Origin of the sequence: Cyanobacterium stanieri LEGE 03274, from assembly GCF_015207825.1 — a bacterium.
Lineage (GTDB): Bacteria > Cyanobacteriota > Cyanobacteriia > Cyanobacteriales > Cyanobacteriaceae > Cyanobacterium > Cyanobacterium stanieri_B.
The window spans coordinates 1-56776 of sequence record NZ_JADEWC010000023.1 but is presented as its reverse complement, the minus strand read 5'-3'; the positions used below and the strand labels follow the sequence as shown (position 1 = coordinate 56776).

The 56776-nt window shown below is 37.1% G+C and carries 47 protein-coding genes, 2 tRNA genes and 1 other annotated feature; of the genes, 20 read left to right on the top strand and 29 right to left on the bottom strand.

Annotated elements, in window-relative coordinates; genetic code table 11:
* From IQ215_RS10555 to IQ215_RS10540, 4 genes are all read left to right on the top strand, one after another.
* Window positions 1–721, top strand: a 721-nt coding sequence (locus tag IQ215_RS10555) for an ARC6/PARC6 family protein (RefSeq protein WP_193801272.1), incomplete at its 5' end; no start/stop codon positions are given.
* 1 nt (window position 722) lies between these two features.
* On the top strand, window positions 723–1196 hold the full coding sequence (locus IQ215_RS10550; RefSeq protein WP_193801271.1) for an adenylyltransferase/cytidyltransferase family protein: 474 nt from the start codon (window positions 723–725) through the stop codon (window positions 1194–1196).
* 42 nt (window positions 1197–1238) lie between these two features.
* Complete coding sequence (locus IQ215_RS10545; protein WP_193801270.1) at window positions 1239–1952, top strand: GUN4 domain-containing protein; 714 nt, start codon at window positions 1239–1241, stop codon at window positions 1950–1952.
* A gap of 4 nt (window positions 1953–1956) precedes the next feature.
* Complete coding sequence (locus tag IQ215_RS10540; protein WP_193801269.1) at window positions 1957–3396, top strand: TldD/PmbA family protein; 1440 nt, start codon at window positions 1957–1959, stop codon at window positions 3394–3396.
* A gap of 224 nt (window positions 3397–3620) precedes the next feature.
* On the opposite strand, the gene IQ215_RS10535 is transcribed toward IQ215_RS10540, so the two are convergent.
* Together IQ215_RS10535 and IQ215_RS10530 are read right to left on the bottom strand one after the other, a co-directional pair.
* On the bottom strand, window positions 3621–3941 hold the full coding sequence (locus tag IQ215_RS10535) for a 2Fe-2S iron-sulfur cluster-binding protein (RefSeq protein ID WP_193801268.1): 321 nt from the start codon (window positions 3939–3941) through the stop codon (window positions 3621–3623).
* 30 nt (window positions 3942–3971) lie between these two features.
* Window positions 3972–5474: a helicase C-terminal domain-containing protein gene (locus IQ215_RS10530; protein ID WP_193801267.1), complete on the bottom strand. Its 1503-nt coding sequence runs from the start codon at window positions 5472–5474 to the stop codon at window positions 3972–3974.
* A gap of 125 nt (window positions 5475–5599) precedes the next feature.
* On the opposite strand from IQ215_RS10530, the gene psb28 reads away from it, so the two are divergent.
* The gene (gene psb28, locus IQ215_RS10525; RefSeq protein WP_193801266.1) at window positions 5600–5935 is read left to right on the top strand and encodes a photosystem II reaction center protein Psb28; all 336 of its coding nucleotides are present in this window, start codon (window positions 5600–5602) and stop codon (window positions 5933–5935) included.
* 141 nt (window positions 5936–6076) lie between these two features.
* The gene (locus IQ215_RS10520) at window positions 6077–6586 is read left to right on the top strand and encodes a MogA/MoaB family molybdenum cofactor biosynthesis protein (protein WP_193801265.1); all 510 of its coding nucleotides are present in this window, start codon (window positions 6077–6079) and stop codon (window positions 6584–6586) included.
* Between the two features lie 70 nt (window positions 6587–6656).
* On the opposite strand, the gene IQ215_RS10515 is transcribed toward IQ215_RS10520, so the two are convergent.
* Window positions 6657–6995 (bottom strand): hypothetical protein, encoded by a 339-nt coding sequence (locus IQ215_RS10515; RefSeq protein ID WP_193801264.1) that lies wholly within the window; start codon window positions 6993–6995, stop codon window positions 6657–6659.
* A 74-nt stretch (window positions 6996–7069) separates the two neighbouring features.
* A complete protein-coding gene (locus IQ215_RS10510; protein WP_193801263.1) occupies window positions 7070–12949 on the bottom strand; it encodes a translocation/assembly module TamB domain-containing protein in 5880 nt (1959 codons plus the stop codon).
* Between the two features lie 294 nt (window positions 12950–13243).
* Between IQ215_RS10510 and IQ215_RS10505 the strand changes: the two genes are divergently transcribed.
* A complete protein-coding gene (locus IQ215_RS10505; protein WP_193801262.1) occupies window positions 13244–13714 on the top strand; it encodes a helix-turn-helix domain-containing protein in 471 nt (156 codons plus the stop codon).
* A gap of 30 nt (window positions 13715–13744) precedes the next feature.
* Window positions 13745–15382: an ABC transporter substrate-binding protein gene (locus tag IQ215_RS10500; protein WP_193801261.1), complete on the top strand. Its 1638-nt coding sequence runs from the start codon at window positions 13745–13747 to the stop codon at window positions 15380–15382.
* A gap of 9 nt (window positions 15383–15391) precedes the next feature.
* Here IQ215_RS10500 and dps read toward each other — a convergent pair whose 3' ends face one another.
* Window positions 15392–15877: a DNA starvation/stationary phase protection protein Dps gene (dps, locus tag IQ215_RS10495; protein ID WP_193801260.1), complete on the bottom strand. Its 486-nt coding sequence runs from the start codon at window positions 15875–15877 to the stop codon at window positions 15392–15394.
* Between the two features lie 108 nt (window positions 15878–15985).
* Window positions 15986–16459 (bottom strand): tRNA adenosine(34) deaminase TadA, encoded by a 474-nt coding sequence (gene tadA, locus IQ215_RS10490; protein ID WP_193801259.1) that lies wholly within the window; start codon window positions 16457–16459, stop codon window positions 15986–15988.
* Between the two features lie 100 nt (window positions 16460–16559).
* Here tadA and IQ215_RS10485 point away from each other — a divergent pair, with 100 nt between their 5' ends.
* Window positions 16560–16922, top strand: coding sequence for an NAD(P)H-quinone oxidoreductase subunit M (locus IQ215_RS10485; RefSeq protein ID WP_193801258.1), 363 nt, complete (start codon window positions 16560–16562; stop codon window positions 16920–16922).
* A 151-nt stretch (window positions 16923–17073) separates the two neighbouring features.
* On the opposite strand, the gene rplL is transcribed toward IQ215_RS10485, so the two are convergent.
* The 3 genes from rplL to IQ215_RS10470 form a co-directional block, all read right to left on the bottom strand.
* Entirely contained in the window at window positions 17074–17457 is a 384-nt protein-coding gene (gene rplL / locus IQ215_RS10480; protein WP_193801257.1) for a 50S ribosomal protein L7/L12, read from the bottom strand.
* A gap of 60 nt (window positions 17458–17517) precedes the next feature.
* Entirely contained in the window at window positions 17518–18054 is a 537-nt protein-coding gene (gene rplJ / locus IQ215_RS10475; RefSeq protein WP_193801276.1) for a 50S ribosomal protein L10, read from the bottom strand.
* 77 nt (window positions 18055–18131) lie between these two features.
* Window positions 18132–18320 (bottom strand) — a sequence feature (ribosomal protein L10 leader region).
* 64 nt (window positions 18321–18384) lie between these two features.
* Complete coding sequence (locus IQ215_RS10470) at window positions 18385–22425, bottom strand: PAS domain-containing protein (RefSeq protein WP_193801256.1); 4041 nt, start codon at window positions 22423–22425, stop codon at window positions 18385–18387.
* 177 nt (window positions 22426–22602) lie between these two features.
* On the opposite strand from IQ215_RS10470, the gene IQ215_RS10465 reads away from it, so the two are divergent.
* The 4 genes from IQ215_RS10465 to IQ215_RS10450 all read left to right on the top strand — a co-directional run bounded on the left by IQ215_RS10465 (window position 22603) and on the right by IQ215_RS10450 (window position 26398).
* On the top strand, window positions 22603–23037 hold the full coding sequence (locus IQ215_RS10465; RefSeq protein WP_193801255.1) for a GtrA family protein: 435 nt from the start codon (window positions 22603–22605) through the stop codon (window positions 23035–23037).
* A gap of 205 nt (window positions 23038–23242) precedes the next feature.
* A complete protein-coding gene (gene hisF, locus IQ215_RS10460) occupies window positions 23243–24010 on the top strand; it encodes an imidazole glycerol phosphate synthase subunit HisF (protein ID WP_193801254.1) in 768 nt (255 codons plus the stop codon).
* Between the two features lie 287 nt (window positions 24011–24297).
* A complete protein-coding gene (locus IQ215_RS10455; protein ID WP_193801253.1) occupies window positions 24298–24498 on the top strand; it encodes a hypothetical protein in 201 nt (66 codons plus the stop codon).
* Window positions 24499–24679: 181 nt separating this feature from the next.
* Window positions 24680–26398, top strand: a complete 1719-nt coding sequence (locus IQ215_RS10450; RefSeq protein WP_193801252.1) for an ABC transporter permease — start codon at window positions 24680–24682, stop codon at window positions 26396–26398.
* 307 nt (window positions 26399–26705) lie between these two features.
* Here the strand turns inward: IQ215_RS10450 and IQ215_RS10445 are convergent, their stop codons facing one another.
* The 4 genes from IQ215_RS10445 to pilM form a co-directional block, all read right to left on the bottom strand.
* Complete coding sequence (locus IQ215_RS10445) at window positions 26706–28910, bottom strand: type II secretion system protein GspD (RefSeq protein ID WP_193801251.1); 2205 nt, start codon at window positions 28908–28910, stop codon at window positions 26706–26708.
* Between the two features lie 73 nt (window positions 28911–28983).
* Window positions 28984–29745, bottom strand: coding sequence for a type II and III secretion system protein (locus IQ215_RS10440; RefSeq protein WP_193801250.1), 762 nt, complete (start codon window positions 29743–29745; stop codon window positions 28984–28986).
* 16 nt (window positions 29746–29761) lie between these two features.
* Complete coding sequence (locus tag IQ215_RS10435; RefSeq protein WP_193801249.1) at window positions 29762–30592, bottom strand: PilN domain-containing protein; 831 nt, start codon at window positions 30590–30592, stop codon at window positions 29762–29764.
* Between the two features lie 3 nt (window positions 30593–30595).
* A complete protein-coding gene (pilM, locus tag IQ215_RS10430; RefSeq protein ID WP_193801248.1) occupies window positions 30596–31711 on the bottom strand; it encodes a type IV pilus assembly protein PilM in 1116 nt (371 codons plus the stop codon).
* A 612-nt stretch (window positions 31712–32323) separates the two neighbouring features.
* Between pilM and IQ215_RS10425 the strand changes: the two genes are divergently transcribed.
* Window positions 32324–32596 carry a DUF3143 domain-containing protein gene (locus IQ215_RS10425; protein ID WP_193801247.1) on the top strand — a complete coding sequence of 91 codons (273 nt, stop codon included), beginning with the start codon at window positions 32324–32326 and terminating at the stop codon, window positions 32594–32596.
* Window positions 32597–32988: 392 nt separating this feature from the next.
* Here the strand turns inward: IQ215_RS10425 and mrdA are convergent, their stop codons facing one another.
* The 5 genes from mrdA to rpsF form a co-directional block, all read right to left on the bottom strand.
* Entirely contained in the window at window positions 32989–34815 is a 1827-nt protein-coding gene (gene mrdA, locus IQ215_RS10420) for a penicillin-binding protein 2 (RefSeq protein WP_193801246.1), read from the bottom strand.
* 481 nt (window positions 34816–35296) lie between these two features.
* A complete protein-coding gene (locus IQ215_RS10415) occupies window positions 35297–36592 on the bottom strand; it encodes a bifunctional folylpolyglutamate synthase/dihydrofolate synthase (protein WP_431355533.1) in 1296 nt (431 codons plus the stop codon).
* A 62-nt stretch (window positions 36593–36654) separates the two neighbouring features.
* Window positions 36655–36728, bottom strand: a tRNA-Pro gene (locus IQ215_RS10410).
* Between the two features lie 48 nt (window positions 36729–36776).
* Window positions 36777–37133, bottom strand: a complete 357-nt coding sequence (locus IQ215_RS10405; RefSeq protein WP_347239031.1) for a DUF1818 family protein — start codon at window positions 37131–37133, stop codon at window positions 36777–36779.
* Window positions 37134–37190: 57 nt separating this feature from the next.
* Window positions 37191–37646 (bottom strand): 30S ribosomal protein S6, encoded by a 456-nt coding sequence (gene rpsF / locus IQ215_RS10400; RefSeq protein WP_193801245.1) that lies wholly within the window; start codon window positions 37644–37646, stop codon window positions 37191–37193.
* A gap of 181 nt (window positions 37647–37827) precedes the next feature.
* On the opposite strand from rpsF, the gene IQ215_RS10395 reads away from it, so the two are divergent.
* Both IQ215_RS10395 and IQ215_RS10390 read left to right on the top strand, forming a co-directional pair.
* Window positions 37828–37909: transfer RNA gene (locus tag IQ215_RS10395), tRNA-Leu, on the top strand.
* A 350-nt stretch (window positions 37910–38259) separates the two neighbouring features.
* Window positions 38260–39096 carry a DNA adenine methylase gene (locus tag IQ215_RS10390; RefSeq protein WP_193801244.1) on the top strand — a complete coding sequence of 279 codons (837 nt, stop codon included), beginning with the start codon at window positions 38260–38262 and terminating at the stop codon, window positions 39094–39096.
* Between the two features lie 232 nt (window positions 39097–39328).
* On the opposite strand, the gene IQ215_RS10385 is transcribed toward IQ215_RS10390, so the two are convergent.
* From IQ215_RS10385 to IQ215_RS10370, 4 genes are all read right to left on the bottom strand, one after another.
* A complete protein-coding gene (locus IQ215_RS10385; protein ID WP_193801243.1) occupies window positions 39329–40585 on the bottom strand; it encodes an insulinase family protein in 1257 nt (418 codons plus the stop codon).
* Window positions 40586–40838: 253 nt separating this feature from the next.
* Window positions 40839–41906, bottom strand: coding sequence for an LOG family protein (locus tag IQ215_RS10380; protein ID WP_193801242.1), 1068 nt, complete (start codon window positions 41904–41906; stop codon window positions 40839–40841).
* Window positions 41907–41988: 82 nt separating this feature from the next.
* Entirely contained in the window at window positions 41989–42312 is a 324-nt protein-coding gene (gene trxA / locus IQ215_RS10375; protein ID WP_015222351.1) for a thioredoxin, read from the bottom strand.
* 286 nt (window positions 42313–42598) lie between these two features.
* The gene (locus IQ215_RS10370; RefSeq protein WP_193801273.1) at window positions 42599–43699 is read right to left on the bottom strand and encodes a metallophosphoesterase family protein; all 1101 of its coding nucleotides are present in this window, start codon (window positions 43697–43699) and stop codon (window positions 42599–42601) included.
* A 32-nt stretch (window positions 43700–43731) separates the two neighbouring features.
* Between IQ215_RS10370 and trmB the strand changes: the two genes are divergently transcribed.
* Window positions 43732–44367: a tRNA (guanosine(46)-N7)-methyltransferase TrmB gene (gene trmB / locus IQ215_RS10365; protein ID WP_193801241.1), complete on the top strand. Its 636-nt coding sequence runs from the start codon at window positions 43732–43734 to the stop codon at window positions 44365–44367.
* Window positions 44368–44587: 220 nt separating this feature from the next.
* A complete protein-coding gene (locus tag IQ215_RS10360; protein ID WP_193801240.1) occupies window positions 44588–45049 on the top strand; it encodes a hypothetical protein in 462 nt (153 codons plus the stop codon).
* A gap of 13 nt (window positions 45050–45062) precedes the next feature.
* Here IQ215_RS10360 and ruvX read toward each other — a convergent pair whose 3' ends face one another.
* Both ruvX and IQ215_RS10350 read right to left on the bottom strand, forming a co-directional pair.
* On the bottom strand, window positions 45063–45479 hold the full coding sequence (gene ruvX, locus IQ215_RS10355) for a Holliday junction resolvase RuvX (RefSeq protein ID WP_193801239.1): 417 nt from the start codon (window positions 45477–45479) through the stop codon (window positions 45063–45065).
* Between the two features lie 15 nt (window positions 45480–45494).
* Complete coding sequence (locus IQ215_RS10350; RefSeq protein WP_193801238.1) at window positions 45495–49985, bottom strand: PAS domain-containing hybrid sensor histidine kinase/response regulator; 4491 nt, start codon at window positions 49983–49985, stop codon at window positions 45495–45497.
* Window positions 49986–50215: 230 nt separating this feature from the next.
* On the opposite strand from IQ215_RS10350, the gene ispG reads away from it, so the two are divergent.
* Both ispG and IQ215_RS10340 read left to right on the top strand, forming a co-directional pair.
* Window positions 50216–51433, top strand: coding sequence for a (E)-4-hydroxy-3-methylbut-2-enyl-diphosphate synthase (gene ispG, locus IQ215_RS10345; protein WP_193801237.1), 1218 nt, complete (start codon window positions 50216–50218; stop codon window positions 51431–51433).
* A gap of 237 nt (window positions 51434–51670) precedes the next feature.
* Window positions 51671–53548: an AIPR family protein gene (locus tag IQ215_RS10340; RefSeq protein ID WP_193801236.1), complete on the top strand. Its 1878-nt coding sequence runs from the start codon at window positions 51671–51673 to the stop codon at window positions 53546–53548.
* Window positions 53549–53590: 42 nt separating this feature from the next.
* On the opposite strand, the gene IQ215_RS10335 is transcribed toward IQ215_RS10340, so the two are convergent.
* The 5 genes from IQ215_RS10335 to acnB all read right to left on the bottom strand — a co-directional run.
* On the bottom strand, window positions 53591–53830 hold the full coding sequence (locus tag IQ215_RS10335) for a hypothetical protein (protein WP_193801235.1): 240 nt from the start codon (window positions 53828–53830) through the stop codon (window positions 53591–53593).
* Window positions 53830–53958 carry a hypothetical protein gene (locus IQ215_RS14490; RefSeq protein ID WP_277815528.1) on the bottom strand — a complete coding sequence of 43 codons (129 nt, stop codon included), beginning with the start codon at window positions 53956–53958 and terminating at the stop codon, window positions 53830–53832. The genes IQ215_RS10335 and IQ215_RS14490 overlap by 1 nt, the downstream gene beginning before the upstream one ends.
* Window positions 53959–53962: 4 nt before the next feature.
* The gene (locus IQ215_RS10330) at window positions 53963–54304 is read right to left on the bottom strand and encodes a XisI protein (protein WP_193801234.1); all 342 of its coding nucleotides are present in this window, start codon (window positions 54302–54304) and stop codon (window positions 53963–53965) included.
* Window positions 54292–54708: a XisH family protein gene (locus tag IQ215_RS10325; RefSeq protein ID WP_193801233.1), complete on the bottom strand. Its 417-nt coding sequence runs from the start codon at window positions 54706–54708 to the stop codon at window positions 54292–54294. The genes IQ215_RS10330 and IQ215_RS10325 overlap by 13 nt, the downstream gene beginning before the upstream one ends.
* Before the next feature lie 53 nt (window positions 54709–54761).
* Window positions 54762–56776: bifunctional aconitate hydratase 2/2-methylisocitrate dehydratase (acnB, locus tag IQ215_RS10320; protein ID WP_193801232.1), on the bottom strand; the 2015-nt coding region annotated here is incomplete at its 5' end.

Here is a 56776-nt window from a genome sequence, read left to right as displayed (position 1 = left end):
CCCCGAAACCGAAGAAGAAGAATCTTCCCTCGTGGGCTTATCATCTTTCCTTGAAGCCGAAATCGATCAAGAAGAAGATGAACCTGAAGACACCTCCACCCCTAACGATAACCTCTTTTTATATTCCCAAGAAGGAGAAAAACAAGATCGTTTATCCTCCAATTCCTCCCCCATGCTTATACTATTGGTGGTTATAATCTTGTTGGCTATATTTGGCGCTCTTTTTTATCGAGTTTTTAATCAATCCAGAACAAATGAACTACAATTATCCTTGGGTCAATCCCTGATAGAATTACCCGAAGAATTAGCCGTTGATAACCAATCTATCCCCGAGACTTTATCAGCTAACACCGCTTTAGAAGTAGTAAATGGTTGGTTAGATGCCAAAGCCCTTGCCACAGGGCCAGATTATAACTTAGGGGCTTTAGAGAATGTTTTAGCTGATCCTTTTTTATCTATTTGGCGCAGTAATGTTAATAATTTGCGTAGTCAAAATGCCTATCGTCGCTATGAACATGGTGTCACCATCGAGGAGGTGAATCTTAACCCTCAAAATAACTTAGAAGCCAATGTTACTGCTAGGGTGAGGGAAAATTCTCAATACTTTAATAATGGGCAATTAAATAGTCAACAGTCCTATGATTCTAATTTATTAGTGCGATATGACTTGATTAAAATTAATAATCGTTGGTTAATTAGAAATAGTCAAATTATTCCCTAATATGAACAAAATATATTCTTTAGATAAACTTAAATCTATTATTGCTCAAAATCCTAGCCAATGGCGTCCCCTTGTTTTTACCAATGGTTGTTTTGATTTACTCCATGTTGGCCATATTCGTTATCTTCGGGAGGCAAAAGAGCAAGGTAAAACATTGATTGTGGGGGTAAATGGCGATCGCAGCGTAGTCCAAATCAAACCAAAACGGCCTATTATCCCCGAAGCACAAAGGGCAGAGCTTTTAGGGGCGCTCGGTAGCGTTGACGGAGTGGTTATTTTTTATGAAACCACCGCCACCAAAGTTATTGAAACCCTGCAACCAGACATTTATGTTAAAGGAGGGGATTATAACGTTGAAACTTTGCCCGAATCCCCTGCTGTATTCGCCTATGGTGGTAAAATTAAACTAGTTGACATTGAAATACCAACTTCAACCACTAAAATTATCAATAAAATTTTAGATATTAATAAATAAAATATAGCATTAGTGCAGATAGATAATTAAACTTTAGTAAACATGAATGAATTAGGGACTCTCACCGAAAAATTTAATCAGGCATCTGACAAAAATAAACTAAAACTTATTGATGATCTTATCGCCAAAGGGGAAGAAGGATACCAGTTTCTAAGAGAGTTTTTATCTTCATCTCAAGGACATTCTCCTAATCCAGTTTTAGGGAAAATATACCAAACATTAAAAAATAGTGATAACCAAGAAAATATTAATTTTATAGAAGATAAAATCCCCCAAGGAATCGTTCACCCTCAATCATCTTTAAATATAGACTACTCAGAATTACAAGAACTTTTAATCATTAAAGAATATCAAAAAGCCGATGTTTTAACTAGGGTAAAACTCTGTGAAATAGCAGGGGAAAAAGCTACCCAAAGAAAATGGCTTTACTTTACTGAAATCGCTAAATTTCCTATCAATGATTTACATACCATTGACCTATTATGGAATGTTTATTCAGAAGGTAAATTCGGTTATAGTATTCAGCGCAAAATTTGGTTATCCCAAGGAAAAGACTATATCGAACTTTGGGCAAAGTTAAAATGGAAAGATGGTAATAGATGGACAAAGTATCCCCAAGAATTTATCTGGGATTTAAGTGCGCCCCTGGGGCATCTTCCCTTGTCTAATCAACTACGAGGGGTAAGGGAAATTGATGCCTTATTCGCCCATCCCGCTTGGGTAACAGAAAACGCCCTCACCACTACCACCCCATAAATCCATGAATATCGACTTAGAAAAAATTATTGCCCATTTAAATAGTAGTGCTGATTGGATAGGGTTAAGATATATTTTGGAAAAAAATCAAACCCATAATTTTCGAGATGCTCAACCTCAATACCACGGTAAAAGAATAAGTCGAGGGGTAATGGTAGAAGTTTTAGTGGAAGGGCAAATGGGTTATTGTGCCACCAATCGCCTTGATTTTGATAGTATTCAAAGGGCAGTTTATCATGCACAGCAACAGGCAAGGGCTGCTAAACGGTGGGGGATTTTTACTTTTGATAGGGATAAGATTCGTCCTCCTCGTCAGGGGGTTTATCAGTCTTCTCGGGTAAAACCCTTAGACACTTTGACCATTAAAGACATTAATGATTTATTAGTTCAAGTGTGCCATGGGTTGAAGGTATCTTCTTCGGTGGTTAAAACCACTGCATTGGCTATGGTGACTGAAGTTGATCATTATTTTGTCAGTAGTAATGGTGCTAATATTTATCAGCAATTTTCCATGGTATCAACGGATTATAGTGCCGTGGCTATGGATGGTAATATTGTTCAAAAGCGTAGTGATAATGGGATGTTGGCCAGATGTTATCAGGGAGGGGCAGAAATTATTAATCCGGCCCTGATTTTACAACGGGCGCAGGAAATAGGAGAAAGTGCGATCGCCCTTACCCAAGCGCAAGAATGTCCTAATACCAAAACCACCCTAGTATTAGCTCCCGATCAAATGATGTTACAAATCCATGAAAGTGTTGGACACCCCCTCGAATTAGATCGCATCTTGGGAGACGAAAGAAACTACGCAGGAAGTAGTTTTGTCAAATTAGAAGACTTTGGCAACCTTGCCTACGGCTCACCGAAAATGAACATCACCTTCGATCCTACCTATGCAGGAGAACTAGCTAGTTATGGTTTTGATGATACCGGCATAGAAGCCCAAAAGCAATATTTAATTCAAGACGGTATCTTATTAAGGGGATTAGGAAGCCTTGAAAGTCAATCTAGGGCTAAGGTTGAAGGTGTTGCCAACAGTCGAGCTTGTTCATGGAATCGCCCCCCCATTGATCGCATGGCAAACTTAAACCTAGAATCAGGCAATGAAAGTTTTCAGCAGTTAATTAGCACCATAGAACATGGCATTTATATGGAATCTAATCGCTCATGGTCCATTGATGATTATCGTAATAAATTTCAGTTTGGCTGTGAATATGCTCGTCTCATCGAACATGGTCAATTAACTAAAACCCTACGTAATCCTAATTATAGAGGTGTTACCCAACATTTTTGGCACAACCTTACCTCCGTGGGGGACGAATCCACTAAAGACGTTTTCGGCACTCCCATTTGTGGCAAAGGCGAACCCAATCAAATGATTAGAGTCGGACACGCTTCCCCCGTTTGTGTTTTCAATAATATTGAAGTTTTTGGCTCTGTTTAATGGGATTTAACAATCCCTTGATCCATTCAGCGCACCTTAATTATGACAATATATTACAAAAATTCTTTTTTCTTGACTATGGCCGTTTTTCGTGAGATTATTACAATAGTTAATTTTATAATGGAAATCTATCTTTTTGTTACTAAGCGTCAATATTCCCATTATCTTATAGTATATCATGCTTGTGACACCAAAACAAAGAAAAATATTAATTTTTTTTCAACCTAAAAATGAGTTTTCTCCCCCCAAAAACCAGCATACTTAATCACCTTAATATCACCCAAAACCTTAGTTTGACAAGCCAAACGTAAATCCTTCTCAGGGGAATGGGGCCATAAAAAGCGTCTAGCCTTATCTTTCCAGTTAGGGGAATTTACCTCACCGAGTATTTGCACCGCACAAGTACCGCAACTACCAATACCCATACAATTAATATATTTAGCCTTGCCATTGTACAACGGGGCATCATTTTTCAGTAAAACTTGACGTAAATTGTCTCCTACTTGACAATGAATTTTTTTTCCTTGAAATTCAACCATGGGCATAAATAATAACCTCACTATGAGTTGTATATGCTAATTAAACCAGTTTAAATCTAAATAGTTAATTTTGGCATAGGGTTCGAGCGCCTCTAATACCCTACCCCCATAACTACGAAAGCTAACCCGACTATCCAACAAAGCCAAAACCCCTTGATTTTTGCGCACAGATACCGTCAACTGTTGCAAAGTCTTAATACCATCAGGCAGAAGATATAAACGAAACCAGTCTTTTTTTTGACGTTTATAATGATTAACTTGGGCGGCAACCAAGGGATTTTCTAAAGAAGGAATCGGTAAAGTTGCCATAATTAGTAATTGGGGTGGTGGAAATTTATCTTGATATTGATACCAAAAACTAATGCCACATACTAATACCGTATTATTATTAAAGTCTAGTTGATTAAGTTTTACCCTTGAACCAAACTGGGAAGCTAAAATAGAAGTAATTTGGGCTTGTAGTGGCACATCTTCAATGATGATGATAATGGGTTGATGATTTATTTTTGTGCTGGAAATAAGGGCGCTGATTTCCCTAGTAACAGAGTTTTGAAACTCCGGGCTATTAGGGAAGAGGAATTTTTCTGGAAAATATAATTTTAGAATCGCATTGGGGGCATGGGGGGAAAATTTGAGACAGGTATAATTATTTTTATCTATACCTAGTTTATTGGTATAGTCTATGGCTTCTTTTTCTGGGGCAAGATAATTGGCAATGAGGGTAATGAATTTTTTTTGCCAAATTGTTTTAATACTATCATCAAAATTTAGGGGAGATGATTTAATAGTAAATTGTCCTTGCTGACGATTTATTTCTACATAATTAATATATTCTTTTTCTGCTGATAAATTTTCACTTAGCTTCAGTAATTTATGATATAAAACTGAATTTCTCGGTTTTAATTGAAGAATAATATCTTGAATAATGTGTTTCTCTCTTTTATCTAATAAATAACTATTGTATGGATTAGTAGGATGATTAAAGACAGACTTTGTTAATTTTGCCAGTTGAGTTTGCAGGTAAGGCTTACGGTTACCATGATAATTTTGCAATGTAAACCAGTCATAAATATCAATGGAAATAGTCAGATATTCATTAATAAATTGAGGCAACTTTTCCGCTTCTTCAATGATAGTATGTATAGAGTTATCAATTTGATTATTAATAGTTTTTGTTAACCAATCTTGGGGGGTTAATAAAATTAAACTATGATGATTTTTTTGTTGTGGAGAATATTGATTAATAACTAACTTATTGGTAGCTAATTTTTGTTGTAAGAAAGGAATTTTTTGGGTGATTAATTGTTGTTGATTTTCAGGGGTAGTGATAATAATAACCGTTTCATCACACAAAAGAGCAGGGGTAAGATAACTTAAATCATAGGTATGATTATTTACTCCTGTTTGAATTATAGCCGATCGCCCCAACCTTAGTCCACGGGCAACCAGTCTTGCCATGGTAAGATGATGTACCCAATCAGAAGGGCTATGGTAGCGCAAAAAATTGCGTAATTCTGAATGTACTTGGGCTTCTAGCATCTTGTCAGGGAAATGTTATCTCAAAAAATTTATCATTACCCCTTAAATTTTAACGTTGATCGCCCTTGACTGTGAGATGATAGGTAAAGTTATAGTAATAAAAAGTATATAAGGAAAAATTTTTTATGGCTCAAATAGAATTTACTAAAGGCATTATCGAAGAATCAATCCCTGATGTAAAAATAACTCGCTCCCGTGATGGTAGCAACGGCACGGCAACTTTTCGTTTTGAAGAATCTCCCATTTTAGAGGGTGGCAACACCCAAGCAGTAACAGGTATGTATTTAACCGATGAGGAAGGTGAATTAAGCACAAGAGAGGTAAAATGTAAGTTTGTAAATGGTGAGCCTGTAGCCCTTGAAGCTATATATGTCATGAAGTCTGTGGAGGAATGGGATAGATTCATGCGCTTTATGGAGCGTTATGCTGAAGAACATGGGTTAGGATTTAGTAAGTCTTAATTTTATGGGGTGTCAGGTTGCAGGTGATTTTTAAAAAAAGCCCAATTCTACCTAATACCTAACACCTTATAACAGGTTTTAAAGGTTAGGTTTACTATGGTTTATTAAGGATAATATTTTACCCATTGCATTTTTAATTTTATGGTTATTCCCCATCCAGATAAATCTTTTATTATAGTTAATTGTGGCATAATTACTATTAGTGATTCTCGTACTTTTGATGATGATAATAGTGGAAAATTAATCAAGAATAAGTTACTAGAAATTGGACACAATATCACTTTTTATCAAATAATTAAAGATGATTATGATGGTATAAAAACCTTGTTAAATAGCTTGATATTGAAAGAAAATATAGATATATTGATTTTAACAGGGGGAACAGGAATTAGTTTGAGAGACAATACTTTTGAGGTTGTTGATAGTTTATTAGATAAAAATATACCAGGGTTTGGGGAGATTTTCCGTCATCTTTCCTATGGAGAAATCGGTTCACGTGCCATGGTTTCAAGGGCGATCGCAGGTATTTGTAAAAGGAAAATAATTTTTGCTTTACCCGGTTCTAGTAATGCGGTAGAATTAGCAATGGATAAATTAATTTTGCCTGAATTGAATCATTTAATAACTCAACTAGAAATCCGCAATAATTAATGGTTTAGAAAAAAATTGCGGTGTTTTATGATAGATATTGGTAATTAATTTTTTATGCTCATTATTATTACTAACTAACCTTTCTACCCAACCAATTAGTTAATTTAATGGGCAGATTTTTTTTTAGCCAACGCCAAGCCACAACCTTAGCAATAGGTTTAGGTAAACTGATAAATCGTTTGACAATTTTATTAGCCGAAGGATGCTTGATTTTTTTATTAATTAAATTAATCATACCCACATCATAGAGACACTCTATAATTAACTTAATGGTAGCTTCTTCCTTTAGGGCTAGATTTTCAATCAGCAATAATAAATCTTTCATTCTTTGCTCTTGAAAACGTTTTTCTTGGGGGTTAATTTCTTCTATCGCCACAATTTTAACGGTTTTATTCTGGTGAGTTAGCATCCTAAAAGTTTGGGAAAAGTAGATGGGGAATTATAAAAGTTAATTTACACCAAAACAATAATTATATCTAGTCATCAAAAACGGAATTGATATTCGATCGCACTTCTGGTATCATTACCAAAGTCAGTAGAACCACGAATAACAGTACGATCATTAAGACGATAACGAATATTATAACGGGTTGGTTGCTCTCCAGTTAATATAGTGAGTACAGAAAAAGCAAGATTTTCCCTAACATTAAAAGCTAACTCTGCCCCTAAAGCCAAACTAGATACTCGAGTATCGCTGTCAATGATGGGAGTAGGGAAAAGTCGAAACTCCGCCCTATCTAAAATATCATCAAATTGATTTTGAAAACTACCAAATAAAGCTGCCCCTGCGATATTAGCTAAAGTCAATCCCGTATCACCATCAACAAAATTATTGAAAAAACCACCTCCTAAAAGGGCAATAATTTCCGTTTCCTCCCTAGCAGGAATACTGGTTAATTGTAAACTGTCAGTGATGTTATTACTAAAACCATTAACATTTGCCCTTACCCTAATGGTTTCAAGGGTATCAATACTATTTATACCCGATGTATCTCGAATTTCGTTGGCGCCAGTGTTGTCAGCTAACTGATAACGATTAGTTTCGGTTACCGAGGTTTCTAGTTGCATATCAAGGAAAGCATTAAAACCATTTTCTGGGGTAAACCTAGCAATGTTATTGTAATTACGATTAAGTCTTAATCTACTGGTAAATAAATTAACACTACCCCCCGTTAACTCAATTTCCCCTTGGGGTTGTAAATTATTAATATCCCCCCTAAGATTTAAACTACCCCTTGCATTGAGATTCAACACAGGGACTTGGGTAATAGTAATATCATTACCAAAAGTTAAAACTAAATTATCAACGGTAGTATTACTAATTAGAGGATTACTACCTATATCGATATTAGTAGTATTACCATTACTTGAATGATTACCATTATTACCTTGCCCTGCAGAAAGAAAAACATCCCCATCAAACAATGTAATATTACCACCGATGATAGGGGCGATCGCACTGCCACCAATTTCCATATCACCCCTAGCATTACCCTGATAAAGATTAGGAAGACTCAAAGCCAGATTATCAATAGAAGCAGTTAACATATCCCCCTGACTATCCCTCGTAAATAAAGGCAACCCCCCCGTAACCAAAATATTCCCTTGACTAAAATTCCCCGTCAAACTAGGAATAGTAATTTGATCAAAATCAAACAAAATATCCCCATTAATATTAGTAATAGGAGTATCAGGAATAAAAGCCACCTCCATTACTCCATCATTAATAGTTGCTAAACCATCGGCAATAAAATCAGTAATCGTATTTTGTGACTGATTATACTTACCCTGAATATCCAAATCAACGCCACCACTACCCTCCACCAAATTAAACTGATTATTACTAACCACCCTCAACAAACCAAAACCCGACTCCTCAATATTAAGACGAAAACGAAAATCATCACTATCAGGATTATCAGACTGAGGTAAAAAACGAAAAGGAAAACTCCCCAACAACCTAGCCGACTCCTCCTCCCCAGTTAAATTACTCGTTGCCAAGAAATCAAGACGAGAATTACGATAACCTAAATTAGCATTAGTTTCCTCAATAGTTGTGCCATTAATTGTCGCATTAGCAATTTCGACACTACCTGTAGCAATAGGATTGTCTAAATTACCACTAATAACAATATTGCCATTAGTAATGCCCTGTAACTCAAAATTAGGGGGCAGATTAGCAATTAAACCCACATTCTGAATCGGTAAATCCGTTAACAATACCTGCCCTGAAAAACGCTCTTGGCTAAAAGTACCCGATAAAGATATGATAGTCTCATCATCCTGAAAACTAACAGGTAAAAGAGTTAACAAACCATCCTGAAAATTACCCGTTGCTTGAATAGTATCCGCTTGATACTTACCCCAATACCAATCATCTCCACGAAAATCAAAACTGGCATCAATGCCATCCCTCAAGGAAGCAATTATATTTAATTTACCCGTTAACCTTCCTTGTAAATCCTCTAAAGGAGGAATATTTGCTTCTTGTCTTTCCATTTGCGCTTGTTTCGTAGCAGAATTTATTTGTTGCCATTGAAAGAGAGTTTGTTGCAAAGATAAACCATCACTACTAATACTAAATAGGGGTTTCTTTTCCTCCTCTGCAGTGGTTTCTTGGGCAATAATTAACTTATCTGAATTATCTGTATTAATTTCCCCTTCCACCAAAGAATTTTCTGTCAATGTTTTTCGTAAAGCATGGATATTTTTTCCTTCCCTTACCATGGCAGTTTCATCCTCAACTAATAGATTTTCTTCCTCTCCTAAATTAGTAGGATGATTAACCAAAGTATTATCACTTTCTGAAGATGAAATTTCTTTTTCTGTTAAATCATCACTATTTCTTCTTTCAACTTGACTATCAACAGAAGGAGAATGTAACCCATCATCATTATTATCTTTCATCCCATTAACAGCAAAATTATTCCTTTGAGTTTCTATCGGTTGATTATTAACACCATTACCCTCATCCTCTGCCGCTAAATTATGGGTAATGACGGGAATTTCTTTTGTCTGATTCTCTCGACTAATTTTTAATGCTTCATCATCCACTGAATTATCATTCAATAAATATTTACTGCTAGTTTTTATATCTTCTTCCACCTTATCAGTGGGTAAACTGATGGAATTTTGAGAATTTCTTGTTAATACCCGATTACTGTAACCATTGACTTGATTATTATCATTGCTTTGTGTAGAAAGAGGAAGCCTTGCCAAAGAAGAATTTACCCTGATGGATAAACAACTAATCTCATCCCCCGTGGTATATAAATCCTCCGCACCACAATATTCTTTTGGTTGAATACCATCTAATATATCTTCTATCTCAAAAATCCCGACACTGGTTAATAAATTTTGAATATCTCCCTCTTTTAAAGATACTTCTGCTTCTAATTGGGGATTTTCGTCAAAGGGTAATATTTGGGCAAAAAAATCATACTCATTTTGGAGATGATTTAATTTACCATCTTCGACAATAATTTTCCCATCCAGACTTGATACTGTTGCTGTCAATACATCTCCTCGAAATTGATTGATTTGAGGATTATTAACCACTAATGCTGAGGAATTAATATCATAACTATCAAGATTTAAAGCCAGTTGCCCAGAAATATTACCACCTACTGATTCAATTTCAGAAGGAAAAGTAGTTAATAGGGGTTGAGTGAGGGTGGCTAGGGAAAAGTTAGTAAAGTTAATATCGAGAATATCTCTTTCATTGGTGACGGCTGTTAAACTACTTTCTTTTACATTTATATCAATCTCTCTGGGTTGAAAGTTGTTGTCAATATTAAGGGCAAATCTATCATCATTCCCTGTGGTATCTTTTAAATCAAACTCGATGCCATTAATGGTGTTGGCTTCTATATTTCCTGCGAGGGGATTAAAAGACAGATTGGCGATTTCTAAGTTTGCCACTTGAAGATTACCCACAAGTTGAGGATTATCGAGATTACCTTGTAATTTTCCTCGAAAGTCAAATTTACCTCCATAATCGACTAAGGCTAGTTGATTGGGTAAGGGGAGGTTTTGAATGTCAAAGTTAGAAGCAATTAAGTTTAAGTCAAGGTTACTTACTTGTTGATTATCAGTGTCATAGTTAATGATACCGTTGGCGGAAATATCTCCTGTGGTGGCTTGGGAGAGGAGTATTTTTTCTCCATCCCAACCGAAGGCGGTTTTTAGGGGTTGTTGAATTAAGCTGATACCCTGACTAAAATCAAGATTAGCGGCGATCGCAACGGTGCTTAGAGTTATATTATTAGTGTTACCCTGAATAGATAATCTTCCCCTTGTGTCTCCCCTCAACCCTTGCTGAAATTCACTGATATTAAAACCCGTGGTGGCAAGAATAGTATTAAAATTATTATCCCCATCGAGGAAAAGACTTTCTACGGTAACAACCCCTTGGGGTAAAAATATCTCTCCTTCGGCTTGGATTCCCTGATTATCATTAATACTACCTCGAATATTTAGGGCGCTGTTTACTCTTCCGCTATTAATGGGGGTGTCGCTAGTAAAGTTTAGTTGACTGAGGTTAAGATTATCAGCCACCAGTTGAGTTTGCCATCTACCCTGATTGAGTTGGCTATTATTAAGGTTAACTATTCCTTGCGCTAGGGGAAAATTAAGATTTCCTTGTAAAGTAATGGTATCAAGGGAAATATTTTGACTATCGCCCAATAGTTGTAAGTTTCCCTGTAGGGTGGAGTTTCCACAATCAATGGTTTGACAATTGATGAGGTTAATTTGTTTGAGGGGAATGTTAGTCAATGCTATGTCGGCTTGATAGTTTTCTTGGTTATAAAACAGGTTGGAAATGGTGGCTTCTCCTTCACCGATGCCAATGTTGGTAATACCTGTTATCTGACTATTTTCTATCTCTTGCGCAATGCCCGATATTTGATACTCACCGTTAAGCATACCGAGGGGGGGCAAATTTTCGCTTATCTTGATGTCATAAAGGGTAGCTAATGTCTCGGCGCTGATGTTTTCGGTATTAAGACTCACTTGGTAAGGGAATTGCTTTTCTTGGCGAAAGTCAACTAATCCGTTGCCGTTGATTTCTCCGCCGATGGTGGGGGTAAAGGAAAATTCATCGATGGAAAGTCGGCGGTTAAGAATTGTAACTTTTCCTTGACTTTTTGCTAAAGATAGTCTATCTATTTGTAGGTTTTCAGTGGCGGTAATATTGGCGGTGAGTATGGGTTGGGTGATTAACCCTTGAATGTTGATGTCGCCCTCTACTTTGCCTTTGGTTTCCACGGGAATTTTTGGGAGGTTTAAGGAGGCGATCGCCCTTTGCACTTCTACAGGTTTTGTCTTAATATTGATGTTAACCTCAGAAAAATCATCTTCAAGACTACCGAACACATCCCCGTTAATATCTCCTAAATTGGTATTAACCCCAGTCAAGGTAAGACTATTGTTAACAAAATTAATTTTGCCATGGGAATCAGTAAGAGTTTGAGGCACATTGGGAATGGTTAAATTAATCCCCGCTACATCCATATTGCCATCGATATTAACAAACTCTCCCCCTTCAAATTCAAGGTTGATATTCCCCGTCACCTTACCACTATCCACATCAATGGGTAAAGGAGTAAAGTAAGTAATATCATTAGTCAGTAAATTATTACCCCGAATATCCAATAACCAATCATTACTCTTAAGGGGAGTAACCGCCGTCAGGGAAATATTACCTCCCGAAATCACATCTCCTTGTGTGGTAAAAGTCAAATTATCTTCCCCAATGAGAATACTACCTTGATTTACTTTGATATTGAGGGGAGACAAATCACTTACCAAAGACTTCATGGTTAATGAGGCATTTTTTACCCTCACTTCATCCACATCAAAAGAGATGAATCTATCTCTTTTCGGTAAAGGATTTAACTGCAAATCCAACCAACGGGCATCCTCGGATTTTTCTAAATAAACAAGGGGATTGATAATAGTAACTTCAACATTGGCATTTCTTTCCCTGAAAAGTAAAGACTTTAAATTAACTTCCACTGCCTCAGCAATGACATAATCAGTTTGGCTGTCGGTGGTGGGAATCTTACTTTCTCCTACCCTAATACGATTAAAAGATACCGATTCTATGTTACCTAATTCTACAGGTCTTCCTAAATAATTACTGACAGGTTGTTCAATCAGAGGTATTAATCTTTGGGTGAAAAAATACCAACCATAACTTAATCCTCCCCCTACCGATAATAAAGCACCATACAAAAATAGTTTAATATAAAATCCCTGGGGCGATCGCACTGGTTTACCCACAGAAGAATTAGAATTATTATCCAAATTTTCATCGTAGCCACTATCAGAATTCGGAGTCTTATCAGGAAAATCAGTCATAATTAGCTATCAAGACAATAGGGCAAAAGAAGTATAATCCTATTCTAGTCACAATAGCAAAAAACCTAAAAATTGCGTAACTATACCAAATTCTGTTTCCATAATATGTTCATTAGGGCAAGGAATGGGCAATAGGAAATGGGCAATAGTAATAATAGTTTTAATACTATACATTTACTGTAATTCAATAATGTTTCATACTCAAAATCAGCAATGCCCAAAAATCATATTGAACTAAAATTAAAGTTCGGCTAATTAGTTATAATAAATAAAATGGCAAAATATTAAAATCCCATGGCAAAAAAAGTAAGTCTATGGCCTCACCTAGAAAAAGAAACTCTCTATTCTTTATATCGCTCATCATCCGATAAAAGACAAAAAAACCACTATCAAATAATTTGGTTAATAGCATCAGGAAAAACCGTAGCCCAAGTATCGCAAATAACAGGTTACAGTAATAATTGGATTTATCAATTAGTGCGCAAATATAATCAGTCGGGGGTTGATAGTCTGGGGGATAAACGTAAAAATAATGGTGGACATAATTCCTTATTAACAGATTTAGAGCGAAAACAATTACGGGAAGTATTATTGCAACCCTCACCCGATGGAGGTTTGTGGAATGGTAGAAAAGTAGCCGATTGGTTATCGCAGTTAACGGGAAAAAAAATTAGTCGTCATCGAGGCTGGGAAATGTTAAAGTCTTTTTCCCCTGAAAATACCTGCAACCACACAGCAAATAAGTTAGCAAAACCGAATTCTTGAAGATATTTTTGATTCTCAACATATTTTTTTATGACTACTATTTTACGTCCTTGGATTTGTGATGGCACACCTAAAAATGGTTTGAATTATCCCCGCTGTTTAGGTAGTCATGGGGAGGTGGAAAATTTCACTGATATTTGCCCTTTTTGTCTTTTACCTAGGGAGGCTGGAAAATCTGTTTTTACGGGGGTAGATATAACGGCGGTGGGTAAAAATGAGGGGTATAAAAGTCGGGTTTCTCAATCTGAAAATGTTTTTTCTGAGTGGTTTCTTTTACTAAGGGATAAGGGTTTGATGGGAGTTTGGTTATTTTTAATAATGGGCATATTTTTAGGAGTAATTTTAGCTAATTTGTCTAGGATGATTTCCCATGAAGCAGTGGTTACGGTGGAAAAGGGTAATTTTTTGATTAGTTCGTTTTCGGGGGATATGGAGGATTTTTTTAGTCAGGGAGAAAAAATTTTTTTTGAGGTTAATCCTCTGAAGCAAATGGCGGCAGATGCTTTTAGGCAAGGAGATTGGCAAAGTGCGATCGCCCTTTATAATCGATACATAGAGGATAATGGTAATGATTATGAAGCTCAAATTTATAGGCAAAATGCGATCGCCCGTAGTCGTGGAAATCCCATCACTTTAGCAACTACCATCAGAGTAGATAAGGAAAATAACACCGATATACTCTCCCCCCTAGCCCGTTATCAACAGGAATTTAACCAACAAAATCAAGACAAAAATCAAAGACTATTAGAAATAGTAATAGTTAACTATCAAGGGGCTAATATGGACAAATTGAGCCAAAATATTCTTAACACCAATGACATTATCGGCATATTAGATTTACATTTCGATCAAAATAGTTACACTACCCTATCAATCTATGAAAATCAAGGATTAGGGATAATATCCCCCATAAATTTTCAATGGCATCAAACAGAAAATAAACTACAATATATTACCCCAGAAAATAGAGAAAAAGTATATCTAAATATAGTCACAAATACTTTATTAAATTATGCCAATAGCCTCAATTCTTCCCCCAATGTTATCCTATTTTACGACTCCGAAAGTGATTACAGTATCAAGTTTAAATCGTCCATCCTCGAAAATTTACCCCAATGGCAAGGAAATTTGATTATAGACATAGATGTGAGCCAAAATGCTAACCCTGAGCAAATATTACAAACCCTAGGGGGTGCTAACACCATTGTCATGGCCTTAGGGGAAAATAGACTATCTCAAGCCATGGCTATCAGTCGAGAAAATAATTATTTTTTACCTATCCTCGTCAGTGAAGATTTATTTAATAATAATACTTTAATCCAAGGAAAAGAAACCGTAGATCAATGGGTGATGGCTTTACCATGGGGTTATTCCCCCGATGTGTTTGCCAATGAGCAAATCATTCCCCGATGGAGCGAGGATTTAATCTATGATATTTTCAAAGAAACTATAACCGCACCCTGTGAAGGAAATATGTGCGGCCTTGCCATTAATGCCCACAGGGGCAATTTTGAGCAACTATTACAAGAGGGTATTAAACTATCCCACGACTATAACAGGCAAGATAGTTTATTACATATACCCCTAGTGCAAATAGTTCCAGATTTTGAGGGGTTAAGCGACACGGGTTATCGGTTTGAAATTAAAACTATCGATAGTGACCATTAAAACTTAAACTTAGTGTAAATGGGCTTCAATAAACCAGAGACGCATATCAATGGTACGAGAAATTTCGGTGTATAAATCGGAGGTGTCTGCGTCTCCTAATTCATCGGTGATTTCGATGGCTTTTCTCAAATGGGCGCCATACGCTGCATATCTATCGGCTAGGGCTTCTAAATGTTCTTTTCCTTTGACTGCGGTGAGGGGGTATTCTTCTAAGATGGAGTTAGCGGCAGCTACTTTTGCTGTACCAAGGGCTACACAGGCAAGGGCTGTCACCCTTTCGGCTACCATATCCACATAGGCTTCTAATTCCCCTGCCATTTCATCAAAAAAGTTATGGAGTTGATAAAAGTCTTTTCCTTTTACGTTCCAATGGGCTTGTTTTGTTTGGGTTTTGAGATCTAAGGTGGTGGCTAAGGTTTGATTTAGTAGGGTGGCTACCTTGTCACGAACTTCTTCACTTAAATCTAAACGAGTGCTATATAAATGGTTTCCCATATATTTATGATTCTCCTAATAAATTATTGCTATTTCATACGGTGTATAGCTTACAATTCACTATACACCTCTTTTACCTTAACAAACATTTACGAAAAACCGCAAAATTTACAGGTTTCTTTTAGTTTTAAACCATTGTTGTAATAGGGTTTTACAGTCTTTTTCTTTGATTCCTGCGATGACTTCTAAGGCGTGATTGGAGCAGTGGCTATCGGGTAAGTTGATGACGGTGCGCACTGCCCCTGTTTTGTAGTCATCTACCCCATAAACGAGGGTGGATATGCGACTGTGGATTATGGCTCCTGTACACATGGGACATGGTTCAAGGGTTACGTAGAGGGTGCATCCGTCTAGTCGCCAATTTTTTTTAATTTGGGATGCTTGATTAATGGCTAAGATTTCGGCGTGCGCTGTGGCATCTTGCTTTTTTTCTTTACGGTTATGGGCGATCGCAATTAATTGATTATTTTCATCTACGATAATTGCCCCAACGGGTATTTCTCCTTGTTGCCCCGCTTCTTGGGCTTGTTCATAGGCTCTACTCATCCATTGTAAATGTTTTTGATAAATGGAATCAAACATCAACTAAAATTCCCAAAGCTATTAATAATTAATAGTAAAGGCTTTAAACCCAAGTTTTTTGGTATTATTTAGGATAAAACAATCTATAGTAATTAATTTTATGTTAACTAAAGCTACCACTAGACACGTTAGAATTTATTCAGCCGAAGTACAAAATAACGAGCTAGTACCTTCTAATAACGTTTTAACCTTAGATGTTGATCCTGATAATGAATTTAACTGGGATGAAGTTACTTTACAAAAAATATATCGTAAATTTGATGATCTAGTGGAAAGTTATAGCGGTGAAGATTTAACAGATTATAACCTTCGTCGTATTGGCTCTGATTTAGAGCATTTAATTCGTGATTTATTAAGCAAAGGAGAAATTAGTTATAACCTTAACGCTAGAGTACTTAACTATAGCATGGGTTTACCCCGTGTGGATGCCCCTGAGGCAGACGGAAAATATCAATTATCTTAAATCATCCCAAAAGTCTTTAATATTATGGATTTGCCACAAAAAGTGAAAGAATAAATATTTAATAAAAAAGAAGGCAAATAGTTTGCCTCCTTCCCAAATAAAACAAGGGGCTTATTACCCCTTGCCCAACGCCCGAGGGCGTTAACATCAATTATTTGATAGATACTTTCGCACCAGCTTCTTCTAACTGTTTCTTGATAGCTTCAGCGTCTTCTTTGCTAGTACCTTCTTTAATAGCTTTAGGAGCAGATTCTACTAACTCTTTGCTTTCTTTTAAGCCCAAGCCAGTGATACCACGAACGACTTTAAGAACAGCCATTTTAGCATCGCCGAAACTTTCGAGAACAACATCGAATTCAGTTTTTTCTTCAGCTTCTTCACCAGCTGCTGCAGCGGGAGCGGCCATCATCATTCCACCAACGGGAGCGGCGGCACTTACGCCAAATACTTCTTCGATTTGTTTAACTAATTCGGAAGCCTCTAAAAGACTTAGGGTTTTTAATTCTTCAACAATATTTGCTACTTTATCAGACATGATTAGATTTGATCTCCTATTTTATTTTAATTAGAAAAAATACAGTCAAAAGTATATAACTTAGGCTGCGTCTTCTTGTTGGGATTTAACGGCATCCACCGCACGAGCCAAGGAGCTAGGAACTTCGTTAATGCTACGGGCGATTTTCGCAGTGATAGCATTGATAGAACCAGCAATCTGGCCGATAAGCTCTTCTTTGGTGGGTAAGTCAGCTAGGGCTTTTACTTCTTCTTTGGTAAGGGCTTTGCCTTCCATTACACCGCCACGACACTCGCTTTTTTTGCGATCTTTGAGGAATGCTTGGTAGGCTTTTACTGTACCGCCGAGGTTTTCTGCGTCTGCTAAAACAAAAGCGGAAGAACCGCTGAGAAATTGACTCATGGGTTCCCAAGTTGCGTCTCCTTCGATGGCTTTACCCATTAAAGTGTTTTTGGTCACTTTACAAGTACCGCCTTTTTCTCTTAGGCGATTACGCAAATCGCTAATTTCAGCAACACTAAGCCCTTGATAATCGATGACTAATGCTAGTTGAGATTCAGCGAGTAAACCTTTAAGATCGGCTACTTCTTTCTTTTTGCTTTCAAGGGATTTAGATATTGTTCTCACCTCCTGAGGTGTTTAATTTTTGTGGTTTGGACAGTGGTTGAGTTTTATTCAATCATTGCCATGAACCGACTTAAAAATAAAAAACCCTTACTATTTCTAGCCGGGTTTTTGGTTGATGATTTATAAGATAATTTTTAATATAGTTGGTTTGATTCTAGGGAAAGAATCTTACCTTTTATAAGTATCTGCATCAACCTAGGCAGGAATTTTTTAAGCATTATTGCTCCTGCTGTCTTCGGCTTGAGCCAAATTAATATATTGTTTTGACTTTCCAACCTATTATGATAACGAATATTATATTTTAAGTCAATAGAAGTGGGGTTATTTTTGGGGTGGACATTGTAGCATGAGTTCGATCGCCCTTTGCAGTTGATTAAGTTGTAGGGGTTTACTAAGAAAATCGTTCATGCCAACGGATTGGCATTGTTGTTGATCTTCGGTGAGGGCGTTGGCGGTGAGGGCGATAATGTAGGGTTGGGGGCGATTCATGGTTCTAATTTCTTGGGTTGCTTCAATGCCGCCCATGTGGGGCATTTGTAAGTCCATAAGGATAAGGTCATAATTTTTTTGGGCGACTTTTTCCAATACCTCTAAACCATTAAGGGCAATATCGGCTTTGTAGCCCATTTTTTTGAGCATGAGTAGGGCTACTTTTTGATTTACCCGATCATCTTCGGCGAGGAGAATTTTGAGCTTGGAAGAGCTTTTTTGGGGGTTGGTAATATTTTTCGGGGGGCTAGATGGATGGCCGATGGAGGGTTGGCGATGGATGGGAAGGTTAAGGGTAAAATAAAAGGTTGAGCCGGGGTGGTTGGTGAGGGGCATAGTCCAATATTCGGGGGGGTTGCCACCGATTTTGTTCTGACTTTCTACCCATATTGTTCCCCCCATCAGCTCAATTAAACTTTTACAAATGGCTAATCCTAACCCTGTACCGCCATATTTACGGCTAATGGATGTGTCGGCTTGGGTAAAAGGGGTAAAAAGGGATAAGATGCGATCGCCCTTAATTCCGATGCCACTATCTTCGATGGAGACAATTAAAGATTGATTTAAACCATCAGAAGAACAACCATGGAGGTAAATTTTAATTTTAATAAAACCCTCGGCGGTAAACTTAAAAGCATTACTAATCAAATTTAAAAAAACCTGACGAAGACGAGAACTATCCCCCACCATTTGCGGAATCACGGAATCATCTATGTGATATTTAAGATTAATGTTTTTTTGTCTCACCTGTTTACTAAAAAGTAAAACGAGGGATTTGACCAACTCAAGCAAGGAGAAAGGCTCTTGTATTAACTCTAACTTACCCGATTCAATTTTAGAAAAATCGAGAATATCATTAATAATAGTCAACAATACCTTACCACTTTCCTCAATGGTATTAACTAAATCTCTCTGCTCAGGAGAAAGAGGAGAAAGCGCCAAAAGTTGAGCCACCCCAATCACCCCATTCATAGGGGTACGAATTTCATGGCTCATGTTTGCTAAAAAACTACTTTTTGCCCGGGTGGCGGCTTCGGCATCATCTTTGGCTTGGGCAAGGGCCAGGGCGATTTGTTTTGCTTCGGTAATATCCCTTGACACTCCAACTATCATCACCACGTTTCCTTGCTCGTCAAAAATGGGAGATTTAATGGTAGAAAAAGAACGCTCTACCCCATCATAACGGATGGATTTTTCTTCAATGATTAAAGATTGTTTGGTATCAATAACCAGTTGATTATCTTTGATATATTGGGCGGTATATTGAGGATTATTATGGGGTGAATCAATAATTCCTTTTAACTGCTCTAAACTCATATTGTAGAAATCTCGAAAGGCTTTATTTCCCCAGATAAGTTCCCCACGGGTATTTTTTGCCAAAATGATGTCGGAGGTGGAGTCAAGAATTTGATGATATGTTTGTTCACTTTTTTTCAGTGCTTCTTCGGCCTGTTTGCGATCGCTTATATCATGGATATAACCGTACCATGTGGTACTACCATCCATGTTTTTTTGAGGGGTTGCATTACCTAATACCCAGATGGTTTCTCTCTCTAGGGGACAAATTCTATACTCAAAAATCCAAATAGTCATGGCGGCGGCTGATTCGATAATGGAGTCAAGCAATGGATTTCGGTCCTCAGGATGCACCAAGTCAAAAAGGGCATCGGCACTTTCATATACATCCTCAGGTTGCAAACCAAATAAATCGGTAATGCCTCGGCTCATATAAGGATAATGGGAAGTGCCGTCGGGTTTGAGTACGTATTGATAAATCATGCCTGGGATGTTGGCGGCAATTTTTTCGAGACGGTTTTGGGAGTTCACTTGCTCTGTAATGTCGATGATTACCCCTGTCCATACGGTATCGCCATTGTTTCTTTTTTCGGGGCGATCGTGGGCTTGTAACCATTTTAGTTTACCGCTGGGAGTAATAACCCTAAACTCAAAAACCATCGGTTCTAAGTTTTTTAGGGAATAGGATGTAGCTTCTTCAAATCTGGGAATATCGTCGGGGTGAAATACTTGGGTAAAATTATTAATATCCTCTAACAATTCATGGGGAGATAGTTCCAAAATATCTGTTACTGCCTGACTGACATATTCAAAATATTGATGATCATCAACCGATTGCACATAAACATAAATAATGCCGGGGCAAGAGAGGGCTAGTTGATGAAATTTTTCTTGGGTGTCTCGGAGGGCAATTTCTGTTTCTTTGAGTTTGGTAATATTCCTACCGAGGGAATGGATTTCAATCAGTGTGCCTGTTTCGTCAAAAAATCCTTGGTTTAACCATTGTGTCCAAATAATATCACCGTTACTAATAATATTTCGATTTTCTATGTAAAATTCTGGATTTTCGGGGGACATTTTTAATACTAAGTTCATCACCTGATTCATGTCTTCAGGGAAGACGACTTCTGACCATTTTTTACCGATGGTTTCTTGGGGGGTAAGGTTTAAGGTGTGGGAAAAGGAGTTGTTTCCAAAAATGATGATACAGTCTGGATTGGTGTTGGGCTGAATAAGTTGAGATCTAATAACGAAGTCGGTTTGTTGTTCTACTAATTGCCGATAACGGGTTTCGTTGTGGCTCATGGTTTGTTGAATCTGACTTGCCATGGCAAAAAAAGATTGGCATAGTGTCCTGATTTCGGCAATGTTGGTATAGTTTTTGGCGGGGTATTTAATTTTGTTTTCTGTGGCAAAGTTTTTGTTGGCGTTTAGTAATTGTGATAGGGGTTTACTAATTTTTTTAGCGGTGAGAATACTCAGATAAGTGGCGGTGATGAGGGTAAATAAGGAAATTAGGATGGTGGTATTTAGGTTATTCTGAATTTCCCTGGTAAATTCTTGGGTGGGAACAATGGTAAGGATAGCTAGGTTTAGGCCATAGTCATCTTGGTAGGGGGTTATTTTGAGGAAAACCTCGGAATTATACAAAAAAAGCTGTTCTGGAAGGGTGGTAAGGTTATATCCTATGGGTACAGATTGATCTATTAATTTTAGGGCTGAATCTACTAGGGGATCTTCTATTTCTGAGGGTAAGATTCTTTGGGCTAATCCTTGGGAGTTAAGTTTAAATGGTTTTTGGTCATGGGAGGTGGCAATTAATAAGCCTGAGGAATCGAGAATAATTATTTTCCCTGTTTCACCTATTTTTATTTGCTTAAGAACTTCACTAATTTTGGAGAGGCTTAAATCTACGGATACTACCCCTGTAATTTGGTTGTTATTGTCAAGGATAGGGGCGCTGGCACTTAAATATAAGTCGGCGGGATTTTCTGCCCAATGATAGAGGTTAGTCCATACGGGTTTTTTCTGGGATTGGGCTTCGGTAAACCATGGTTGGGTGTGAATATTGGTGATGTCTTCTGCGATATATTCGTCGGTAATATTGCCTTGGTTGTCTGTGTTGTATCGATAGATGGTGTTGTTTTCGGGGGAGCGAATGATACTAATTTCGTTGTCTATTTTTCCATGACCGGCTCCTACAAATTCTTGGTTGGTGTTTCCGTAGCTAAAGTAAATGAAGTCGTGGGTTTGTAGTTGTTGCCAGAAGTATTTGCCTAGTTGTTCGAGGTTGTTGGGCTCGAGAAGTCCTGAGTTAATTAATCTTTGGTTGAGTTGGTTTATTTCTTGGGCTTGTTGCAGGTATTGATCTAGGGTGTTGGTTACTTTTTCGGCGGTTTTGGTCATTAGTTGGTTACTGAGGTTGTTAACGCTCCTTTGTCCGCTACGATAGGATACGTAACTGATGATGCTTACTACCCCAATGATTTGACACACAAAGGGAATTATAATTATCCTTCTTAGGGGGATTGGTTGACCTTTTTTTTTCCTTTGTAAACGGTTAAGGGGCGATCGCATCTTAGGAGGTTACATTGCAAAGTATTTTTTTCCCATTGTATAGTGGGGAAATAAGAAATATAAATTATTAATAAGAAAAAGCAAACATTTTTAATGAAGTTTAAAGGTATAACATAGTAAAAATTAAAGAATACTATATCTAAAATGATTTATCCCCCTAATAAAGATAACCTTACAATGATCGAACAAATAAAGGAAAATTTTAATAAAAAAAAGGTTGGCAACTTTTTAGCTATAGGGGGAATTTGTGCCATTCTCTATCTAACCATAGTGTACTGTTTAACATCTGGGTTAGGGGTAAATTATTTAGCTTCAACCATATTAGCCATTATTTTTGTCAATTTTGTTAGTTTTTATTTGAACAAAAAATTAACTTTTAAAACTAGAAATAAATTATTTTGGCGAGAATTATGGAAGTTTTATAGTGTCATGGCTTCTAGTCATTTTCTAAATATAATGGGTGTTTTTATTTTGGTGGATATAATTAAACTAAATTATCTTTTAGCCAATATTTTTTGTACGGCAACTTTAACTCCTGTTAATTATATTTTTCACCACCGTTGGAGTTTTAATAAGAAGAAGAAAAAAAAACCTCGCTCTCCAATGAGATAATAAGATTTGAGCAAAGTATATAATCAATTGGGCGTTGCTGATTTTAGGTATGATTTCTGGTTGAGGAAGGGAACAGGGAATAGGGAACGGTTCTAATATTTAGAAGTCTTAGTCTTTAGTGTGATTCAACTATATTTCATAGCATAATTAAGTAATGCAATTAATTGTACATTTAAATTAATTATCAATTATTTATTAAAAATTTATGTTAGCTAAAAGAATTTTACCTTGTTTAGATGTCAACGCAGGAAGGGTGGTAAAAGGAGTTAATTTTGTTGATTTAAAGGATGCGGGTGATCCTGTGGAGTTAGCAAAAGTTTATAATGATGCGGGGGCTGATGAGTTAGTTTTTTTAGATATTACCGCCACCCATGAAGGTAGAGACACGATTATTGATGTGGTTTATCGTACCGCCGAACAGGTTTTTATTCCTCTGACGGTGGGGGGAGGTATTAAAACCTTAGAAAATGTTAAAGATTTGTTACGGGCTGGGGCTGATAAAATAAGTATTAATTCGACGGCAGTTAAAGATCCTGATTTTATTAACCGTGCTAGCGATCGCTTTGGCTCTCAATGTATTGTGGTGGCCATTGATGCTAGACGTAGGAAAGATATAAATAATCCTGGTTGGGATGTCTATGTACGTGGGGGCAGAGAAAATACGGGCATAGATGCCCTCTGGTGGGCGCAAGAAGTGGCAAAAAGGGGCGCTGGGGAGTTGTTGGTTACGAGTATGGACGCTGATGGTACTCAGGCAGGTTATGATTTGGAGTTGACAAGGGCGATCGCCCACAGGGTAGAAATTCCCGTAATCGCCTCAGGGGGTGCAGGAAATACCCATCATATCTATGAAGCCTTCCAAGAGGGTAAAGCCGAAGCCGCTCTTTTAGCCTCCCTGTTACACTATGGACAACTTACCGTAGGGGAAATAAAAGACTATCTCAAAGCCAAAAAAATTCCTGTCAGACACTAGATAGTCCTGAATTCGGGATAACATTTATAGTCTTGTCAAGGCGTAAATAATAGACAATTAATAAACTCGAACCTGCAACCAAAAGCTTTTACGGACGTAGCATGATACCTCCTCTACCATACTGAAAACTATTATCCCCCCTACCCCTCATCTCCCATACTCCCCATCTTAGGTTAATTAATATGCCCCAAGGAGGCTAATGTTAAGACATACTTAAGATACTTAACGAAAATTAATATTTCTCAAGAAAATGTATTAGAATATATAAAACATTACATTATTAAGGAATGTTAATACCTATTCTCATTTTTGACGTTGCATTGGTGGCGTGGTCACTCCATCTGATGCAACAAGCCTTTAACCAAAGAGAATTTTCTCTGATGTTGGCGGGTAGCCTTGTGGCGCTATCAGCAGCCGCCATGTTAGTGGTTTACTTCCTTGCCAATAATTGTATTACTTATCTGACTCAACCTATGACTATGGGTTAAAAAAATCGTCACAACCTTTCCTTCAATACAGATACTTTAACCATATCTCTAACTCAAGTTATCCCTTCATCCTCTAAGATACGAATAGTTAACAACAAACACACACAACGCACAGAGACTGCTAGACTAGCATCAGATAAATTGCTTATTTTGTTGATATTAAATGAGGAGATGAGTTAAGATGTTTGCTCAAATGTACCCCCGCTTAATTAATCGTGTCGGGGAATTTAATCCCCAGTTGTTTCGGGAAATAAAAGGTAGATTACAGCCACGCAATATAATGATAGTGTCCGCCTTATCTATAGTGGGACAAATATTATTATTTATTTACTTTGAAGGGTTGTTACCTAGCTATGAAGGAGTTTATAACCGCTATTGCACTGGGGAAGGTTATGATACTTATTCTAGGGGCGCTCAATTGTGCATTGCAGATATGTTAGGCAATATCCAAACCATCAGAGAAGTATGGTGGCTAGATATGTTTGTCACCATGAGTATTATGGGTATTTTTATCCTTTTGTTGGGGGGCAGTTATATGCTCGTTGCCGACTTAACGAAGGAAGAAAGGAAAGGTACTTTTAATTTTATTCGTCTTAGCCCTCAGTCAGCAAGTGATATTTTTCTGGGTAAAATTTTGGGTGTACCTATATTGCTATATCTATTTGGTATTTTAGCTATTCCTTTACATATTTGGTCTGGGTTGTCGGCTAATGTTAGTTTCCCTTTGATGGTAATGTTTTACTTAATTTTGGGGGCTAGTTGTTTATTTTTCTATGGTATGAGTTTACTTTTTAGTTTAGTAACTCAAGGATGGGGAAATTTTCAAGCACCTTTAGCTTCGACGTTTATTTTCTTTTTCTTATTCTCTGTGATGGGAATTACTTTAGAATCTAATGCCCCTGCTTATACGGAAACTTCTGTAGATTGGTTTTTATTGTTTTATCCAGGTACATTTTTAGCTTATCTTGTTAAATCAACTTATCTTTCTCAAACCACTTTGGGTTATTTATCTGGTGATGCTTTAACCAATTTACGTTGGTATGGTCAAGGTTTGTGGCAAAATGGTTTGGCAGGGGGATTTTTAATTTTATTCAATTACGGGGTTTGGACTTTTTGGTTATATCAGGGTTTAAAACGTCGTTTTGCTAATCCTTTGGCGACGGTAATTAGTAAGTCTCAAAGTTATCTTCTTTCTTTTTGTTTTATTGTTATTAATTTAGGCTTTGCACTGCAAACTTTTAGCCCATATACTGATTATTCTGTTACGATTCAGGTAGTACAAGTTCTCAATCTCATTTTGTTTTTACTTTTGATTGCGGGGTTAACTCCATCTCGTCAAAGTTTGAGGGATTGGGCTAGATTTCGTCATGAAAATTCTCGGGAAAATAGGGTTTTATGGAGGGATTTAGCCTTTAGCGAAAAAAGTCCTCCCGTAATGGCGATCGCCCTTAACCTATTAATAGTTAACTTGTATAGCATACCCTCACTATTTTTCTTTCCCGATACTAACCCCTTAGAATTTATTATAGCCATAGCATTGGGAGCATTTTCCATTTTGGTTTATGCCTCCGTGGCACAACTTTTGATGACACTAAAAACTGATAAAAGAGGATTAATTACTAGCATTACAGTAATTACCCTTAATATATCCCCATTATTTGGGTATGCTTTTTTGAATGATTGGACTAAAAATATAGATAATCCAATCCTAATACAACAAATATTAGCTAACCTAAGCCCCTTACCCATTACCCTTACTACCTATGAAAGTTTAAGCGCTATTTTGATTTCCCTTAGCCTTCAAATGGTAACCATTGTGGCTTTTAATTTAAAAATGACTAAAACTTTAGCCATCGCTGGAATGTCTGAAACTAAACGTTTGATGATGACGGAGAAATAGTCAATAATATCAAGTCCCCTTGATCACTTACAAGTTAGTAATAACTTATATGAAATCTAAAAAAAATGCTATAAATATAACTCGGCTAGGATGTCATTTTAGAGGCTTTATTTGTCGCAAACATTTAAGTATTTCATATTAGTTCAATTTATTGAACGAACCACCGTTAGCCGTGTAATTCATTACACGGTGGGGCGATTGACATTTATAACTAATTTGCCGAACTTGATATAACTCAAATTCCCCCCGAATTTACACAGGGGGATTAATTTTTAAATTTTCCCATGGGGGCAGGGAGACATCAAAATTAGAAAGGAGTACCAGGAATATTAACCCCACGATTTCTGAGAATCTGTCCCGTTTCAGCGCTGGGGGTGTATTGGTAACCCATGCCACTGTAACCCTCGGAGTCATTTAAAATTTGGGGTGTTAACATAACAATAACCTCCGATCTGGTTTTGTCAGTGAAGGTAGAACGGAATAGACTACCAATGAGGGGTAAATCACCAAGAATAGGAATCTTAGAAACCTGTACCCTTTCCGCATCCTGAATGATACCCGAAAGAATAAGGGTTTGACCATCCCTGATACGAATTAAACCAGAAGAAATACTTCGTCTGAGTAAAGGAGTAATGACGTTACTAGCACCGCCACCACTATCAAACACTTGAGGACTACCAGGGGCGCTGATTTCAGGATTAACAATTAAGTTAATAAAACCATTATCATCAATACCTTCTACTTCCACTGTTAAATTAAGTCCCGCAGGTTCGATTACAGGGGTAACAGTTCTCACACCACTTTCAGGATCAATTTCCGTTAATACGCTGGTGACAACATTTTCCACCAAAGAAACACTTCCCGTTTGTCTTTCCTGTACGACTAAAGTGGGATCAGTCAAAATTTTGGCATTTCCAGAGCTAATGCTAGAACGAATCTGGGCAAGGAAGGCTTGGGGAAGGTTAAAGTTTCTTCCGGGAATACTTCTGGCGGCAACCCCAGGTTGAGCGGGGTTAAAATCTGTTTCAAAGGGAGAAATGCGCCCAGTGCGAGGAGTTCCAATGGGTAAACCTTGGAGGGTGCGGACTACGTTACGACTAATATTATCAGTTATATTTGTAGTGTCATTACTAAGATTTGACTCGGTAATAGTTCTAGCAAGGTTGTTGACCAAGGCTCGTTGCAAATCTTCTGCTTGATCTCGAGAAAAAGCGGTATTATTGCCAAATTGACCCAAAGTACGGTTAATAGTATCTTGGAAAGTTCGGTTTAGGTCATCATTATTAGTTGATTCTAATTCATTTTCTAGGGACTGTGTTAATTCTTGGGCTAAATCTCTAGTAAATCCCTCGGTAATGATGATTGACTCATCAAAAGCTGGTATTAAGTTACCATCAGGCCCTACACGGAAATCCTCTGAACCGACATTCTGATCTCTTGTTCCAAAGTTAATTACCCCTGTGCCGCCATTTTGCACAATTCCTGTGTTGTCAATTCCAAAGGAGAAACTGGTTCCGAAGCTAGAGCCTTGATCTAGTTGTACATCTACAATACGTAAATTTACCGCTACTTGGCGCAGACGGGTATCGGCTTGAACAATTAAATTGGTAGCTACTCTTATTTGTTCTGGAGTACCTGTGAGGGTAATGGAGTTGGTTCTTTCATCGGCAGTGACGTTTAATCTTCTTAGGGGTAGAGGGGTTCTGAAATTTTGTTCATTATCAGCGGTAAGAGGTCTTATTTCCCGTCCTGCGAATCTTCTGGCGATCAGAACTCCATCTTCATTTCTTTCATCAAAGAAGATTTCAATAACTTCTTGAACTGTCGCTCCTGCTAGGGCTAATTGCGCGGCTACCGTACCTGCATTGGATTGATTTAGTCTTAGGGTTCGGCTAATACTATTGTTAACAGAGAAGGATAAATTTCGACCAACAAATATGGTGCTACCGTCTCGACTAGCTTCTAGTCTGTGTAGTCTTAATAAATTATTAAAAATATCTTGAACTCTTTCTCCTTCTAAATCAATGGTAATGGGTCTTTTGAGGGGAGGTACATAATCTTCTGGTCTTTGCTCTTGTTCTTCTTGTTCTCCTAAGGTCGTGTAATCAAACATGATACTTAAACCTGCGGCACGAGCAAGGATTTTGAGAACTTCATCGAGGGGAGCATCTCTTAACACTAGACGGGGAACTACGGCATCAGTGCCAAGGTTAATATTTTGTGAGCCAAGGTTGGTGTTAGAAACGGATATGTCACCGATGGGGGGAGCTACTGCCCTTTGTTGAAAGGGGGGAACTGCTTCAATGTTTCTGGGGCGCACGGGTTGGCCGTCGATGCGTACGTCAGGGTTGGGGAATAATACTTCGTTATTTTGGGCGAGTAGCAGGGGTACTAGGTCGTTACCTTGGGTGTTGTTACGGTGGGGAGAGGCGATCGCCCATGACTGGTAACCAAGAAGAATAGCAACGGTACTACTAACAAATTTTAATTGACGGGAAGAAAATAAACTCATGAAATTAAACTCCTACACACAATGGGGTTAAAAAATAATTATAAAAAATGGTCGGATAATAGACATCAAAAACTTATTCAGTGGTTTCCTCTGGTGTTTCTTCTGTGCCTTCTTCTGCTGGAGGTGTAATCTCTTGAACATCGGAAAATAAAGCACTGACAGTAATCGTGGTACTAAGTTCAGGAGAACCAAAGGGAAAAACCTCACCATTTTCCAACAAATATTGTTGGGGGGTAGAAACCGTAGCATTAAAATTTTGTACCACCAAAAAAGGTTGTAACCTCTCCAAATCTTGCACAAAAGATATTAAACTTGAAAAGCTACCCTCTAGGTTGAGATTATAACTTTTTACCTGAATATTATTAATAGCAACCTGCCCAAAACTATCGTCACTGACTACAGCCTTATCCCCCGAAGGAGTATAGCTAGTCATGGTAACATTAGAAGCGCGGACAAATTGATTGAGATCTAGTAAAACAGTTTCTAAGGTGCGCTCTTGGGCAAATAAACCTTCCACCTGAGCTTTAAGATTTTCTGTCCGTTGCAACTCCCCCTCCTTAAGGGCTATTTGTTGCTGTAAATCACTCTCACTCAATTGATTAAGTTGTGTTTCCTTGGTGGCTTTATCAGCCCGTAAAGTAGATAACTCATCAGCAACAGGCCGTAACTGTGTCCAACCTAAAAAAGCCGCCACTATAAAACCAGCCACACCAATGGTAATCCCCGTTACCTTAGGGGTAAAGGTAATGCCAAAAACTTCAGGATAGTCCGACTCCGGGCCAAAACCTTCAGCCTCATCACCAAAATCCTCGGTAGTAGTAAAAGATGTAGTCATTTTTCCTCCTTATTACTTATTGAGTAGTTTCTTCTTCTGTAGGTTGTTCTTGTACAATAGGTTCAATATCTAAAGCCCCCAATTGTCTTAGGGCTTCAATACGACTCACTAAACCGATCGCCCCTCGGCTATCTAATAGATTAACCAATTCTGTGGAAGGAACATCATTAATTTCTGTGGTGATATTAAAAGAAATCACCTGTCCCAAAGAAATAATTAAACTATCATCGGTGGGGGGGGCTTCAACGGTTTCATCCTCAGCCGCTTCTAACTGCGCTCGGCTAGTGGCAACGGTACTAGGGTTTTCCGTTAAACTGGTGTTGGTTAATTGGGTTTGTTCACCATTAAGAAGACTAGAAGCCTTGAGAGTTAAGAGAAAATCATTAACATCATCATAGGAATCTGCAAACCCAGCAATGGTTAACCCCCTACTACCCGATTGAGTAATGGACTGAATTTGTACATTGGGAGGAGTCAAAAAAGAAATCTCCCGTAACATCGCCGACCATGGTTTAATCTCATCAAATACACTAACCAAAATTCCCACTTGCCCATTAATATTATCAATTTGCTGTTGAATCTGATTAACTTGGGCGTTTTGTCCTTGTAATCGTTGAATTTCTGATTCTAATTGGGCAATACTAGCTTCGGTGGAGGCTTTTTGATTGTTAAGCAACAAGGATGCTCCCCCTACCGCTGCAATCAGAGCCACGGCAACCCCTGAACCAATGAGAATGGGAATTCTATCGGCCATGGTGGTTTCTTTCTTAAAACCTGCGGTTTTGCCCACCTGAGTAACGGCATCTTGTTTTCTTTCTTTGAGAAAGTTAATATCAATATTGTGCATAATCTAGTTCATCCTCATTGCTAAACCTAACACCGTCCCTAACCCATATCTTTCCATACCCGATAATTCATCTTTCATTGTAATTCCTAAGGATGTAACGGGATCAAAGAGAGTAGCTGGAATGTTAAGTTTTTTGGTAAAAAATTCATCGATTTGAGCAAGGCCGGCCCCTGGTCCTGCGATCAAAATTTGGACAACTTCCACGTCTCCACTTTGGTTAATATAAAAGTTGACCGATCGCCTTAATTCGTCCACCAATTCCCCTAATACTCTCAATAACGAGTCCATGCCGGGGTTAATCCAAGTTTGACTACTGGTGCTGTTGCTGGAGGTTTGATCGGGGTTATTGGGTATGGTAATATCTTGAAGGATTTCGGTATTTTTAGAGGTTGGTAAATTCATAGCTTGAGCAAGGGCGATTTGCATCTGATAAGTACCGATGGGTACGGTACGGGAAAATTGTGGCACTCCCTCTACAATGATGGCGATTTCGGTACTATCAAATTCAATATCCACTAAAACCACTGCTTCGGTGGGGCTAAATTGTTGTAATTGTTCTTTTAGGGTTCTAATGAGGGAAAAACTGTTGATTTCCAGAACTTTTATATCAAGCCCTGCCTGTTGAAAGGTTTCTAGGTAAAGGTCGGTATTTTCTTTACGGGTAGCTACCAATAATACTTGTACTTTTTCGATGCCGTCACTATCATCAACAAAGTATCCTAGTTTTTGATAGTCGAGATCTACTTCTTCTTTAGGATAGGGTAGATATAAACTGGCTTCATGGTTTAAAACAGTGTCTTTTAATTCTTGATCATTTAATTCGGCAGGAATGGGCAGAATTCGGATGATCGATTCTCTCATCGGCACTGATGTTGCTATTTGTTTGGGCTTAATTTTCGCTTCTTTGAGTAATTGTTCAATTAGCTCGGCGAGGGCTTCTGAATCTTTTATTTGTCCTTCTTCAAATATATCTTCTGGCACTTCTAAAGATTGATATTTGAGAAGTTTATACTGTTGCCCTTTTTTGCTTACTTGTGCGAGGGAAATGCGATCGGGATTGATTTCTATGCCCACTCCTTTCCCTTGTCCACCTAGTAAATTGTTTAAAAAACCTACCATTTTATTTTTATTTTTACGTATTTTTACTTAATAAGGGATTTTTTTTAATAATTTATTTTATTTTAAGTTTTTTCTGTGATTACTTCAAAGTTTTTTTTGTTTAACTCACCCATGATTATATAAACATTAAACAAAATCTCCTATTAATTTTTTTTACTGTCTAAATCAGTAAAATAATTGGGTTAAGAAAGTATAATTAATTGGTGTTGGTGAACTAAGGTATGATTTTTAGTTTAGTTTGGCAATAGGGAATGGGCAATAGTAATAATAACCTCAGTTCGAGATTTGTCATTATGGTTAGGTTTCAGGCTTTTGGTTGCAGGTGGTAAGTCATAGTTTGTTAATTATTCATTGTTAATGGAGAATTCTTCACACCTTTAAAAAGCTAAAAATGTTATTCCTAACTCAAGTCAACATATAGTTTTTGTCAACTTCTTAAACTGACACCTCATACCCGATACCTGACACCTTTTTTACAAGACTATAAATTTTATCCCGAACTCAGGTTAACTATTAGCCTTCTAATTCATCTCATAGAGATAGTCCAATGGGACTGATTTTTTTTGATAAAATTATGATGCAATAAATTAAACCTTATTTTTTTTGATCATTATGGCTCAACTATCACCCACTAGCCCCCTTTATAGCCATCCTCTACCCGACATCGAAAACTGGTTAAAATCCATGGGATGCGAACAAAATAGCCAACAATTAAACTGTTGGTATCTAAGTAAAGATGACTGGGAAGCGGAAATCACCCTAGAAACTGAAGATGTAAATATCAACTACCTTCAGGCGGGGGCAGACGGCACAGACATCAAAAGAGCTTTTCGTTATTCCCTCTCCCGTCAAGATATTGAAGACGCTATTTTTTCAGGCCCTTAATTATATCAAAGTGGGATAATTCGTTATGAATAGGAATTGCCCCACCGTGTAATTTATTACACGGCTAACGGTAGTTCAATAGAATACTAAATCCGATTGAGAAAATATATCATCACTCCCCTTGTAATGAATTACAAGACTAACAGTTTATCGTTCAATAAATTGAACTGTTATCACCCATACTCCCCATATCCCTCATCTCCCCATCACTTTCATACCTGCAACCAGAAGCCTGTACGGACGTACCATGGTACGTCCCCTACCATAATGACAAATCTTGAACTAAAGTTAAGATATTCGTCATGGAGAATAATTATTTTTGCGTATTTTTTGGGCAGTTATAGTGTGCCGAAATTATTTATATCGTTAGTTTTTGACTTATTCAGCGCACCCTAGTTACTCTCATCAGTAAAATAAGAATTTAATACCCTTTGTACAATGGGGGCAGCTACCGAACCACCACCACCGCCAGAATGCTCCACAAAAGCCACCACCACAATAGAAGGGTCATCATAGGGAGCATAAGCCCCAAACCAAGCATGGGACTTTCCGGGGGGGGCTTCTGCAGTACCGCTCTTACCTGCCACAGCGATGTTAGGTACGGCGGCTCCTCCCCCTGTACCGCTAGTAACAACAGATCTAAGCCCCTGTTTAATGGTGCTAAGGGTTTCAGGTTGCATATTTAAAGAAGTTTTTTGATTTAGGTAGGTATCAGGATCATTTTCTAAATGGGGGACAATACGATAACCACCATTGGCAATAATGGCAAACATTCCCGCTACTTGTAGGGGAGTAGCGAGGGTAAATCCCTGACCAATGGACATATTAATGGTGTCTCCCCCTGTCCATTCCATGTCAAACCGACTTTTTTTCCATTCATTATCGGCAATCAAACCGGGGTTTTCTTCTAATAATTCAATACCTGTTTTGCTACCAAAACCAAATTTTCTTGACCATTCAATTAAATTTTCTCCACCAATACCGTACCCTATTTGTCCATAGAAAGTATTACTACTCCAAGCCATGGAGCGAATGTAGTTCATCGGGCCAAATCCAGCCCTATTCCATTCCCCTAGGGCCATTCCTCCCCTTCTAAGAAAGGCATAGGTTGGTAAAACTGTATTCGGGGGATATTTTCCTGTTTCCATACCGGCGGCGGCGGTGACAACCTTAAAGGTGGAGGCGGGGGGAAAACCGACGATGGAGCGGTTAATAAATGGGTTTCCTTTTCCTTGTACTTCTTGCCAAATTTCAGGGGTAATATTATCGGAAAAGATATTGGGATCAAATCCGGGGTAACTTACCATGGCTAAAACTGCTCCGTCACGGGGATCGAGGGCTACTACGGCTCCTTTGCGATCGCCCAGAGCCTCTTGAGCAACTTTTTGCAATTCTAAATCAAGGGTTAATTGGATGTCATCCCCGGCAACGGCTTCTTTTACCCCAGCTCGACGCACTATTTTTCCTGCCCCATCGGTTTCGAGAATAATTCCGCCCCATTCTCCCCTTAATTTGGCTTCTAATCCTCTTTCTACTCCCATTTGTCCAATGACATCCCCCAGGCGATAACCTTCTGAGCGCAATCTTTCTAGTTGTTCTGCGTTGATTTCTCTGGTATATCCTAGAACATGGGAGGCGATTCGGTTATTAGGATAATTGCGAATGGTTTCAATGTTTAATTCCACATCTCCTAATACTTCTCTATTTTCTTCGATGGCCGTTATTTGTTGAGGAGTGAGATTACTACCTATTTTCACAAGGGTAGGGCTATCAAGATTTTCCCCTTGTATTTTTTTTTCTAATTCTTCAGGGGTAGTATTTAATATTTGAGCTAGTTCTATTTTTACTTCTTCCCAGTTGGGCTGTATTTGTATTCTTGGTAATAAATAGGCAGAATGGGATAGACGGGTAGAAGCTAATACCCTTCCTTTACGGTCAAATAAATTACCTCTGACGGGGGCTTGGGGAATAATTTTGGTACGGTTGGAGGCGGCTTTTTCGGCAAACTCCTGCCCTTTGATAATTTGAAAATAAGTTAGTCGAGATGCAATGCCACCAAAAAGAAACAAGGAAATCAAGATCATAATCATAATGGGTTGATCTTTTTGTCCTACGGTTAACCATTTTTTCTTTTTCTGTTGAGAAACGTTAGAAAGGGTGGTGTAGGGGGTTGTATTGACAGGATTTTTTCTTTTACGTCGGGGGCTAACTATTTGCATTGTAATTGAGGATGGAAGTAATGACGGTTAATGGACAGAACAATTAACAAAAGATTTATTATACGGTAATCGTCTATTAATTTTTGGTGGTGAAAGATTTATTATTTTTTTTACACCATCAAATTATATTTATTTAATAATACAGTAGAGTTACAAAAAGTGTTCCCTATGATTTGAGACTAAGTTCGATTATCATCTGCTATGTGAGGAATTAGACGCTTAAGATTTGATGTTCTGGCTTTTTGAACTATAGTTTGGGTTTTTTAACATTGTTTTTATCAAATTTATTCGTTTATGCTCACGGGGGATCTGTTCTGATGAACTATATATAAATCAAGTTTCCCATTACAAGTTGAGGTTAACATATTTTTTGTTTTCTAGTTTAGGCAACGGGGAATGGTCAATAGTGGTAATATTTTTAATAATAAATGTTAGTGTCATTCAATTGTATTTCATACCCTGATTAAGCAATGCCAAAATATTATGTTTCGGGAATATTTCCCAAAAAGTAGCCCAATAGATATAGTGAACCACAAATCACGATGGTATTTGCTTTGTTTTTAGTCATGGTAAGGGCTTGATTTAGTCCTTGAAATAGTTCTGATGCTATTTGTATTTTATCTAAGTCGGGGCAGGTTTGTTGGGCAATATGGGCTAATTCTCTGGGTTCTGTACTACTATGATCGGGTACGGGTACTAATATTAATTGATCCCCAGATTTTAATAATGTTTTCAGGATTCCTTGATGATCTTTTGTGGATAACATTCCCATGACCCAAGTGGTTTTTTTGTCAAGGGTATCGACATAGTTTCTGAGGATTTTGGCTGAATCAACGTTGTGCGCTCCGTCGATGAGGATGGATTTATTTTGCCATTTTATCCATTGTAATCTTCCTTGCCAACGGGTTTTTTTCATGCCTTCGATGATGGCTTGATTATTAATATGCCATCCTTTATTTATCAGGATTTGGATAGTGGCGATCGCAATGGCGGAGTTATGAAGTTGTATATCTCCATTTAAACTTAAGGGGTATTCGATGCCCTGATGGGTTGCCCAGGGTTGTTGATTTTTAGTTATTTTTTGGGCAGGTTCAATTAATATGTAAGGACATTGGAGGGTTTTAATTTTTTCCATGACTACTTCATGGGCTTCGGGGGGTAGTTTACCCACCACTACGGGGCATCCCTGTTTGATGACTCCTGCTTTTTCCGTGGCGATTTTAGCGAGGGTATCCCCTAATCTTTGCCAATGCTCCCGACTAATAGATGTAATTATACTAGCTAAGGGGCGATCGGACACATTAGTAGCATCCAATCTACCTCCCAAACCCACCTCCATCACCGCTACATCTACCTGACATTGGGCAAAATAAAGCCAACTGGCCGCCGTAATCACTTCAAATTGGGTGGGATATTCTTCTGGGGGGCTATCCGCAGGACGAAGGGCGATAATCTCCTTGATATGATGGAGGATTTTGATTAAATCATCATCTCCAATATATTGATTATTAATAGAAATTCTTTCATTCCAACTAATCAGGTGAGGAGAAATAAAACGACCAGTTTTGTAACCCGCCTCGGTTAAAATGGATGATAAATAAGCACATACCGAACCTTTACCATTCGTACCCGCCACATGAATAAAAGGCACTTTCTCTTGGGGATTTCCTAACTCGGCCAAAAGTTTTTTTATTCTCACCAACCCCAAATTAATACCAAATCTTTGGAAAGGTTGTAACAAATCAGTAATTTCCCCTTGTTTATTCGCTACCATCATAAAAACCCCCATAAAAAAAGAAAGCTCAAATACTTCATTAGAAGAATCTGAACTTTTTAGTATCGGAGCGGCGGGATTTGAACCCACGACCCCCACTACCCCAAAGTGGTGCGCTACCAAGCTGCGCTACGCCCCGTTTCTCAACAGTATATGATTATAGCGAATAAAAGTTATCATTGTCAAGTTAAAATGATTTTAAAGATTGAATAGCCTTAATTAAGTCTGGAATAACATCACTTTGCCAACTGCCTTCCGCCCCACGATGTTCATAGATAATGATGCGCAAACTATAATCGTTGATATAGCCATCTGCCCCCAACCACAAAAGTGGGCTTTCCACCTCACAAGAGATGGTTTCTTCCTCCATTAAATGCTCTGCCATGGTTTCCATGGTGTCATTAATTTGAATTAGAAGACGGCAAAAATCTTCCATTTCTGGGCCAGATAATTCAAACGCCCAATTATCAGCACCAATTAAACCTTTATATATTTCTGGTTTCTCTTGCCAACCGATACGCCAACCTTTTCCTTTTTTTAACACAGTTGCTTTAATGTTAATTTAAACAAAAAAGGTGGGCATAGCCCACCCCAGAAGTAATTAAGCCTCCACAGGAGTGGCTTCTTCTTCTTCTTCGGTGCTGGTGGTATCTTCTTCTTCTGATGCTTCTGATGAGGTTACCTCCTCGGTGGCCACCACGGGAGCAGGGGTTTCCACGGTTTCTTCTACTTCGGGAAGTTCGTTTTCCTCAAATTCGATTTCTTTGTCTTGTTTCATGGTTAAGTAACGAATTACTTCTTCACTTAAACGCATATTTTTTTCGAGGGGGGCTACTTGAGAGCCATCTCCGGTGAAGTAGCTTAAAATATAAACTCCTTCTTGAAATCTTTGAATTTCATAGGCTAAACGACGTTTACCCCATACTTCCATGGATACTTTCTGCGCCCCTAAGTCTTTGAGAAGGTCACGATATTTGTGCATTTGTTGGTTTACTTGCTGTTGGGTTAAGTCTGGACGCAAGATAAACATTAATTCATAGGTGTTGGTGGTAGTCATTTTAAAAATTTTCTCCTTATGGACTATAATGGCTTCCTTCTTTGTGTGTTTAAAGAAGCAAGGTTTTTGTTGTCAAACAAACTATCATAACACTTTTTAAAAATTGGTTAAAGTAAATTTTTTTTTGTTATGGTATCTGGTTTTTTTTGAAAAGGTATGCTATAATCATTTACTGTACCCTGCGGATGTGGCGGAATTGGTATACGCGCACGCTTGAGGGGCGTGTGGCTTCGGCCTTGCGAGTTCGAGTCTCGCCATCCGCATTAAAAAGATACCAATAATAAGTTCTGTTGTTGTACATTAACAAATTATTTGTCATCGGTAACACTCTTTGTGCCGTCTTAACCAAATAAATATATATTCGGTAATGAGACGGTCAATATACTGACTTAAATTAGATTACTCCTCCTCATTCTTCTCTACATTTAGTCTAAGTTACAATTGTAAAACCGTTTAAAAAGTATAAAATTTTGGCTGTTTACTAGGTTTATAAATTGTATTAGTTTAATTTTTATCTAGTAATAAATTATTGAATTTTTAGGAACTTATATAAACAATTTGTTATAGTACAAATGTACGTGATAGGATGTGAAGTTGTGTTTTAAAAAATATAATGAGTAAAAATCCAATTTTAAAACCGTTTCTGAAGTGGGCAGGTGGAAAAAGACAATTACTATCAGAAATAAAAAAATATATTCCTAAAAATTATAATAAATATTATGAAGTATTCATTGGAGGAGGTGCATTATTATTTGATTTACAACCACAACAATCAATCATTAATGATAGTAATAAGGAATTAATTAATTGTTATCAAGTTATTCGAGATAAATCTGATGAATTAATTAAAGATTTGGGAAAACATATTAATAATGAATCTTATTTTTATAATTTAAGAGATCTTGATCGACAGAAAAAAAAATATTCTCAACTATCTGATGTAGAAAAAGCCTCGAGAATAATTTATTTAAATAAAACTTGTTTTAATGGTTTATTTAGAGTTAATTCCCAAGGTCAATTTAATGTTCCTTTTGGAAAATATAAAAATCCTGATATTGTTAATTCTGTGGTGATTAAAGCTGTTAGTAAATATTTTAATGAAAATCAAATTGAAATACTTAATAATGATTTTGAAGTTGCTTTAAAAACAGCTAAAAAAAATGATTTTATTTATTTAGATCCACCTTATGACCCTATCTCTGAAACCGCTTCTTTTACTGGTTATGATGTTAATGGATTTAATAAAAAAGAGCAAGAAAGGCTCAAAAAAGTTGTTGATGAACTGAATAAAAGAGGATGTAAAGTTTTAATTAGTAATTCTTCTACAGAATTTATTACTAATTTATATTGTGATTATTCAATTATAACTGTTTCTGCAATTAGAGCGATAAATTCAAAAGGACATAAAAGGGGTAAAGTCAACGAAATCTTGATAAAAAATTATGAGTAATTCTGAAAGTCAATCAAAAAGTAAAAATGATGTTGCATGGGAAGAGTTGTTTAAAAAATATCAAATTTTAGAGTTGATTAAAATTCACAATTTTTATGTTCATTGGTACACCATAAGTTTAATTTTTGGTGACGAATGTTGAAATTATTTAATCTTTAACTGTGTTTGATTTTTTTCTATTCTTCTTTTTCCGCATCATTTTTAACTGATCATCAGAAGTTGATATAATTGGCTACTGTACAGATTGCCCCACGATAGAAGTACAGAGAAATTCATCTCGCAGATACTTATTAGCCACTTCTTGGATTTGTGCCACCGTAACAGCATTAATATTATCTTGGAAAGTGCGATCGTAATCAATACCCACTCCAAGGGTTTCATACCAGCCAAAAATTTGGGCAAACTCCGAATTAGTCTGCTTACCCAAAGCATATTGCCCTAATAATTTGTTTTTCGCCGTCTGTAATTCCTCTGCGCTGAGGGTGATATTCCTTAATCGGCTAATTTCTGCTTGTAAACCTTCCATCCCAATTTCAGTATTAACAGGGGCAGTGCCCATATAGACAACAAATTGAGATTTATCTAAACGGGTAGGATAAAAAGCGGAGACATCATAAGCCAATCCTCTTTTTTCTCGTAACTCCACAAACAAGCGACTTGATAAACCATTACCCAAATAAGTGCTAATCAACTTTAAAACGGGATAATCAACACTATCCATGCTAGGGGTAATGTAACCCATCATGATAATAGATTGTTGTGTTTGTTGGTCAATTTTGCCGTAGGCTGACTTGGCTTCGATAACAGGGGTAGTTAATGAATCCATGCTGTGGGGAGGATTTTCCCAATCACCAAATATTTTATTAACCATCAAAGTCGCTTGTTCGAGATCTATTTTTCCTGCTAAACTTATAACGATGTTATCAGGACGAAAGTGTCTTTTATGGCATTGTCTTAAATGCTCGATGGTTATATTGTTAACGCTTTCCTCCGTACCAAGAATAGAAAACCCATAGGGATGTTGTCCATACATCATCTGCCTTAATTGGTTAAAAGCAAGGTTAAAGGGTTGCTCTTTTTGAGAAAGGATGTTTTGGAGAGTAATATTTTTTTCTAATTCTAACTCTTGCTGGGGGAAAGAGGGATAACGCAACATTTCCCCTGCAATTTCTAAAATTTGCTCGAAGTCATCGGTAACAGTTTTAATGCTAGTCAGAAAGTAATCGCTAGAAGTGTCTGTGCCAAGGGCGGCGCCAATGGTTTCTACTTTCTCGGCAATTTCTAGGGAGGATAAATTTCTGGTGCCTTTTGCCATAACACTGGCTAAAAGATGAAAAATCCCCGCATTATCAGGAGATTCCCAACGACTTCCTGCATTGCGACAAAAGATTCTTCCTGCAATAATTTCGGTAGTAGGGTTTTCAATTACGACTAGGGTAATACCGTTATGAAGTTTTGTTTGTTGGATATGTTTATGATTAGATTTCACCGTTAATTTTTGATGGAGTTATGAATAGGTTTTGATGAAAAAGTGATTTATACCAAGTTTGGAAAATTAGTTATAAATAGATTGTATCTTCACCCACCGTGTAATGAATTACACGGCTAACGATAGTTAGTTCAATAAATTGAACTGATTGATATTGCTAACTTATTAGTGATCAAATGGACTTGATATTACTGATGGAATCAGCTATGGAGGATGGTAATATAATTATCAATTATCCATTCTCAATTATCAATTATCTTATATAGGGTTGATGACAAGCAAAGGTATCTAATTCAAAACTGTTAATGATGTTAATCATTTGATAAATGCGACTAAATTTTCTTTCGTTAAAGTAAAATCCAATGCTTGGTAAATCGTCAATGGTGCCACTACTTTGGGAGTCGGTGGATTCTATTTTGGTTATTTTTCCTTGGGTTAGAATGTCGCTAAATTTATCGTTTAATATGTTTATTTGTTCATCTTTTAATTGGCAGTTTAATCTCATGACAAAAAAGTCTTTACGATACAAACTGGAGTGATAAACTCGATAAAATTTACTGATTATTTCATAGGCGGTATCGACATTGTCGGTAATGGTATAGATTTCTTTGTCTTCGGGATTTATATATCCTTCTGATACCAGATTTTCGATAATATATTGTTGCCAATTTTGCCAATAGTTTCCCCCCGGTTTGTCTATCAAAATTAGGGGAATGGGGGGTTGTCTTCCTGTCTGGCAAAGGGTTAGGGTTTCAAATGCTTCGTCTTGGGTGCCAAAACCACCAGGGAAAAGGGCGATCGCATCTGTTTCTTTTAAGAAGAATAGTTTGCGAGTAAAAAAGTATTTAAAATTAATTAATTTATGATCATTTTCAATATAGTTATTGGCACTTTGTTCAAAAGGTAACTTAACATTTAAACCAAAAGAATTATCAGTTCCAGCGCCCTTATTACCTGCTTCCATAATGCCACCTCCAGCCCCTGTAAGAACCATAAAGCCTTCTTGGGAGACTTTTTGGGCAAATTTTAAGGCAAGATCATATTCGGGGGTATCACAGGTAGTTCTTGCCGAACCAAATATGGTGATTTTTCGTGTATTGCGATAGTTGGAAAAAAGACGAAAACCCTTTTCTAAATCTTTAAGAGTACCAGTTAATATTTTCCATTCTAAACGGTCAATTTTTCCTCGTTTTACCAATTTAGCTAAAGACTTTAAAGATTTTTTTAGCCATTTATTATGAGTATAACTAGGTATTTTTTTTAATAATTCTTCAATATTGCGAGAACGATAAAATAAATCTAAATCTGATTTATTAGACAAAATTATAACCTCAAAAAACAAACAAAAAAATATCCCACCATTATATAATATAGTGGGAATATCATCAGGTGGGCAAAAGAACCTAAATATGTTGTTCTAAGGTCTTTGCTAAACTGGTTTTAGGTACAGCACCCACTAGCATATCCTGTTTTTGACCACCTTTGAAAACCATTAAAGTAGGGATACTGCGAATACCATATTGACTAGCAATTTGAGGATTTTCATCAGTATTTAATTTAACTACTTTAACTTTTCCTTCATATTGTTGGGCTATTTCCTCTACCACGGGGGCAACCATACGACATGGCCCACACCAAGGCGCCCAAAAGTCAACTAAAACGGGAAGTTCACTGTCTAAAACTTCTGCTTTAAAATCTGCTTCTTTTACTTCTGTCACTTCTGACATCTTATTTATTCCTTACTTAAACTATGTGCTTTTTGATTACTATCAGATTTTACCATAACAAATAATTTGTCTTTAGCTTCTAATTATTTCTATAATTTTACAATTCTTGCACCTTTTATAAATTACCACTTGATCATGGGGTTTTTTGCTCACTTACTTTACTGGTTATGAGTTAGAATGTATGTGGGCGAGATGTTATTTTCGCTCACTCCTCACACCATAACCCGCTCTTATTATGTAGGGGCGGATTCTTTTTGCGCGTGTAAAAATATGATTCCCTTTAAGGTTATTTTATCTGAATGGTGGTGTTATTATCTCTAAACTGGGGTTTGCCATCGATGACATCTACCCCAAAGCATTGAAAGTGTTGATTGATTTTGGGGGGAAGTTGGGGATAATTTAACTCACTGTCTCCCTTGGCTATGTCTGCCCAAAAATATTTCATGGGGGGGGCATATTGACTGGCTTCTTTTTCTGGGAGGTTGAGGGGAGGGGTGGTTAATAATTTCATTATAAATGGGTAAGAGCGATCGCCCATCCACTCCCGACAAAATTGGTCATATTTTTCTTTTTCTGGTAAATCAGTTACTTGATAACTATTAATTTTAACGGTATTTATTCCCCCATGATGGCGGTTTAATTCGATGATGCGGTACGGACTCGGATAGGTAATTAAAGACCCCGTAGTGACTTCATAAATGTCCTTATATTGGCTAATATCTTGAATGTGGAGATGTCCTGTAAAAATTAACTTGACTTCATACCTATCTAAAATATCTAATAAATCTAAAGGATTATCTAACATATACCTACGTCCTAGGGGATGTTTTGACTGTTGGGGTAAATGCTCGATGACGTTATGATGTACCATCAACAATACTAATTTGTCCTTTAACTTCCCAAGGGTTTCTTCTAACCACTGTAGTTGAGATGGTTGCAGTAATCCCTGTTGTTGTCCATTTTCATCAAAATGATTGGAATTGAGAGCAACTAACTGAAGATTTGGGGCAATTTCGCAGGTATAGTCGAGGGTTTCCGTATAATTTTGATAACCGCAATCTTGATAAAAATAGGGAAATTTATCCGAGGGAATTTGTTTCTCATTACCCTTTAGACTAGGAATATCATGGTTACCTGGAATCACATAGACAGGGTAGGGTAAGGAAGTTAGTTTTTCCTGTAACCAACGATGATTTTCAGGCTCACCATCTTGGGTTAAATCCCCTGGTAAAAGCAAAAAATCGAGATCAAGATTGTTTAAATGTGCTAAGACAGTGTCAAAGGCTGATATGCTAAATTGGGTCAAATGAAAACGATTCGGTTTGTCTTCGATGGTTTCTGGTAGGGCTATATGTAAATCAGAGGCAACGGCAAAACGAATATTCATGGCATGAGAAATCATAGGAGGATTATATCACGGTGGCTAGAGTCAGAGTTCGTCAACACGTTAACCCATTAAGTAATAAGTATCAACAATCTCTTTCTTTGCCCGATTGGAGTCAAATATATTCTAATCTATCTCTTCCCCTTCATCTTGATATTGGTTGTGCAAGGGGGCGTTTTTTGTTGGAAATGGCACCCCAAAATCCTGATATAAACTTTTTAGGTTTTGAAATTCGAGAGCCTTTGGTCATAGAAGCGAATCAATTACGAGATGAAGAAAATTTAACTAATTTGCATTATCTTTTTGCTAATATTAATAATTCTTTGGAAGATATTTTAAACTCTTTACCCGCTGATAAAATTGAGTTGGTAATGGTACAATTTCCCGATCCTTGGTTTAAGAAAAAACACCATAAAAGAAGGGTAATTCAGCCTGAAACGGTGGCTACTTTGGCAAAATTTTTAAAATCTGGTAGTCAAATTTTCTTGCAATCTGATATAAAAGAAGTAGCCGAGGAAATGTGCGATCGCTTCTTAGACAATTGCCATTTTAAACCTTTAAAACCAGAAATCTGGCTTACAGAAAATCCCATCGGTGTCATGACAGAAAGGGAAATTGCTACCCTTAATAAAGGTGAACCTGTTTATCGTACTATGTTGGTTAGGGAATAGTAATTATGGATTGTTAGTGCTTCAGCGCACCTTAATTGGTGGTAAATAATTGCTAAAATTTACTAAACAGGGTTATAATTATGTGTAAACTAGACTAAGTTATAATAACTTTCTGGTGGTTTTCCGTGGGTAAATGTTATACAGCTATGACTACTTAATGATAAATCTACTAACCAAGGGTTAGTAGTGTCTAAAATAGCTGATTGTATGGAGAAACATCATGTTTAGTTTACGTATAAGATTTAGGGCGATCGCATCCAGGATTCAAGTATTAGATCTCACGGCGAAAGATTTAACGGTAAAAAAACTATTAACCATAGCCCAAGAACATCTTCCAAGAAGATTAGAAAAAGCCATATCCCAAAGGCAGGATTTAGAAGACTTAGAAACCCTCTGGGAAATTTTAGGCATTGATGCAGTCATTGCCCTCGAAAACGAAGAAGGGAAATTAATCAGAGTAGGTGTCACCCTTTTAGAAAATGAGGGTAAAGCCCAAAACATCTTCTATGACATGAAAGGAAAACAACGCACAGCCGTGCGCGAAAAACTTAACCTAGAACAATTCTGGATTATGGTGTTAAAATCTAAAAACTTTCCAGAAGAAGATGAATGGATTGACATTCTCTATAGAGAAATTGATCAACCACCCACAGCCTCTGGTTGTCGATTAATTATTCTCTAGGAATTATTATCCCCTACCTACCATCGAGCCAAAGTTGTAAAATAATAGCGGCGGCTCGTTTATCGATTAAACCCTTATTTTGTCGAGAATACTTTTTACTACTTCTTAATTGTTCTTCCGCTTCTACAGAAGTAAATCTCTCGTCCACAAATTCTAACTCTAATTGAAGATGATGGGCTAATCTTTGAGCATATTTCATTACTTGTTTTGCTTGAAACCCTATCTCTCCTTCTCGGTTGTAAGGTACGCCTACTACCAAAATTGTTACTTCTCTTTGTTCAATAATTTCTTTAAATTTAACAACATCATCATTAAATGAACTACGTTCAATGGTAGTTAATTCTGTGGCAATTAAACCTAAACCATCGCATCCTGCCACGCCAATTCTTCTTAATCCTATATCTAAACCTAGGGCTGATAATTTTTTCATTTTTTATATTTTGAATCACACCATAGTTACATATTGACGGATAATGCGGTTAAATTCTTCCAAAACAATGGGTTTACTTAAATAATCATCCATTCCTGCTTCCAAGCAACGCTCTTTTTCCCCTTTGATTGTACCTGCGGTGAGGGCGATAATGGGAGTATATTTATTTTCTTCGGTGGCTCTAATGATGGTAGTTGCTTCATAACCACTCATCACGGGCATTTGAATATCCATTAAGATTAAGTCGGGTTGATGGGTGATATATTTTTCGATCGCCTCTTGTCCGTTTTTAGCGGTGATAATGGTACTATGTGCGATCGCCCTTTTAACCAAAACCTTTGTTAAAGTTAAATTAACACTATTATCCTCAGCAATTAAAATAGTAAGACGATCAACCATTGCTTCATTTTCATTAGTCAAACTATTATCCACCACCATTTGCACCCCATCCGAGTTCTTAACCTTTAGATGAGCCAAGGTATAGTATAGTTGATCGATACTAATAGGTTTATTATGTTGACTTTGAATACTTAACTCCTCACAAGCCAAATTAATATCTTGATCATTAGCTACACTATGTAACAAAATTATCGGTAAACGACTAGCATCAATATCAAAACCACAACGAATAATGCGAATTAAATCCAAACCATTACTATCAGGCAAACTATAATCAATAATTGCCCCCTCATACACCCCCGGATTATTTTTAAGAATTTGTTGAGCTGAAACACAATCATAAACTACATCACAGACAATATTTTTTCTAAGTAACATCTGTCTGAGAATCTCACAATTATTAACGTTATCATCCACAATCAACAGCCGTTTAATATCACTCAAAGCCTCGTATTCAATTTCTTCCCCCATTTGAGTTTTCAAAGAAAGATTAAAAAAGAAACGACTACCCTTACCGACTTCACTTTCTAAATGCAATTGACTATTCATCAAAGCCAATAACTTATTAGAAATAGTTAACCCTAAACCAGTGCCTCCATATTTACGAGTAATGGAATTATCCTCTTGGGCAAAGGCTTGGAAGATTTTTTCTTGTTTTTCTGGGCTAATACCCATACCCGTATCCCTAACGGAAAATTCAAGATTAAATGTTAAATCCTGATCTTTTTTTGAGGGGGTTAATCTTTGATTATTTTTAATGTCAATGGTATTTTGGAGGGTGATTTTTACTTCGATTTCCCCTTTTTCCGTAAATTTAACCGCATTGCCAAGGAGATTAATTAAAATTTGTTTAACCCGAATTTCATCTAACCAAGCAAAACGGGGTAATTCTGGGGAAATGTTTAAGAGAATTTCAATGTCTTTATGGGCAACCTTAAGGCGAATGATGTCCACAACCTCGGAAGCAAGATTCCAAATATCGGTTTTTTGATGGGAAAGTTCTAGTCTTCCCGCTTCTATTTTGGAAAAATCAAGAATATCATTAATTAAGTCAAGAAGAATATTCCCCGATTGATTGACAAGATGAAGATATTTTTTTTGGGTGGCATCGAGGTTGGTTTGTAATAGTAATTCTGAAAAACCGATGACACCATTTAAGGGGGTACGAATTTCATGACTCATGTTGGCTAGAAATTCTGATTTTGCTCGATTGGCTAATTCGGCTTGTTGTTTAGCTAAACTTAAATTTTCCTCAAGGCTTTTTCTTTCCATGGCGCTGGCGATGGTGTCGGTGAAACTTTGTAGGAGGGCTGTTTCTCCATCAGTCCATTTTCTGGTTTGGTGGGTATCATCAAAGCCAATAAAGCCCACAAATGTTTCTTGATAAAAGATGGGAATATAAATAAATGATTTAATATTTTGTTCTTTAATAATGGATTTAAAAGCGATGTCGTCTTCTATGTCATCGCTAGATGTTTGAAAGGGTTTTCCTGCTAAGAGGGCTTGGGCGGCGGGGGGAAATAGGGAGATGGGAATGTTAATTAATTGTGGATTTTGGATGACGGGGAGTCTGCCATCGGCGTAGTATTCGTATTGATGACTACATATGGGCTCGTTTTCCCCTTGTTTAACGGTAAAGTAGTATGCTTGATCTGTTCCCATGGCATCACATAATATTTTCAGGCTAAGGGCGATCGCACTTTCCACATCATCATTAACTAATAATTCCTTCGTCGCCAAGGAAATGGCAAAAAGCATTTTTTCTTTTTCTTGTAATTCTTGATTAGCTTTTTGAATTTTACTCTTAGTCACTTTTTGACGGGTAATATCAAAGATAACTCCTTCTAAATAAAGTAATTTTCCTTGATCATCATAAATACCTTTACCTTTTTCTGAAACCCAAATTAACTTCCCGTGGGTGGTTAGCATGGGATATTCTAACTCATAGCTAGTTTTATTTTTTACCCCTTGATTAATTTTCTTTGATACCCGTTTTCTATATCTAGGATGAATAACATCATATAAATTAACATGATTATCGATAAAATCTTGGGGTTGATAACCTGTGAGTCTTTGAATTTCTTCACTAATAAATAAAGTAGTATAGTTACGATCATTAAGACATTGATAAGCGACTCCCGACATATTGGCAATGAGATTTTTAATTTGATTTTCACTATGGGCAAGGGCAATTTTAGTTAACTGATTTTCGGTGATATCGGTGACGATACCATCTATCCTAATAATTTCCCCTGCATCATTTTTGATATATTTTCCCTTATTAGAAACCCATTTTACTTTACCTGTGGCAGTAATAATACGATATTCTGTGTTGTAATATCCTTGGGTTTCTAGTTGTTGAAGGGTGACTTGCATTTGTTGTTTATCTTCGGGGTGAATAAACTGATGCCAATGGGATAAATCTTTTAACCACTCTGACAAGGGCATTTCATACAAATCTTCCGCCGAGGGGGTAATGTATAATACTTGTTGATCAGGATAACTTATGGACCATACTACTTCATTAAGAGAGCCTAAAATACTTTGTAGTTGTTGTTTGGTGCTTAATAATTCCCGTTGGGCAATTTGATTTTCCGTCACATCGGTTTGAGTGCCAAACCAAAACCAATTTCCATTTTCATCCTGTTGAGCTTTAGATTTGATTTGCATCCAGCGCACCTTACCATCAATAATCATTCTCACAGTTTCATCAAAATTGGTACGAGAGGCGATCGCCTCAGCACTTTTAGCCAAAAATAAATCTCGATCTTCAGGGTGAATTATACTAAGAGCAATTTTCGAATCTTTTACCACATCTTCTGCTTTTAAATTATTTAAATCAGCCCATACAGAACTTACATAAATAAATCGAAAATCTTCCGTTAATTTATAAATTCCCAAAGGAATCAAAGAAACTAATTGATTAAATTCAGCTGTCTTTTTTGCCAAAGCAATTTGATTTTTTTTCTCTTCATCAATGTCTTGAAAAGAACCATAAAGACGATGACATTTACCATCCCTAAAATCAGACTCGATAATTGCTTTTACCCAAATTTCTTTCCCCGTAGCCGTCACTAACTGCACCTCAAAAGCAGAAGATTCCCCACGGATGATCGCTCCTTCTACCGCCTTTGTAACCACATCTCGACTTTCTCCTTCCCGATAAAAATTGATGGCATCCTCAAGGGTAGGTTGAAAATCTAAGGGCAATTCATGGATAATTTTGGTCATATCAGTCCATTTTACCGTATCACTATCTAAGTTGACCTCCCAACCCCCAACCCTTGCTAAACGACTTGTTTGTTCTAAAAAATCTTTAGTTAAATTAAGTTCAATTTCAGCATTTTTTATCTGACTAATATTTTTAATAGTAGCACATAAAAATAAAACATTATCATCGGGATTATTAATGGTATAACAACTTACTAAAATAGGAATATAATGACCTTTTTTATGCTTAAAAATTACTTCAATATTTTTATTATTAAGATGAATATTAAGAGGGTTAAAAACCTTTTCACACAAATCAATATTTTCTGAAGCCCAATAGTCAAAAGGGGGAAATGTTCCCAGTAATTCTGGGCGAGTAAATCCCGTCATTTCACAAAAAGCGGGGTTAACCTCCAATAATTCTCCAGAGGCAGATAAAACCATGAAGCCATCGGGAAGATTGGTAATTACCGAATTAGAAAAGTTTTTTTCCTTTTCAACCCTTGCTTCCCTTTGTTTTTTTTGGGTAATATCCCTTGCTAGGGCATAAATTAAACCATCATGGATTTGAGCTTTCCATTCTAAATAATAATAAGTACCATTTTTATGACGACATCGATTTTCAAAATGGTTAATTTTTTGGTCATTTTTGAGAGTTGAGAGAGTAGCAAAACTACTTTCTAAATCCTGATGATGAACTAAATCAGCAAAACAACGCCCTTTTAATTCTTCAGGGGAATAACCTAATATTTCTTGCCATAGGCTATTTAATTCTAAAAAATTACCTTCTAAATCAGTAATACATAACAAGTCGGACGCTAAGGAAAAAAATTGTTCTAAATTATAGGTTGTGTCTTTTAGAAAATTGTTTTTTTTGCTTGATTCCTCAACGTTCATTGGTTTTCCGTTTTTATCTTATGCTTTTTTTATTTTACTTGCAGTTTTATCTTCTTGGTGCAAAATCCCTTTAACTAAATGTTGATGAGGGAAGATTCATCATAGTTATTGAGGGAAGTTGTGGAAAATTGCCCATTGCCCAATCAATAATTTTGATTCACCCCCGTTGTGAAAGACCAACGAACAGTAAAATATAAAATAAAAAGAACAGCAACTATCTGTATAAATTGATGCAAACTATAGAACAACCGATCGCCCCTAGGGAAGATAAACTATTTGATACCACCATTCACCGTCGCCAAACCCGTGCGGTAAAAGTTGGTAGCGTCACCATCGGCGGAAATAATCCCGTGGTTGTACAATCAATGATTAACGAAGATACTTTAGACATAGATGGCTCAGTAGCTGGTATTCGTCGTCTCCATGAGATTGGTTGCGAAATTGTACGGGTAACAGTGCCTAGTATGGCTCACGCTAGGGCTTTAGCTGAGATTAAACAAAAGTTAGCCGATACTTATCAACCAGTGCCTTTAGTGGCGGATGTTCATCATAATGGCATGAAAATTGCCCTAGAAGTTGCCAAGCACGTTGATAAAGTGAGAATTAATCCTGGTTTATATGTGTTTGAAAAGCCTAAGGGCGATCGCACTGAATATAGCCAAACAGAATTTGAAGAAATTGGGGCTAAAATTAAGGAAACTTTAGAACCTCTAGTAATATCCCTCCGAGATCAGGGAAAAGCCATGCGTATTGGTGTTAATCACGGTTCTCTAGCCGAGAGAATGTTATTTACCTACGGTGATACCCCAGAAGGAATGGTAGAATCAGCCCTGGAATTTATCAGGATTTGCGAATCCCTAGACTTTAAAAATCTGATTATCTCCCTCAAAGCCTCTCGAGTACCTGTAATGCTTTCTGCCTATCGTCTCATGGTTAAAAAAATGGATGAACTAGGCATGAGTTATCCCCTTCATCTTGGGGTTACCGAAGCAGGAGACGGGGAATATGGCAGAATCAAATCCACCGCAGGAATCGGCACATTATTAGCAGAAGGCATCGGCGACACTATTCGGGTATCCCTCACCGAAGCCCCTGAAAAAGAAATCCCTGTTTGTTATAGCATCTTACAAGCCCTTGGATTGCGCAAAACCATGGTGGAATACGTTGCTTGTCCATCCTGTGGTAGAACTTTGTTTAACCTAGAAGAAGTATTACACAAAGTCAGGGAAGCCACAAAACACCTCACGGGGTTAGATATTGCCGTTATGGGTTGCATCGTTAACGGGCCAGGGGAAATGGCCGATGCGGATTATGGTTATGTGGGCAGACAACCCGGGTTTATTTCTCTTTATCGTGGACGGGAGGAAATTAGAAAAGTACCCGAAGCAGAAGGGGTTGAACAACTGATTCAACTAATTAAAGATGATGGTAAATGGGTTGATCCTTAATTAATATTTATGGTGGGCATTGGCCCACTCCATCGATTAAATTTGCTTCAACTTAATCTATTTTCTTTTAAGATGTATGGTGCGATCGTCTTGTTCGTAGTAACTCCTTTAGGAGTGATGATGGCTAAAGCCAATAGATTATGATTGTAGTCATTTTAAGCATAAATTTTTAGCAAAAAATGCTTCTTAAAATACGATAGGATAAAATGTAGTTACAATTCAAAATAACTATATATAATGGCAGACATCGATCCCGTTATCAATACATTTATTCAAGAATACTTACAAGACTATGAATTAGAACCAGAAAAGGATTATACAGATTTTGAAAAATTTGCCTGTTATTGTGTTTTTTCTTCTTTTAATAGAACAGGAGAAGAATTTGATGTTTCTAAAGTTCATACGGGAAAACCTAGAGATACTGGCTTAGATGGTGTCGGTATTTTAATTGATAATATTCTAGTCAACTCTGAAGAAGAAGCTGATAACGTTATTGGTACAACAAGAAGAACTTTCAACTTAAAATTTGTTTTTGTACAAGCAAAGTTAGAAAGTAGTTTTAATTTCTCCGTTGTAGAAAAAACAGTTAATAGTGTCAAAGATTTTTTTGCTGATTACAAGGGAATTGAACCGCTATACTCCAGAAGCCAAGAATTACAAGAAAAAGCATTATTGGCAAATTATATACTCAATAAATACCACGAAAATAGGCTATCGACAGAAGAAAAACCAGAATGTAACGTTTATTATACTACTATTTCATATAAAACTGTTGATTCTACTGTAACCAGAAAACAATCGATTTTAACAGAGAATTTAGAACAAGAATTAAACTTTTTGAAACGAATTAATTTTTGTTTTTGGGGAGCTGAAAATTTAGAAAAACTATATAAACAAACTAAACGAAGAGTTGAAACAATTATCCAACTGAAAGAATGTGTTGATTTAGAAGTAAATGGAATAGAACAAGCATACATGACAGTTATGTCTTTTTCTGAGTTTAAAAAAATTATTCTTCATCAGGATCATAACAAAGGTATTATTGATTTTATTTTTTATGATAATGTAAGAGGTTTTTTGGGACAAGACAATCCAATCAATGAGGAAATTAAAAAGACTCTTGAATCTAATGATAAAAGACATTTATTCCCTATCCTCAATAATGGAGTTACGTTGATAACAGAAAAACTAATGCCCCAAAAGAATAAAGTTTATAAGCTCATTAATTATCAAATAGTCAATGGTTGCCAAACTAGCCATGTTCTTGGTCTTTGCAAAGATATTCCTGATATAGAGAATACAACGATTCCTGTAAAAATAATTGAAACTGATGACGAAAATATTCGAAACGCTATTATTAGGGCAACAAATTCTCAAACACAAGTAGGAAAAGAATTTATAGCAGCATTGTCTGAATTTAATCCCAAATTAGAAGAGTTTTATCAAACACAAACTACCCGATCTGACAAACCTCTTTATTATGAAAGAAGACCAGGGCAATTTTTCTCGCAAGAAAATGTTGTTCAGGCAAGAATAATCACAATTAGATCTCAAATAAAAGCATTCATGGCTATGTTTTTAGATGAGCCTCATAGCGTTAATTACTTTGATAAAAGTTTAATAGAGAGAATTGGAAAAGATATTTATGTTCCCTCTCATTATCCTATTGCATACTATGCAAGTTCTTGGGCTTTTTATCAACTTAATTATTTCGTTAAAAAATCAAAAATAACAATTGATTGGGAAAAAAAAGATATTTATACAAAAGCGAAATACTATATCTTAATGATTTTTAAATATCTAGCAATCGATAACAATAAATTTTGTCCCAGTTGTGGAAACAGAAAAGAAATAGATAAATATTGTCAAGAGTTAATAAGCATTGTTAATAATTTGGAAAAAAGCGAAAATATTTTCAAAAAAAGTTGTGAATTATTAATCCAAAATATTTTTAATTATCGTGAAAACAACAAAAATATTGAGTTTAATAAAATATTTAAACAGGCAAATTTTACTGATTTTATCCTAACCCAAATGAATATTGAAAATAAAAATTTATCAAAAGATAGACAGAAAGATATTGCTAATCAACAAGGAGTAATCCCTTTTTATTAGATAAATATAGAAATGCCCTCAGATTTTTAAATACAATGAATTTTATATTGTCTCTAATTCATCAGAAATTAACTCTTGCAAATCTTCATCGCAATGTGAATTAAGATGAATAATTGATGCTAATAATTCTGCTAAAATATCTCCTTTTTGACTGTCAGTTAGATTGGATAATTCTAGTTGATTAATTAAAGAAATTACGGTTTGACATTCATTTTGTAATTCAATAATTAGGTGATTTAATGTAGAATTTCTAATATTATTTTTTCGATCAGTTACTTGCATTATTTTTTACCTAATCTTTTTAATACTTGTTCAATTCCTTTATCAAAGGCTTTGATTTCCTTTTGCCAATGTTCAGTAATTCGATTTTCTAAAGATAAAATTGCTTTTTTAAAATGACTTCTTTTCATAAATTTAAGCGATCGCAAAGTTCGTATATTTACGAGTTTCAGGATCATGAAAAGCTAAAACTATATCCTCTTTTGGTACACCTTCGGTTAATAATTCGTTAGCAATACCTTCTTCTGTCCAATCTTCCTCAATATAAATTTTCTCATTTTTAATACGAATATGAACTTGAATATTTCTGATTTTTTTCTTACCTTCCCACCCCATAAAAAGCCAAAAATATTGATCATGTACTTCATCAAAAACAAGACAACTTTCCTGATCTAAATTAGCAGAGTCAGAAACCCAATCATGATATCCCGTCAATATCTTTTTAAGAGAAGTACGATACTTTTCTAATCTATCCATTGTAAGATTTCCTCCCGTTCCATATCAACAACAACCAATAGTAATTTATTTATTTGAGTAATATCTCTAATTGACTCTCTTTTAAAAAAATTTTCATAAACATCATCCTTAATAGCTAGATAAACTTTATATTCAGGTGCTGTTAGAGTGATTATGTTTTTATACAAAATATATTGTCCTAAAGCGATTTCAAAATCTCTCATGGGTGAAGGACTTAAGAAACTCTTTATTTCAACAATAATTTTACGTTCATTTTGTTCTGCAAGAATAGGTTTTTCCAATGCTAAATCAGCGAATAATTGAGCATCTTTATATTTAATTTTGTAAGGATCTGCCGTGATTTTCCAACCATCTTTTATTAAGGCATTTTTGACGGCATCATGGTAAATATCTTTTTTTGGCATTTTCCTCCTTGTAATTTTATCAGTCAAAAGGTGGGCAATGCCCACCCCACAGATTATACAGGCATACCTAAAATGTCCTCGATTTTCGGCATATCTTCTAAAGCAATAACGCGCCCTTCATCTTCAAAACCATCGATTTCATTGAAGTTTAAGTAACGGTATAATTCGCCCTTGAAAGGATCGATTTTCTCAGAAACGATCGCCCTGTACTCCTCCACAGTGGGAATCTTGCCTAGTAAAGCACATACCGCCGCCAACTCCGCACTACCAAGATAAACCCTTGCACCCTTACCCATACGATTATTAAAATTACGGGTAGAAGTAGAAAACACCGTAGCATTATCTTCCACACGGGCTTGATTACCCATACACAGAGAACAGCCAGGCATCTCAGTTCTAGCGCCCGCCGCCGCAAACACACCATAAACCCCCTCATTGCGCAACTGTTGCTCATCCATGCGGGTAGGAGGACATATCCATAAACGCCCTTTCACAGTACCAGCACCCTCAAGGATTTTCGCCGCCGCGCGGTAATGTCCGATGTTGGTCATACAAGAACCGATGAACACCTCATCCACCTTATCCCCAGCGCACTCTCTCATGAGTTTAACATTATCAGGGTCATTGGGTGCCGCCACGATAGGCTCTTTAATTTCATCAAGGTTAACCACGATGGTATCAGCATATTCCGCATCCTCATCCGCAGACATCAGGGAAGGATTTGCCAACCATTCCTCCATCTTGGCAATACGACGTAATAGGGTACGCGCATCTTGATAACCCCGGGCAATCATATTTTTCATCAAACTAACATTGGAGCGCAGATATTCCGCCACGGTTTCCTCACTTAGTTTAATGGTACTACCAGAACAAGAACGTTCGGCGGTTGCGTCGGTTAACTCGAAAGCCTGTTCTACTTTCAGATCAGGTAAACCTTCCATCTCCATGATACGACCATTGAAGACATTGATTTTATCCCCTTTCCCTGCGGTTAACTTGCCCTGTTGCATAGCTACCCAAGGAATGGCGTTAACGATGTCTCGTAGAGTTACCCCCGGTTGTAGTTCCCCTGTAAACTTGACCAATACCGACTCGGGCATATCCAAGGGCATAGCCCCCAAAGCCGCAGCAAAAGCCACTAACCCAGAACCTGCGGGGAAGGAAATACCCAAGGGGAAACGGGTATGGGAATCGCCCCCAGTACCTACGGTATCGGGTAATAACATACGGTTTAACCAAGAGTGAATGATGCCATCTCCCGGTTTGAGGGCAACACCGCCACGGGTAGCGAAAAAGTCAGGTAAGTCTTTGTGGGTTTTGATGTCCACGGGTTTAGGATAGGCGGCGGTATGGCAGAAGGTTTGCAGGGTTAAATCGGCGTTGAAACCTAAACAGGCTAATTCTTTTAATTCATCCCTTGTCATGGGGCCTGTGGTATCCTGAGAGCCAACGGTGGTCATAATGGGTTCGCAAGAGGTACCAGGGCGGATACCTTCTACGCCACAGGCTTTACCGACCATTTTTTGAGCGAGGGTGAATCCTTTACCGCTATCTTCGGGGGGGGTAGGACGTACAAAGAGGGTACTAGGTTCTAATCCTAACGCTTGACGGGTTTTATCGGTCAAAGCTCTACCAATCAAGAGGGGAATACGCCCCCCTGCCCTAACTTCGTCTAAGATTGTCTCGGGTTTGATGGTGAAGGTGGTGAGGGTTTCGCCTTTTTCGTTGGTGATTTTGCCTTCGTAGGGGTGAATGGTGATGACATCCCCTGTATTAAATTGATTAACGTCGCATTCGATGGGTAGGGCGCCGGAGTCTTCGGCGGTGTTGAAGAAAATGGGGGCGATTTTACCACCTAAAACATAACCGCCTGATTTTTTGTTGGGTACGAAGGGGATTTCTTCGCCGAGATGCCATAATACGGAGTTGATGGCAGATTTACGGGATGAGCCTGTACCCACTACATCCCCCACATAGGCGACGGGATGTCCTTTTTCTTTGAGTTTGGCAATGGTTTCTAACCCTTCTGGCATCCTTGATTCTAACATTGCTAGGGCATGGAGGGGGA

Excerpts from the sequence above, each read along its gene's own strand:
- ruvX (WP_193801239.1), bottom strand. The coding sequence starts at position 45,479 with ATGAAAAAATTATCAGCCCTAGGTTTAGATATAGGATTAAGAAGAATT.
- IQ215_RS10500 (WP_193801261.1), top strand. The coding sequence starts at position 13,745 with ATGACTACTATTTTACGTCCTTGGATTTGTGATGGCACACCTAAAAAT.
- psb28 (WP_193801266.1), top strand. The coding sequence starts at position 5,600 with ATGGCTCAAATAGAATTTACTAAAGGCATTATCGAAGAATCAATCCCT.
- pilM (WP_193801248.1), bottom strand. The coding sequence starts at position 31,711 with ATGGTAGGTTTTTTAAACAATTTACTAGGTGGACAAGGGAAAGGAGTG.
- IQ215_RS10530 (WP_193801267.1), bottom strand. The coding sequence starts at position 5,474 with ATGCTAGAAGCCCAAGTACATTCAGAATTACGCAATTTTTTGCGCTAC.
- ispG (WP_193801237.1), top strand. The coding sequence starts at position 50,216 with ATGCAAACTATAGAACAACCGATCGCCCCTAGGGAAGATAAACTATTT.
- IQ215_RS14490 (WP_277815528.1), bottom strand. The coding sequence starts at position 53,958 with ATGAAAAGAAGTCATTTTAAAAAAGCAATTTTATCTTTAGAAAATCGA.
- hisF (WP_193801254.1), top strand. The coding sequence starts at position 23,243 with ATGTTAGCTAAAAGAATTTTACCTTGTTTAGATGTCAACGCAGGAAGG.
- dps (WP_193801260.1), bottom strand. The coding sequence starts at position 15,877 with ATGGGAAACCATTTATATAGCACTCGTTTAGATTTAAGTGAAGAAGTT.
- mrdA (WP_193801246.1), bottom strand. The coding sequence starts at position 34,815 with ATGCAAATAGTTAGCCCCCGACGTAAAAGAAAAAATCCTGTCAATACA.
- IQ215_RS10455 (WP_193801253.1), top strand. The coding sequence starts at position 24,298 with ATGTTAATACCTATTCTCATTTTTGACGTTGCATTGGTGGCGTGGTCA.
- IQ215_RS10545 (WP_193801270.1), top strand. The coding sequence starts at position 1,239 with ATGAATGAATTAGGGACTCTCACCGAAAAATTTAATCAGGCATCTGAC.
- IQ215_RS10520 (WP_193801265.1), top strand. The coding sequence starts at position 6,077 with ATGGTTATTCCCCATCCAGATAAATCTTTTATTATAGTTAATTGTGGC.
- IQ215_RS10415 (WP_431355533.1), bottom strand. The coding sequence starts at position 36,592 with ATGATGGTAGCGAATAAACAAGGGGAAATTACTGATTTGTTACAACCT.
- IQ215_RS10485 (WP_193801258.1), top strand. The coding sequence starts at position 16,560 with ATGTTAACTAAAGCTACCACTAGACACGTTAGAATTTATTCAGCCGAA.
- IQ215_RS10370 (WP_193801273.1), bottom strand. The coding sequence starts at position 43,699 with ATGAATATTCGTTTTGCCGTTGCCTCTGATTTACATATAGCCCTACCA.
- rplL (WP_193801257.1), bottom strand. The coding sequence starts at position 17,457 with ATGTCTGATAAAGTAGCAAATATTGTTGAAGAATTAAAAACCCTAAGT.
- IQ215_RS10505 (WP_193801262.1), top strand. The coding sequence starts at position 13,244 with ATGGCAAAAAAAGTAAGTCTATGGCCTCACCTAGAAAAAGAAACTCTC.
- IQ215_RS10550 (WP_193801271.1), top strand. The coding sequence starts at position 723 with ATGAACAAAATATATTCTTTAGATAAACTTAAATCTATTATTGCTCAA.
- tadA (WP_193801259.1), bottom strand. The coding sequence starts at position 16,459 with ATGTTTGATTCCATTTATCAAAAACATTTACAATGGATGAGTAGAGCC.
- IQ215_RS10335 (WP_193801235.1), bottom strand. The coding sequence starts at position 53,830 with ATGCAAGTAACTGATCGAAAAAATAATATTAGAAATTCTACATTAAAT.
- IQ215_RS10340 (WP_193801236.1), top strand. The coding sequence starts at position 51,671 with ATGGCAGACATCGATCCCGTTATCAATACATTTATTCAAGAATACTTA.
- IQ215_RS10435 (WP_193801249.1), bottom strand. The coding sequence starts at position 30,592 with ATGCACAATATTGATATTAACTTTCTCAAAGAAAGAAAACAAGATGCC.
- IQ215_RS10515 (WP_193801264.1), bottom strand. The coding sequence starts at position 6,995 with ATGCTAACTCACCAGAATAAAACCGTTAAAATTGTGGCGATAGAAGAA.
- IQ215_RS10360 (WP_193801240.1), top strand. The coding sequence starts at position 44,588 with ATGTTTAGTTTACGTATAAGATTTAGGGCGATCGCATCCAGGATTCAA.
- IQ215_RS10390 (WP_193801244.1), top strand. The coding sequence starts at position 38,260 with ATGAGTAAAAATCCAATTTTAAAACCGTTTCTGAAGTGGGCAGGTGGA.
- IQ215_RS10350 (WP_193801238.1), bottom strand. The coding sequence starts at position 49,985 with ATGAACGTTGAGGAATCAAGCAAAAAAAACAATTTTCTAAAAGACACA.
- IQ215_RS10465 (WP_193801255.1), top strand. The coding sequence starts at position 22,603 with ATGATCGAACAAATAAAGGAAAATTTTAATAAAAAAAAGGTTGGCAAC.
- IQ215_RS10450 (WP_193801252.1), top strand. The coding sequence starts at position 24,680 with ATGTTTGCTCAAATGTACCCCCGCTTAATTAATCGTGTCGGGGAATTT.
- rpsF (WP_193801245.1), bottom strand. The coding sequence starts at position 37,646 with ATGACTACCACCAACACCTATGAATTAATGTTTATCTTGCGTCCAGAC.
- IQ215_RS10540 (WP_193801269.1), top strand. The coding sequence starts at position 1,957 with ATGAATATCGACTTAGAAAAAATTATTGCCCATTTAAATAGTAGTGCT.
- IQ215_RS10445 (WP_193801251.1), bottom strand. The coding sequence starts at position 28,910 with ATGAGTTTATTTTCTTCCCGTCAATTAAAATTTGTTAGTAGTACCGTT.
- IQ215_RS10510 (WP_193801263.1), bottom strand. The coding sequence starts at position 12,949 with ATGACTGATTTTCCTGATAAGACTCCGAATTCTGATAGTGGCTACGAT.
- IQ215_RS10470 (WP_193801256.1), bottom strand. The coding sequence starts at position 22,425 with ATGCGATCGCCCCTTAACCGTTTACAAAGGAAAAAAAAAGGTCAACCA.
- IQ215_RS10425 (WP_193801247.1), top strand. The coding sequence starts at position 32,324 with ATGGCTCAACTATCACCCACTAGCCCCCTTTATAGCCATCCTCTACCC.
- IQ215_RS10325 (WP_193801233.1), bottom strand. The coding sequence starts at position 54,708 with ATGCCAAAAAAAGATATTTACCATGATGCCGTCAAAAATGCCTTAATA.
- IQ215_RS10440 (WP_193801250.1), bottom strand. The coding sequence starts at position 29,745 with ATGACTACATCTTTTACTACTACCGAGGATTTTGGTGATGAGGCTGAA.
- IQ215_RS10330 (WP_193801234.1), bottom strand. The coding sequence starts at position 54,304 with ATGGATAGATTAGAAAAGTATCGTACTTCTCTTAAAAAGATATTGACG.
- IQ215_RS10535 (WP_193801268.1), bottom strand. The coding sequence starts at position 3,941 with ATGCCCATGGTTGAATTTCAAGGAAAAAAAATTCATTGTCAAGTAGGA.
- trxA (WP_015222351.1), bottom strand. The coding sequence starts at position 42,312 with ATGTCAGAAGTGACAGAAGTAAAAGAAGCAGATTTTAAAGCAGAAGTT.